The following is a 46,715-nucleotide window of genomic DNA, read 5'->3' on the forward strand; positions in this document are numbered from 1 at the left end:
GCGTTGTATCAGTCGATATTTATGTGACTGACACACCGCCTTCGCGAGCAAGCCCGCTCCCACATTGGTTTTGTGGAGGGTCATGACCATCCGGATTGGCGCACCAGTGGGTGGCAGCTGTGCAAGGACACGCACTGTTATCGGACTTGAAGGACCTGTTGCGAGCCTGCTCGCGATGGCATCACCGTGGATTCCAATTTTGTTGTCTTGTTGGTCAGCAACTTGCATTGCCCTGTGCAAGCCCGAGAGCCCAGCCAACCTCACAACAAAATGGAGTTTCAATTCATGCACAAACGTCCGTTGAAGAAGCTGCTTTGCGCCGTTGCGGCGGCCATCGGTTTGAGCGCCAGCCTGACCGCCGTAGCCGCCGATCCGCTGAAAGTCGGCTTCGTCTATATCGGTCCGATCGGTGACCACGGCTGGACGTATCAGCATGAACAGGGGCGCAAGGAACTCGCGGAAAAATTCGGCTCGCAGATCACCACCAACTACGTGGAAAACGTCGCCGAAGGCGCCGACGCCGAGCGGGTGATCCGCAACATGGCCAAGGACAACTACGACCTGATCTTCACCACCTCCTTCGGCTACATGAACCCGACGGTGAAAGTTGCCAAACAGTTTCCCAAGGTGACCTTCGAACACGCCACCGGCTACAAGCAGGACAAGAACCTCGGCACTTACCTGGCGCGCACTTACGAGGGCCGCTACGTCGGCGGCTTCCTCGCGGCGAAGATGACCAAGACCAAGAAGGTCGGCTACGTCGCCTCCTTCCCGATCCCGGAAGTGATCCGCGACATCAACGCCATCCAGTTGGCCCTGAACAAATACAATCCCGGCACCGAGATCAAGGTGGTGTGGGTCAACTCATGGTTCGATCCGGGCAAGGAAGCGGACGCCGCCAACGCGTTGATCGATCAGGGCGTGGACGTGGTGTTCCAGCACACCGACAGTCCCGCGCCGATCCAGGCCGCCGAACGTCGCGGCGTGTATGCCGTGGGCTACGCTTCGAACATGGCGCACTTCGGGCCGAAAGCGGTGCTGACCTCCATCGTCAATGACTGGGGGCCGCACTACGTTCAAGCAACCCAAAGCGTGCTCGACCATGACTGGAAATCCCGGGACTACTGGGGCGGTTTGAAGGAGGGCACCGTTGAGCTGCCGATCAGTGACCTGGTACCGGCGACGGTGAAGAGCGAAGCCGAGCAGCTCATCGCCGACATCAAGAGCGGTGCGCTGCAACTGTTCACCGGGCCGATCAAGGATCAGGCCGGGGTCGAGAAAATCCCAGCGGGCGAGAGTGCGACCACGGCGGAACTGGCGTCGATGAATTACTACGTGGAAGGCATGAAGGCCGAGATTCCGAAGTAATTCTCCAATGCTGAAACACCGTCCCTGTGGGAGCGAGCTTGCTCGCGATGGCGGACTTTCAGTCAGCAAAGATGTTTGTTGTGCTGGCCTCATCGCGAGCAAGCTCGCTCCCACAGGGTTCTTCAGTGTTTTCCAGTCTGCGTTTTTTCAGGACAATCCATGAACAGCCTCCCCATCATCGACATCACCCCGCTCTACAGCGACGATCCATCCGCCTGGCCAGCGGTGGCCGAACAAATCGACCTCGCCTGCCGCGAGTGGGGTTTCTTCTACATCAAGGGCCATCCGATCAGCACTGAGCGGATCGACGAACTACTCGACAGCGCCAAACGCTTCTTCGGCCAACCTACCGCCGAAAAGCTCAAGATCGACATCACCCAGACCCGTCACCATCGCGGTTACGGCGCCATTGCCACCGAGCAATTGGACCCGAGCAAACCCAGCGACCTCAAAGAAACCTTCGACATGGGCCTGCACCTACCGGCCGAGCACCCTGACGTACTGGCGGAAAAACCCCTGCGCGGCCCCAATCGCCATCCGTCCATACCCGGCTGGGAAGCGCTGATGGAGCAGCACTACGTCGACATGCAAGACCTCGCGCAAACGCTGTTGCGGGCAATGACCATCGTGCTGGGGATTGAGCGTGATTTCTTCGACGCGCGCTTCAATGAGCCGGTCAGCGTGCTGCGGATGATCCATTACCCGCCGCGCCACACCGCCAGTTCCGAAGAGCAACAAGGTGCCGGCGCGCACACCGACTACGGCTGCATCACCCTGCTCTATCAGGACGCCGCCGGTGGCTTGCAAGTACGCAACGTCAAAGGCGAATGGATCGACGCGCCGCCGATCGAAGGTACGTTCGTGGTCAACCTCGGCGACATGATGGCGCGCTGGAGCAACGACCGTTACCTGTCGACGCCGCACCGGGTGATCAGCCCCCTGGGCGTGGATCGTTATTCGATGCCGTTCTTCGCCGAGCCGCACCCGGATACCCGCATCGAATGCCTGCCCGGATGTCAGGACACATTGCACCCGGCGAAATACCCGGCCACCACCTGCGCCGAGCTCCTGCTCTCGCGCTTCGCCGATACCTACGCTTATCGACGGGAACCGGAAGCGGTGTGATCAACCGCCTGGTCAGGTTTTACCAATTGTTGCGGCAACCCTCTGTAGAATGGCGACCATTGCACCTGATGAGAAAAGAATTATGTACGACTGGCTGAACGCCCTGCCCAAGGCAGAATTGCACCTGCACCTGGAAGGCTCGCTGGAGCCGGAGCTGTTGTTCGCCCTGGCCGAGCGCAACAAGATTGCCTTGCCATGGAACGACGTCGAAACCTTGCGCAAGGCGTATGCCTTCAACAACCTGCAGGAGTTCCTCGATCTGTATTACCGGGGTGCCGATGTGCTGCGCACATCCCAGGACTTCTATGACCTGACCTGGGCGTACCTGCTGCGCTGCAAAGAGCAGAACGTGATTCACACCGAACCGTTCTTCGACCCGCAGACCCACACCGACCGTGGCATCCCGTTCGAAGTGGTGCTCAACGGCATCGCCGCCGCGCTCAAGGATGGTGAACAGCAACTGGGCATCACCAGTGGTTTGATCCTGAGCTTCCTGCGCCATCTGAGCGAAGACGAAGCCCAGAAAACCCTCGATCAGGCGCTGCCGTTCCGCGATGCGTTCGTCGCCGTGGGCCTGGACAGCTCCGAGATGGGCCACCCGCCGAGCAAGTTCCAGCGCGTGTTCGACCGTGCCCGCCACGAAGGCTTCCTGACCGTCGCCCACGCCGGTGAAGAAGGCCCGCCCGAGTACATCTGGGAAGCCATCGACCTGCTGAAAATTCAGCGCATCGACCATGGCGTGCGCGCCATCGAAGACGAGCGCCTGATGCAGCGAATCATCGACGAGCAGATCCCGCTGACCGTGTGCCCGTTGTCGAACACCAAGCTTTGCGTGTTCGATCACATGTCGCAGCACAACATTCTCGACATGCTCGAACGCGGCGTGAAAGTGACCGTGAACTCCGATGACCCGGCGTATTTCGGCGGTTATGTCACCGAGAACTTCCATGCGTTGCACACCCATCTGGGCATGACCCAGGATCAGGCCAAGCGCCTGGCGCAGAACAGTCTCGATGCGCGGTTGGTAAAACCCTAAAGGCAAACGCAAACCTTGCAGGAGCTGGCTTGCCAGCGATAAGGCCATCACCTCCAGTATTGATGCTGGATGAGAGGCCGCCATCGCCGGCAAGCCGGCTCCTACAACGCCATTTCCAGTTCGGACTCACTGGCAAAGCGATGAATTTCCCGTTGCCCGGAGGCCGTCACCTGCAAGGTTCGGGAATCGTTGGGCAGGCTCAACCACCCCGACTGCATGAACAGCTGCAACAATGCCGCGCCCAGCGAGCCGCCCATGTGCGGGCGCCTTTCGCTCCAGTCGGGGCAGGCGCAGGCAACCCTGCCGTTGTGATGGGCCAGCGCCTGGATGAACACTCACCGTGCCGCCAACTCTGTCGCGCCCTTGAGCGTGACCGTGACCCGCTGATCAAAGTGTTCGATCCAGCCCGCCTCCAGCAGCCGCTGATACAGATCGGCGGACAGGGTACCCCCCAAGTGATCGTCGCACAGTCGGGCACTCAACAATGGCGACCGCACCACCCGGGGTTTGACCAGAGGTGCATTGCGCTTGAATACGTCCGGAATATCCTGGGGTGCGCTGGCGAAGGTCGCGCTGGCCAGTGCTTCGATTGCCGCTCCGACCTCGGGAGCGGCCAGGCGGAAGAAGCGTTTGCGGCCGCGGCTCTCAACCTTCAGCAGACCTCCGGCGGACAAACGGCCCAAGTGTGCACTGGCCGACGACGATGACAGGCCGGCCAGCAATGCCAACTCTTCGGTTGCTCGCGCCGAACCATCCATCAAGGCCCACATCATTGCGCTGCGCTTTGGGTCAGCCAGCAACGTGGCGATCTGGCTGATGCAAGGTGCATGTTCCATGTACTGGCGCTTGATAAACGTTAGTAGTGAACTAGCTTTAGCAACAAAGAGTAAATCGCATCACAAATAAATGATTTGTAGCTTTCGGAATCTAGGGCATTGAGCTCCTTGACTTCGTGTCATGAGACAAGAATTTGTCGACTCGTCCTCGTGGAGGGGTAAGCTGATGGAGCTTGTTTGGGCCACTGAAAATTTGGTTATAGCTGGACGCTCGTATCAAGGCTTTCCCATCTTACTTTGGGACACAATGGAGAGTTGTGTTCCCGCCAACTACTTCGCTCGCCATTACTTGCTGCGTGGAGCCATCGGCTCTAAGAAATCCTGGCCGAGCGTCGGACGTGCGCTATACGATTTCTTTAGTTTCCTCCAGGCACATATGCTCGATTGGCGCGATGTTGATCGTGGCGAGGCTAAGAGCCTACTCGCTGCCTACCGAGACTATTCCAAAGAAGAATGTGGATTGGCAACATCTACAATCAGGCAAAGATTGCACTACGTTTGCAAGTTCTACGAATACGCGCTGGCAAATGAATGGGTTAGCAGACTGCCGTTCAGCTATGAAGAGCGAACGGTTAAGCGTGAGACTAGCTTTCTTGCCCACGTAGATGCCAGCGGTGGCAAAACCATGGCGAACGACATAATGCCTCGCAAGCATCGGACACTTCCGAAATTTCTATCCTTGGAGCAGGTGAAGGCGCTATTAGGAGCCGCGGAAAACCCACATCACCGACTGATGATCAAGCTTGGACTCCAAACTGGCCTACGCCGCGAAGAAATTGTTACCTTTCCTTATACGTATGTCTTCGACCCCGAGAAAAGCGGTAGACGCGAGCGAAATATTCGGATTTGCCTCGACCCAAACGATGGTCACGGCATGCGGACAAAGGGCAACAAGCCACGGGATATTTATATCAGTTCGCGCTTCTTGTCCAGCTTGTACCGCTACCTGATTCAGACTCGCGGTGAGCGGGCAACATTACATCCGACAGAACAGAAGCCGCTGTTCCTCAACCAATTCGGCGAGCGCTTTGCCGGCGAGGGAAAGGGGTTCGAGCGCATCGTTCGAAATATCGGAAAAAGTGTCGGCATCGAAGTCCATCCCCATATGTTGCGTCATACCTATGCTACTCACACCTTAGTTGCCCTACAACACAATGGCAGCAGGATTGATCCATTGGTGTTCTTACAACGACAACTGGGCCACAGTTCGATCCAAACAACAATGGTGTACTTGCATTTGATTAACGAGTTGGCCGATAGCGCGGTACTGGCCTACGACGATGAGCTGAATGAAATTTTTGAGGTGGTCTGATGGGTAAACGTAAGGTTTATATCATGACTGAGCTCAGCGCGCCTCAGGTTGAGCACAAGCCTTATCACGCCAGACGTGTCACTTTGATACCTGAAGCAGTCTCACCAGAAACTTCCAGGATTGAGTTTGGGAGAAATTGTACTAGTAGGAGATCGTTCGATTATGCACGCTGGTACGGGGTAGCCATCGATTCAATCACCTATGCATGCCAGAAGCAGATCGAGCGTTTTCAAGCGGGGCAGGACGCTGAGATCCAAGTAAGTACGCTGACCGCTTACTGCACGGGAATGAGTCAATTCCTCGACTACCTAGTGCTACGTGCAACCGCATTCGAACGCGAGTTAACCTTGGCTGACATCGATCGTGGACTAATCGACGATTATATAGGTTTCCTCGGAGAACGGAGGGTTAAATTTAGCAGTAACAAGGTCACTTACTCGCAGACGAAGTCGGTCCTTAAAGCTCTAGGTCGCCGAGGATTGATCAATGTAGTTGCCTCAGGTGATGCTGCCACTTTCCCAAACAACCCCTACCCAAATAGCAACAAACAAGCAAAGGGTGAGGTTCCACTGCCGAAAGACCAACGACAAGCGTTTTCTGCGGCCGTTAAAGAAGCCGTCATGCCAATCTGGCAGGATGATACTCCGATGACCGGCGTACTGTTGTCCTATGCTTTACTGATTGTGGCGTTGCACACAGGAAGAAATACCACCCCATTGTTAGAAATGAGCCGGGACTGCATGCGCGCCCATCCTAAAGACGGCAGTACCTTTCTGGTGTTATGGAAACGACGCGGGCACAACACCAGCAAAGTCATCCTGCGCGCTGACAGCACACATGAACGCCTGCTGGAGTCGACGCCGACCATCAAAACCAACGTTAAGCGTTTGATTGAACGCGTACTCGCCCGCACCGAGTTGCTACGAGCATCAGCGCCAGATGACCTGAAGAACCGCGCTTGGTTGTATCAGTCAGGAGATCAGTGCGGAAGAGTAAAAGCGCTGGACCCAAACCAATTGGACCGCGCCATTTGCAAACTTGTCGCCCACTATGGACTTACGGACAGTAATGGCCTGCCACTCCGTATAAATATCTCGCGTTTGCGAAAAACTTTCTCAAATCGCATCTTTGAACTGCTGAATCATGACTTGGCTACTACTGCAATAGTCCTTGGCAACTCGCCCCAAGTCGCCGCGCGTAACTACCTGGAGCCAAATGAGGACGCCAAGCGTAACTGGCGATTCATGGGGGAGGTTCTCGTTGAAGAGTTACTGAGCGGCACTATTGGCGCGACCTATCATGTTACCCCAATGGGACACTGTAGCGACCCAGAGAAAGGCCAGCACGCCCCCAAGAAAGAAGGCGCCACGTGCATCAACTTTCTCAATTGTATTCGGTGCCGGAATTACGCTGTGACAGGCGACGATCTGCATAAGCTGTTCAGTTTTTATTTTCGTGTTTTATCTGAGCGCACACGCGTTGACAAACGGCGCTGGGCGCGGGATTACGCACATATTCCTCGGTTAATTGATAACTACATCCTAGCGGAGGGCATTAGACGCGGGACCTTCAATCTCAAAGCTGTGGAGGCCGCACGCGAGCATGCTCGTGTCGAGCCCCACCCATTCTGGTCGTTCGATGAGATATCAAGTCTAGAGGATTTGATATGAACACAAACACGGAACTGTCACAATCGTGGATATGCGTCGAATCGCAACCAAATGATGTACGAGCACTGCGCAAGGATGAACGAAACGCCCTCATTGTGAGCTCTGTCCATTTAGAAGAACAGTGGGTCATTCTCAGTCGCTATGGCGATGATCGCTGGCAACTTAATGGACTACCGACTAACAGGTCTGAGTCCCACACATACCTAGATTTCCGCAAGGTGCCTGCTCCGTTTAGAGAGGCGACTAAGGCGGTGATGTATCGATTCCTACGGAAAGGACGATTAGGCCAACCGAGGCCGAAAGGATCGACGCTGATTAACGTTCTCGTCCAAGCGATATACTTTCTGCGGTACTTGCATTCACTCAAAATCAATCGGTTCGGTGCAGTAACGCCCATTATTTTTACGAATTACGTAACCCTATGTCGAGAGGCACGAAAAACCGATGGAAAACCGCTAAAACGAAACACCCTTTCAAACCGTTTTAGTGCTGTCGAAGCTTTCTATGAGTTGAGTCAATACACTAAAGATCCACTTCGGGAGCACCCTTGGCCCGACACCTCGTCTTCTGCATTGGCTGGGTTGAAGAGGAGAGGCCCCCGCAGCATACAAGGGTGCACGACGCCACTTATGCCGGATGAGGTGTTCTGCGCATTGTTCGAGCAGTCTTACGTACAGGTTGAGCGCGGTAAAGCTCTGCTGGATATACGTGATGCTGTTGCAGAGGCAAGTACAACGTGGAAAGTAGCTAATAGAAATTTTTGGAAGAAAAAAACCTTTCTTCTTGCATCTCTCGGCTGGGGTGGCGGATCTGCAGCGTTCAATAAAGCGCTCCATGATTTGCGCATCGCCTGCTACGTAGTACTAGCCTGTACCTCCGGTTGCCGCAATCACGAATTAGCCAACGTAACCTCAGGTTCGCACCACTGTACCCAAGACGAAGACGGTACGCTTTATCACTGGATGCGATCGAAGTCGGAAAAAACCGATGCTGGAATGCACGACTGGATGATTCCCGAGGCTGCCGTCCTGGCGCTGCGCGTAATGGAGCGTTGGGCCAGGCCTTATCAAGCCACTATTGCCGAAGAGATCGCTAAGCGCCGGAAGGACAATCCACTAGACCCTGAAATAGCTCGCGCACAACTGCATCGACATGCGCTATTTTTAGGCAGAAAAAATAGAAATTCGGTGCGTACGTTGTCATTAACAGCATCGAACTTCTCTCTTAAAGCGCTCGCTGTGGAAAAAGGACTGGATTGGCCCTTAGCCAGTCATCAGTTTCGCCGTAAGTTCGCCAACTACGTGGCCCACAGCCGGTTCGGAGATCTGCGGTATTTGCGGGTGCATTTTGCACATTGGTCGATGGACATGACTTTAGGCTACGCCATGGATGAGAGTTGGGGCAGTCATCTTGATTTGGACTTGTACAACGAGATCCAAGCTGAATTAGACGACATCAAACTAGGCACGGTCGATGGTTGGTTGAATGACGACTTGCTGGCTGGTGGCTACGGTCGCGCTCTGAAAAAATGGCAACGCGATCCTTCGAACCTTGCAATTTTTAAGGACCATCAGTCGATGATTGTTTCGATTGCCGAAAGCACTGCCATCCGTAGCAACGGTCACGCCTGGTGTACGGCTGACAATGATGCCTGCGTGGGTAACACCGTGGAGCGCACGCGCTGCGGCGATTGCAACAATGCAGTGATCGGCCGTGGCCATCTTGGTATTTACCGGCAACTCTATAACAACCTGAAGGATCTGCTGGACTGCCACAATATTGGTCATAGTGGGAAAGTACGTGTTTGGCGCGATATGGATCGCTGTCGTAGCGTGCTTATGCAGCTTGGATACGACCCGGAGAGCGAAGCAGTATGACCATCAAACGCAAGGCCGCCGACACCCGGGAAAAAGAGTTACGACTAGCGCTCTATCGAATCGAGCACGGCCGCGCTAAAAACGGAGAAAAAAAAATAACTATTGCCGCTGTAGCACGTGAAGCAGGCGTATCGGCTGCACTCATACACAACCACTACCCGAAGATAGCCGAGGCGATCCGTAATATACAAGGGCGCTCGAGTCGCGCTCAGCGCGATGTGAAACATAAGGATTTAAGCGTCGAACGAGAAAGGAACCGGGCGTTGCGCAAGGAGGTCGAGGAGCTCCGGACAAAGGTCGCCAGCCTCGCTTCTATTAACGAAGTACTGATAAACGAAAATCGATTTCTGAAGGCCAAAAATAACGATCCTAAAGTGATCGATTTGTACCCTAGCTCATAGCTAATTTCGTAGCCTATTCATATCGAGATACGAAGTAGGCCGGTGGTCAGTGCTGGGGCATTTTGGGGAATCGCCACGAGACGTGGCCGAGGCTAGGCGCGGTGCTCACGGAGAAATGAATACCGGTTGTCCGCCGTCTAGAAGATTGGATTGCAGCTTCCGCCCCCATATGCCACAGCCGTGTAATGATTCGCCGTCAGCCGCGTGTACCGTGTTCGGTTGCCTTGCGCCCTAGCTAACCATTGGTGATTCGGTACGCTCTAGGCGTAAGGGGCCGGCGAACACTGAATCGCCCCGGGTTTTATAGACAGATCCAAACGTCAGATTTTGTCTGGTATCGACTGGGACTGACCGGCAGCTTCTGGCCGTTTTCAGCAGGTTGCGACAGGCTGAAGTCGGCCGATTCTGTTGAAAAAGTCGACCATGGTTTCCGCAGCAGAAAAGTATGCGTCCGAGATTGAAATCTTTACTTTCGGCAGAGGCTTCCCGGACTCAGATTTCACGTAGCAGTGTGCAAAAAAGGCGTTTTAACCAGTCAATGACCAGGCTGTTTGGGCGAACCGACTTTTTCAACAGAATCGGCCACTAGCAGTCATTCGCCAAGACGACAAGTCCCTGTCTAAGCCTTACGAAGCGCGCTAGCCTTTATCTTTTTTACCGGTCCGATTGGCGTTTGGATGCTTATGGAGCTTAACCGAACAAAACAGCAGTTCCATGGGGTTCCTTGGGGGAGAGAGGCTTGTTCGAAGAGTCGCAGTCGATCCAACTGTTTTGGTTCTCACGTTGGTTGTAGGGTGCTCATTTCGCCAGCACTAAGTCTAGAGACTTAAAATCCACGCCGGAAAAGCATCAACACGCTTCCTTTTACCGGCGTCATAGTGCTGACAGAATTATGAATAAAAAGGTAAGTGCCTGCTGATTAATAGGCTGGCGAATTTTGATGGCTGCGAACTATTATGTGGACAGGTCGTGAATTAAATATAATGCTGAGCGGTTGCTGCAGAACTCATCGGTTGAGCCATGAGTTAGCATGAGATTAATATGCAGTCTTACCTATTCCCGGCGACTAGGAAATCGATTTTTAGTCGCAAGAAGTTTATATTTTTCTGATTGAAAAGGTACGAAGCCATCCGGCCAAGGAGTTACTGACTCACACAAAAGCCTATATTGTTCAGGTGCGCTTAAGTTGACTTTGAGGACGGGGATGCTAGTAATAAGTTGGTTACCTGTCACTCCAAGCTTGCGATTTACGTAGATTAAATCCTCATTTAGATAGTGAGGGTAGTATCCAAGGTGGTGTCCTGTGCAGGGATTAATGACTGAAATTGCATTCGAGTCGGCGCGATTCCCTTCCTCAATAATACAAGATAGTCGAGTTCGACTATCCAGAGTCAAAAGTTCTCTTTTGGCGTCGCCTGAAATATACGCAATGCCGCTCAAAAAGAATTTCAATCGATACTCTTTGTTTGCTGACATTTGCGGTACTTTAATAATCCTGAAATTATCTGTTTTTCTTGAGCCTCCTGACGCACTAAGGATTTCAAGAGGGTCGTTGGCGCCAGGCACCATATCTAACCATGACAGCATGGTAAAGTATTCTGGACGCCGTTCGGGGATTAATCTATTTTGAAAGAAAGGAAAAAGCTCGGTTGATTCATATACTTTATCCAAGATGTTCATGCGTGGAAACGGAACGAAATTCTTATTGAGCGCACCTTGGGTATAAGAGAAACTATAAATTCCATGAGCCTCGGCCAACTTGGCAACTGGTTCCCACATAGTTGTCTCAGGATCTTGCCAAATAACAAATGCACTACTCATATGTTTTAATCTGCCGCTTTCTAAATGATGGATCTAAGTTTTCCTTAAAGAAAGGTAAAAGATTCATCATATTCGACTTGTTACAACAAAGCATTTCAAGGGCAAATTTTTTAGATACATCGCTCATTATTTCCGCAGGCACTGGTTCAATAATAGCTTGCATTATGTCAGTAGTCAATGCGTTCAGCTGAGTTAGCCAGCTTATAGCTGCTCGCGGGTTCAATATTCCAAAATATTCAAATGCTTTTAAAGTTCGCAATCTTTTATCTTTTAAATAAAAAAAAGATTTTGCTCGCTGTACGTAGTTTGAAACATGCTGCCCCCTGTCTTGAGAGGTTAATCTGTTTTCCTTTGTTTCATCAGATTCATTCCTGCCTAACCCAGCCGCGTGGTCAAATGTTGGAGCTAGATGAAAACGTCCCTTGCCAGTAACAATCAATCCCCAGTTTTCACTGTGTCTGTCTTGGTTTGACAACAGGGCGTCGAGCATTAAGTAGCCAGTAAAAAAGTCAGCGGCGCTTTTAATGCTTGGTAAGCTGTTAAATCCGAGGGGTTTGTTTCTTATTATTCGTCGCAGAATAATATAGACATGCATGATGTTTTGTTTTTCAGATTTTTTCTGAACTTCGGTGTTGATAGGGGCGCTATAATTTTTTAGGATTTCATTTCCTGTTACAAGGTATGCATTGTCGCTAGAAATGAAATTCCTGGTAATTACGCCACGGACTGATTTGTCGCGTGCTAACTCGTAGTCTGCGCAAGGGATAAGCAGCTTTTTTGCAAGTTCGCATGATATTTTTTCTGACCAATCCTCCCCGTCTCTTAATATGATGCTGTTAGTTGAGTCATATGTTTCGATTGATTTGAATAGGTAATGATTTCCTAGCGGGTCAGAGCACCAATATTTTGCCTTTGTTCCAAGTGGCTCAAACTCCTCCTGCTTGAAATCTGAAATATCAAAAATTTCATAATTCATATTCGTACCAATTGAGCATCCATGTCTTGCATCTAGGTCTTCATCAAATGTGGTAACTAAAAGCAGATGATGTCGGTACGGATGATTAAATTAATAGCATTTTCCGTACCAATGGGTGTTTTGTAGAATAATGGGGTCAGGTTCATGATGAAAGCAACTTCTTTATTGCCACCGGCCACCATAAGAAAAACGGAAGCTCAGCTTCAATTCGATCTGGTTAGTAGCGACAGGCAGGGTGACCACTTTTTAGCCGTTTTCTGCCTTTCGTGACGGGCAGCAATCAATCCTTAGCTGACGGTGGCGAAAGTCAGAAGTCGGCCAAGCAGCCCTTTAGCACTAATAAGGATCGTAAATCGATCACAATACGCTACCAAGCCCGGCATTTTGTAGGCAAAGTGCTATCGTTGGGGGGCTTCGGAAGGACTTCAGTCCAGGGTAGGAATTGACTATGTCGAGTGTACGTGCGGAGTATCAACGATTCCTTCACTCATTGTCTGATCGAGCCGCTTCTGAAGACACGCGCCGGTTGGCGAATCTCGTGTTGGGTCACCTTGAGAACCTAGCGGAGGTAGGGGCTACTCGCCGCGCTCGCTCACTACGTCTTGCACCGCTTGCGGTGCGACACTTGAGCACGACATCGTCCCAGCTACCTACGGCTCAAATGCCAGCGGGTAATGCCGAGTTGTTTGGACGGCTACATGAGCTTCGCGTTGGTCCGTTCCGAGGCTTCATGCGTCCTGAGGTGTTCGACCTGAGTGAGAGCATTACGTTGGTGTACGGTGCAAACGGGACGGGCAAGAGCAGCTTCTGCGAAGCTTTGGAGATCGCGCTACTGGGCTCAATAAGCGAAGCGCAAGCCAAGCGAATTGATGCTAGGGATTATTGCAAAAACGCGCGCCTGAGACGTTACGATCTTCCTCAGCTCACCGCGCAGCGTGACGGCGGTGAGCCAACGCCTTTGCAGGCAAATGACGAGGCCTACCGGTTCTGTTTTATCGAGAAAAATCGACTAGACGACTTTGCGCGAATCGCTGCACGAACCCCTAGTGACCAGCGGCAGTTAATCGCTACCTTGTTCGGGGTAGATCAGTTCAGCGACTTCGTCAGAGGCTTCAATCCGTCGCTCGATGACAACTTGGACCTTGAGGGCCCGCAAGCCACGCGGCTTGCCCTTCTTAAACTCGGGCTGGCCGCCGCAGAGCAAACGATTCAGGAGAACGAGGCACGAGTCGCCCAATTGACATTGCAGGAATCGGCAATCGCCGAGCGTGTTTTGCAAGGCTCGACCTACCAGTTGGCCTGCGATTGGCTTATTGGAAGTCCTGAACGACTAGGCCGCCTGCCTACCTTGCAGACCGCTCTAGAAGCCCCTCAGCCTTTGGTATATGGAGTGAATTCTGCTTTGCTGGCGGGGCGACTGGATGAGGTTACGCAGGCTGATGCTACCTGGCGTCATTCCGTTGCGGTATTGGCGGAACGCTCAGGTGAAGTCTCCTACAAGCAACTGTATGAGGCAGTTATTCAGCTATCCACTTCGGTGCCAGATGCTTGTCCGGCCTGCGGGACAAATCTCACGAAAGTGGAAAACGATCCTTACACCCGCGCTAAGGCAGGTTTGCAGGAGCTTGCTGAATTAGCAGTGTTGCAGGCGAATTCGAATAGTCAAAAAGAAGGGCTGGATGAGGCAATTCGTGCCTTGCTTGCTGCCATGAGGGATACCGTCGCGGCTTTACGAGTAGTGGCTCCCGAAATGCTTCAGCAAAATATGCTGCCTGAACTTCCCATGACAAGCCTAGATAATTGGCTCCCTAATTGGATGGACCATGACAAGGCCGCTTGGCAGTTGCTCCTGGGCATGTGCGCTGAGCTTGAGCGGTCGGACGCAGAGGCGCTTGCTCACCAGGCACAACGCGAGGCGATGGTTGAGGAGCGTCAGCAACTTGATCTTTTCAGAGCGGAAGTAGAGCGCGCAAATGCCTTCCGGTCAGCTAACGATTTGCAGCTCAGTGAAGCGACAGAAACAGTTGCCCGGTTTGAAGAAAACAACCGCGACTTGATTGCGGCAGCGGAAGCAGAGGTGCCGGTCGTTGAGTTACATAGGCGGGTCAAGCAAGCCTATGACGAGTTCTTTGCAGAGTTAAGAGCCTACCTTGCGGGACTTCCTGCACAGCTCCTCCAGGGGCTTGGACAGAGCGCAACGGAGCTCTACAACATGTTCAATCGCGATGACGCCCCAGGAGATCTTCTGCAAGCGTTATGGCTCCCATTGGCTGAAAATGGAAAAATCGAGCTGGAGTTCATGGGTGAGCCGGGCATTCGCTATGACGCGCTCTTAATCTTAAGTGAAGGTCATATCAAATGCTTGGGGCTGGCGATTCTACTTGCCAAAAACCTCTCTCAGAATTGTCCGGTGGTGATCTGCGATGATGTTGTTAACGCAATCGACGACGACCATCGGAACGGCATCTGGCGCACCTTATTTGATGCTGGGTTGCTCGACGATAAACAGGTGATTCTCACGTCTCATGCTGAGGAATTTCTGCTTCGGATTCAGCAGGAGCTGGGAGCAGCGCGGGCTCAAATGATTCGAAGGTATAAGTTCCTGCCCCACGAAGGCGAGCACGAGCTACGGGTCGATGGGGAGCCTTCCACTAAGAATTACGTACTTCTTGCCCAACACGCTTTGGCACAGGACGAAAAACGAGACGCTCTGCGCCATGCACGCCCGGCGCTCGAAAGCGTAACTGACAGGCTATGGACTTGGATGGGGCGACAAGGAGATGGACGTCTTGAATTAAGGCTGAGTGGTCCGCGATCACCTTGGGAGCTCAACAACAAGTGCCAAAAACTGAAGCAGGCGTTACGACGCCTTCCGATTCAATCGGAAGCCTTGCATATGATAGTGAGCGCTTTGGATGCGCTATTAGGTCGCGATGGCTCGATTGAGTGGAGTTACTTGAACAGTGGCACGCATGACTCGCAGCGCGATGGTGAATTTGATCGCTCAACAGTGCGGACTATTGTCGAGTCTATTGTTGGGCTTGATCAAGGACTTGCTGTACTGTTCCGGCGATAGAACTCTAATTTTACTAAACTTTGACGCTTATAAGATAGTTGAAAACGATGACTAAAGCAGTTCATGTTAATACTGATGGCGCTGCGGCAGCACGGTACGCCGCAGGCATTCTGGGGGTGGCTACCTGTGCGGAAACCACAGCAACCACCATGTACGAAGATGCAGCGAAAGTAGATATTAAATTATCATTTCGACATATTGCGCAGCCGGAAAAGCTAATTACGGCACATGCACAAGTTAAAGCGGGGCCGTCGTATCGCCGGTCCTCCGATTCAGGAGACATCACTCTATCAATTGATGGGAAAACACTTCATGCGCTATCTGGCACAGGCATGCCGGGCATTGTGGTCTGGGTTCCGCCTCCCCCAATGAATCGCCTTTATTGGTACGTCACTGACCCTCGAAGGCCTCTCGCAACACCGACAAAAGTTCCCAAGACGCAGTATATAAGACCTTCACTTAGGTACGACCTAACGAGGTTGTACGACTACGCTTCCTGGATGCGGCGTCATACCAAACAGACCATTGCGCCACTAGGTTCGAGAGTGGTGCTCAAGGCTAAAGAGGCATACAAGAAACTAAAAGAGCAGGAGTGGAGCAATCCGCTGGTTGGGAATCTTCAAGTAACACGGCTAGCGTGGCGGCATATTACTAGACGATCGAAGTCTGAGGCGAGACGAACGCTTTCGCTAAGGGCTGTTCCATATTTAAAATCTTTCCTAGGCACTCCACCTGATCGATACACCTGTAACTTTGTTGGGCTGGAAGTGCATGGAAAAGTAACTAAAGAGACACGGCATCTAATGTGTTGGTATCGAGAGGCTCTCGTTATCGATGGCGCAAACCATTCACTTTTAGTTCGTATTAGAGAGGAAATCACTTATCCAACTGATTGGGCAAGTAAGCCTCTTAGTGCGAGAGATATTAAGCAGGAAGCACGACTTGCGTCGTGGTGGTGCAAGAAAGATAGATGACGTACCCGCCTCGGGGTTCCGTACCGACGCATTATCAAAACAACGAATCGTTTTGATTTCGCGTCATCTTACCGGGCTTGTTGAGACGAGTACGTCGGGCCGAATCATAAAGGAATTTTGGTATAAATAACAAGGATACAAAGCACCTTGCCGGTGTTGCATCGACCGGTTGAATCCACAGCCGATTTCTGACTGTCGTTAAGGGCTGCAATCCACAACCCAAGCGGACGTTCACCAAGGTCTGTTCTCGGCCAGAAGCTGACGTTCGATTTTTTTGGGAACCTCAAAGTCCTTTGATGAAAACACCAGATGTCGCAGTGGTTCCGAGGCTAGTTTGACCAATCACTTTCGGATTGAGCCTTTTACAACAGGAGAACAAGGCAGCCCCCAAGGCCTCTCGCATAAAAGCGAGGCCCGGCGACCGCTCACGTGCTTTTTAGTGCTCCTGATCAGCCATATTGCGTGGATTATCGACGCCCTCGATGCTCCTCACGATATGCACTCCTCCGTCCATCTCTAGAAATTCCGTCCCAGCAGGCAAAACTGCGCCGGAGCGTGGACATTAATCAGCTTAGTCCGTGGTCCCGACGCGCCGTCCCAATATGCTAAAAAACTGTCCCGCCGCGCCCATAGTCTCGTGCCCAAGATATCTACTATAGGACCAGTACCTCTGCCCAACAAGTGGGGCCAGTTACCTATAACGGGTGCATATCTTGCGCACCGCCGTACAAGCACGGAGTGGAGACAACAATGACAAAAATCGCCGACATCCAAAACACCCCTTCACCAGCATCGCCCTCGGCACCGGCCATCATCCGGTCGTCGGTGCGACAGCATTCGATCAAGGTAGAGCTTTGCACACCCGCCATCGGCGCCGAGCTCAGCAACGTCAGCCTTGTCGACGCTGCCCAAGATCCAGAACTGATCGCGCAAATCCGGGAGCTGTGGCTCAAGCACAAAGTGTTGTTCTTTCGCGACCAGAACATCACCCCAATGGAGCAACAGCACTTCGCCGCGCAATTCAGCGAACTGGAAGCCCATCCCTTGGCGCCGAGCCATCCGGAGGCGGACAAGCTGCTGATGCTGTACCGCAATCTCGATCCGAGCAAGCCCAAGAGCTATGTGGAAAAGGCTAGTCGCGAAAACCTCTGGCATGCCGATGTCACCTACAAGCAGGCGCCGCCCCGCGGTGCGGTATTGCGCTGCGAACTGGGTCCGGAGACCGGCGGCGATACGCTGTTTTCCAACATGGTGATGGCCTACGAAAAGCTGCCCGAAAGCATCAAGCAACGGATCGATGGCTTGTATGCCAAGCACGGTGCCGAGCAGACCTTTGGCGCCCAGTTGCCACGCGAAGAACGTCACGCGATGGCCCTGAAGACCCCCGGCGCCGAGCATCCGGTAGTGCTTGTGCATCCCGAGACCGGCGAGAAGGTGCTGTTCGTCAATTCCGCATTCACCACCCATTTCTCGAACTTCTTCAACTTCGAGGACATCCGCTACGGCCAGGACTTCATGCCCGAGGCTCATCACCTGATGAACTACCTGATCTCCCAGGCCGCCATTCCGGAATACCAAGTTCGCGTGAAGTGGCGCACCAACACGGTTGCCATGTGGGACAACCTGCAAGTCCAGCACTACGCGGTGGCTGACTACGGCAATGCGCCGCGGAAGATGCTGCGCGCGACCCTGGCGGGAACCCCGCTGACCTGACCCTGACAGACTGCCTGACAGACAGCCCGGGCACCCGACCATCCGTGATGGTCGGACGATCCCGGCCGCCGAAAAATTCCCGATCAAAACAACAATCAACGGAGATACCTATGCTCTACGAACACGTCGACACCGCAGTCATCGATGGCGAATCCCTGCCCTGGATTCCGTTTACCCCTTATGCCGATAACGTCCTGCTCAAGTACTTCAAGCTCGACCCGATCCGTGGCGAATGGATCGTCATGATGAAGGCGCCGATCGACATGCAACTGCCCAAGCACCACCACACGGGTACGGTGATGGTCTACACCTTCGAAGGCCAGTGGAAATACAAGGAGCATGACTGGGTCGCCGGCCCGGGCAGCATCGTGTACGAGACCGCCGGATCGACTCACACCCCAGAAGTCGTCAGCACCGGAAATGGCGACGGCTATGTGCTCACGCTGGTTCAGGTCAATGGCGATCTTGCGTTTCTGGATGAGAACGACAACATCGTCGCGCTCGAAAACTGGAAGTCCGGGCTCAAGCGTTATCTTGACTATTGCGAACAGCATGACATCGCGCCGAAAGACCTCACGGCATTCAACTGATCCGGTTCCAGGAGAACTCCCGGTATCCCTCGATTCAAGGGGGGCCGGGAAAGTAGCCTGATCGCAAAAATCCAGGGGAGGAAAACAGGCTGTCCCGGTTCGCGGTCTTGACGTGGAATCTGACAGAAGGCCCTGCCCGCTCCCCGATCACAGACTTTCGAACGGAGCGATGCCATGCATGGCTTGATGATGCACAAGCAGCTGTTGATTTCCTCGCTCATAGAGCACGCCGACCGCCATCACGGCGATACGCAGATCGTGTCCCGCAGGGTGGAGGGCGATATCCATCGCTACACCTTCCGTGACTGCCACCGTCGCGCGCGCCAGATAGCCAGCGCCCTGACCGGCCTTGGCGTGCAGCCGGCCGACCGCATCGGTACGCTGGCCTGGAACGGCTATCGTCACCTGGAGTTGTACTACGGCATTGGCGGCATGGGTGCCATTGTGCACACCATCAACCCGCGCCTGCATGAAGACCAGGTGGCCTACATCGCTAATCATGCCGAAGACCAGTACATCTTCTTCGACATGACCTTCCTGCCGCTGATCAAGCTCATCGCTGGCCGCTGCCCAACGGTCAAGGCGTTCATCGCCATGACCGATCACCTGCCGACAGACACCGGCATCGACAACCTGCTGTGCTATGAAGATCTGCTGCAACAGGGCGCCTGCGATTACGCCTGGCCGGATCTCGACGAGGATGCCGCCTGCACGCTCTGCTACACCTCCGGCACCACGGGCAACCCGAAAGGCGTGCTGTACAGTCATCGCTCTTCGCTGCTGCACACCTATGCCGCCGCGCTGCCGGATGCCCTGAACTGTTCGGCGCGCGACGTCATCCTGCCGGTTGTGCCCATGTTCCATGTCAACGCCTGGGGGCTCCCGTACATCGCGTGCATGGTCGGGGCCAAGCTGGTATTTCCTGGCCCTGCGCTGGACGGCAAATCGCTGTTCGAACTGCTCGAAGCGGAGCAGGTGACGCTCTCTGCTGGCGTACCCACGGTCTGGCAAGGGCTGCTGGGGTATCTGGAGCAAACCGGCGAGCCTTTCTCCAGCATGAAACGCACCATCATTGGCGGTGCAGCCTGTCCCACGGCAATGCTGCACAAGTTTCAGGAGACCTACGACGTGGCGGTGCTGCACGTCTGGGGGATGACGGAATTGAGCCCGATCGGCACCATTGGCACCCTCAAGGCCAGGCACCTTGGCATGCCCTCGGAAGAGCGTAATGCCGTGCAGTCCAAACAAGGCCGCGCAGTGTTTGGCGTCGACATGAAGATCGTCGGCGCGGACGGCCTGGAGCTGCCTTGGGACGGCGCGACCTCGGGTGACCTGATGGTGCGTGGCCCCTGGGTGGTACGCGACTATTTCAGAAATGAAAGCGACTGTTTGCCACTGCTCGAACACGCCGGCCAGACCTGGTTCCCCACCGGCGATGTGGCGACCATCGATGGCGATGGCTTTATGCAGATCACCGATCGCAGCAAGGATGTGATCAAGTCGGGTGGCGAGTGGATCGGCTCGATCGATCTGGAGAACATTGCCCTGAGCCATCCCTCAGTCGCCCAGGCGGCCTGCATCGCCGTGAAACACGCGAAGTGGGATGAACGGCCCTTGCTGATCATCGTCAGGAAAGCGCAGGCAGCCCTGACCCGGGAAGATCTGCTGGCCTTTTATGACGGCAAGATTGCCAAGTGGTGGACGCCGGATGATGTGGTCTTCGTCGACACGATTCCACTGGGTGCTACGGGCAAGGTGTTGAAGAACCGCCTGCGCGAGCAGTTCGGCGATCATCTGCTGGTCAAGGCTGCCAGCTGAGTAACAAGGAAAAAATCCAGCCCTGTCCATGTGCAAAGGCAGGGCGGGCGTTACGGCAGATGCCGGTAGCGTTCGCCCTGCCTTTGCATTACCGCTATCAAGGGGTTTACCCAGCCGCTGGCTCAGAGGTCGGGTCGCCGGACATCAACTGCTCGAGAAACTCCAGCAGCAATTCGTTGACCTGAGCCGGGCTTTCCTCTGCGGCGCTATGGCCTACACCGGGTAGCAGCACCTTTTTGCGCAGAGCGGGCAGGTAGGCGTCCATCTGGTCGTAGAGGCTGCGGATTTCCACCGGCTCCAGGGAAGGGTCGGCAGCACCACCGATGAACAGGCTTGGCTGGCTGACCTTCGCGCCGTCGAGAAACGCGGTGATTTCCCAGTTGCGGTCGCGACAGCGGTAGTAGTTCAGGGCACCGGTAAACCCCGTGCGCGTGTACTCGGCGACGTAGTAGTCGAGCGACCGCGGGCTCAGCCATGACGGGAACGCTCCCTTCGGCTCGGTAAAGGCGTTGAGAATCGGCTCACCGGCCTCGACAAACAGACGCCAGCGTTCGGCTCCCACGGCGCTGCCGGAGATAGAGTAGAAGACGCTGCTCAAGGTCCTGCGCGGATCAGCGGCCAGCTCGCGATCTGGCTTGGTGAGCTGCTGGAAATACAGGTGGTGGTAGACCCGGCCTTTCGCCATGGCCTGCAAGCCCACGGTTGGCTTGACCTTGCCCCGCGGCGGTACCGGGGTATTGAGCATCACCAGGCCACTGAACAGATCCGGGCGCAACATGGCAGCCGCCTGGGCCACCCAGGCGCCCAGGTCGTGGCCGATGATCACCGCAGAGGTTTCGCCCAGGGCCGCCATCAAACCCACCATGTCGCCGACGGACTGGCTCATGTCATAGGCTTCGATGGCGTCGGGGTGGTCCGATTGCCCGAACCCGCGTTGATCGGGCACCACAACCCGATAGCCGGCCTCGGCCAATGCCACGATCTGGCGCCGCCACATGTACCAGAGGTAGGGGAAGCCGTGCAGCAGGATGACGAGCGGGCCCTGGCCCTCGTCGATGTAGTGCATGCGGATGCCGTTGACGTCGGCAAAGCAGTGGTTGAATGCATCAGGATCGTCGGCATCCACCTGCGCCATTGCAGCGAGCGGCTGACCGATACGCATTGAAGTGCGCGTATCCATTATCTACCTCCATCTTATTAGTTGTGGGCTTGAAGGTAGCTCTGAGAGGGTGCCCTGCACTGAGCTTAGCAGGACACAATCTTGTGAAATTGGGACGGCGCGAAAGACTATAGAGCTGCTTCTGCCGCCGCCATTCTTGGCTCGCCGGTAGTGTCCCAATATGCAAAGAAATTATCCCGCCATGCCCATAACGCCGCGCTCGTGTTCCCTACAATGGGACCGCGCTTCCTGCTCTGCACTACGCCAGACCAAGGTTGAAGATCGCTAGCGCTATCAGTACTTCCACAAGCGCCTTCTTCTCGCTCAATACATCTTCGATGAAAAAAGAAACGCCGCCATCGGCCGAGGGAGATCCTATACATGCCCAAGCTTGTTCGCGCCGCCGTCTTGACCAAATACCTGGAAGTCACCCAGGACCTGGGATTCAACCCGCGTGACGTGCTGGCAGTTGCCGGCCTGAACAAGGCTCAGCTGCAAGCCCCTGAATACCGCATTCCCATCGATGCCGCCGTACGTCTGCTGGAAGATTCGGCCGCCGCCAGCGATTGCCAGACCTTCGGCCTGCGCATGGCCGAGTCACGCCAGCTTTCGGACCTCGGTGTAGTCAGCCTGCTGCTCAGCCAACAGCGCACCCTGCGCGACGCCTTGCAGGTGATGGAGCGCTACCGTCATCTGATGAACGATTCCCTGGGAATCTTCGTTGAAGAGGCCGGCAGGATGGTGATCATTCGTGCAGTGATGGTCACCGAGACACTGCTGCCCAATCGCCAAGCCACGGAGCTGGTCATTGGCGTGCTGTTCCGCTTGTGCTCGACACTGCTCGGCTCGAAGTGGCGCCCCTACAGCGTCAACTTCATGCACCAGCCGCCAGACAGCCTGCACCTGCATCAGCGCCTGTTCGGCTGCAATCTGGAATTCGGCAGCGAGTTCAACGGCATCGTTTGCTCCGAAGCCAGTCTCGATATGATCAATCCCAATGCCGACCCGTCCATGGCCCGTTATGCCCAAGACTACATCGATTCGTTGCAGGGCGATGAAAGCACCTCGATGCTGTTCGAGGTGCGCAAGGCCATCTACCTGTTGTTGCCCATGGGGCGCGCCACCCTAGAGCAGATCGCCCTGTCACAGGGCATGAACGTGCGTACCTTTCAACGCCGTCTGCAGGACGACGGCTGTGCCTTCAACGACCTGATCAATGACGTGCGCCGCGACCTGGCTCTGCGTTATCTGGAGAACCCGAACAACTCGATGAGCCGCATCGCCGACATGTTCGGCTTCTCCATGGCCAGCTCCTTTACCCGCTGGTTCATCAACCAGTTCGGCATGCCACCGGCGGCGTGGCGCAGCGCGCAGAAACAGTCCGGTCTCTGCGCAGAGAGTGCCGCAGTCCCTAAATCCTTCTGAGTACAAGGCAAAAAAGGTTTTTCACGCAATTGCGGGAAACTCAGAAACAACAGCGCCGATTTGACTGATGATGTTCGTGCGAGCAAACACATCTGACAAATCGGCGTTCTTGTGCGTGATATGAGTATTGCGAATTCTTTTTCAAGTAGATCGCGTCTTTCCCGACCATTCGTGATGAACCAAAAAAAAACGGCGACTGCTGGTACAGTCGCCGCAAAAAACCGATGTTTGCGGCACCGGTGGTGAGCTTCACTGTAACGAGGAGCCAGCCCAGTGAGGCCCTGCCATAAACCTGAGTGAAGCCTGTTTTCAGAGGCCCCAGTGCAGCAACAGCAGTACCAGCACGACCAAGAACACCGTCTCACCGACCATCAGCAGGATCGGTTTGATGCCGACCGCCGCCAGCTCCTTGAGCCGAGTCTTCATGCCCAGGGCACTGATGGAAATCACCAGGCACCAGCGCGACAACTCATTGACCCCGCCTTGCACCGCCGGAGCGATCCAGCCGGTGCTGTTGATGCAGGCCAGAATCAGAAAGCCCACGGCGAACCATGGCAGCAGCGGTGGGCGCTTGCCGGTCGGGTCAGCGCCTTGCATGCGGGTGATCATGGCCGCGGTGACGATCACCGGCAGGAGCATGGCAACGCGCATCAGCTTGACCACCGTGGCCGTATCACCGGTCTCGGTTGACATGCCGTACCCAGCACCGACCACTTGGGCGACGTCGTGGATGGTGGCGCCGAGGAACACCCCGGCGATCTGTGGCGACAACGAGAACCAGTTGGCAATCATTGGATAGACGATCATCGCCAGGGTGGACAACGCCGACACGCCGATCACCGTGAACAGGGTCGCGCGCTCTTTCTGCGGATGGTTCGGCAACGCCGCCGCCAGTGCCAAGGCTGCCGATGCGCCGCAGATGGCCGTGGCGCCACCGGTGAGCATGCCAAACAGCCGCGAGAAACCCAGAAACTTCGCGGCGATCACCGAGGCAGCGATGGTCAACACCACCAGGATCACCACCAGTACCATCGGCTTCCAGCCCAGTGCCGCCATTTGTTCCAGGGTGATGCGCATGCCCAGCAGAGCGACGCCGATGCGCAGTACCGTGCGGGCGGTGAACTCGACGCCGACTTTGCAGGGACCGTCGTCGGCAAGAAAATTCAAGGCCATGCCCAGCAACAAGGCGAACAACATGACCGGCGCGCCGTAGTGCTCGGACAAAAACGAGGCGGCGGCGGCCACGATCAGGCTGACTATAAAGCCCGGTACCAATTCGCGTGTGCGGGTTTGGATGCGGGTTAGAGCAATAGCGCTCATGGCGCGGACTCCTCGAAAAAGGTAGCAATGAATGCCTGGCCGTCGATGATCGTGGCCGGGTGGTTATTGACTTTGAGTTGGGTGGAAATGAACAGATAGCCGCTCTTTGTATGGCCCCCGGCCGGCGGGCCTTTGTCAGCAGGTACAGGAATGAGCCGGGCATGCCAGTTACCGCTCGCGATCACTTTCGCGCAGCGCTTCGCTCATGGAGGCCAGCAGCGCATCGGGGGGTCGTGAACCCACCACCGTCCTCTGCCGGCCGAACTGCACACTAGGCACGTCGAAACTGTACCTGCGAGTGTTCCAGTTGGCGCTCGCCGATCAGGCACCAGGGGCAAAAGAAATCGAAAAACACATCAATACGTAAACGACGACTCACAACCTCACCTCTAACCCGGCTTCACTGACAGGGTCAGGCACGCTCTGCCCCTGAAGCCGGGCGATATCTCTGTGGTAATGACACTTGGCATAAAAGAACACCGCCGCTGCCGCGAGGCTGACCAGCGGTACCAGTTGAAACGCGGCATGCAAACCGATGAGGTCGGACACCCGACCGGTGATGAACGGCCCCGGTGCCAACCCCAGCAGGTTGTTGGCCAGGGTCAGCGTGGCGAAGGCCGTGCCGTGCACCGAGTAATGGGTCAGGTTGGCAACCATCGCGCCGCTAGGGCCGGTGGTACCGGTGGCAATCAGCATGCCCAGGCAGATCAGCAGCAGTTGCACCGGCCCCGCCTGCAAGGCAAAGGCTGCCGACAGCAACAGACAACTGCCCAGACAAAAGGCGATGGCCAGGCTGACCTTGCGCTCCGGTGAGTGGCGACACAGGCGATCGCTGAGCATGCCGCACAGAATCATCCCCACACCGCTGCACAACACGATGAGCGCCGCCATGCCGCCGGCCTTGTCGGTGGGCATGTCGTAGTAGCGGTTGAGGTAGCTGGGAATCCACACCATCACCGTACCGCCGACGAATAGCTGCAAACCGCTACCCACGTACGTGGCGATCACCGAATGGCTGGACCACAAAGTGCGCAGCGGACGCTTGACCGCGGCAGCCGTCTTGTTCGCAATCTGCGCGGCACGTTGTGGCGCAATGCGTGCTTCCTTGACGATCAGCGGATAGAGCACCGCCAGCACCAGGCCAAACAGAGCCATGCCGGCGAACGACCAGCGCCAGCCCAGCTTGGCCGCGATAGCACCGCCCAACGCCATGCCCAGCACGGCACCAAACAAGCCACCGGCCATGAAAGCACTGGCCAGGGTGGCGCGCATATGTTTGGGGAACACCGAGATCACCACGGCGATGCCGACGCTGCCGTAAGCCGCCTCACCGACACCGACCATAAATCGCGCGATGAACATCTGCTGGTAGTCCTGCGCCACCGCGCAGCCCAGGGTCGCCAGGCTCCAGAGCAGCGCCATCAACGCCAGGCTCTTGACCCGGCCGAAGCGGTCGGCCATCAACGACAGAGGGAACGTCAGCAGGCCAACCATCAGGGCAACGACGCCGCTGAGCAGACCGAGCTGGCCGTCGCTCAACGCCCACTCGCTCTTGAGCAGCGGGAACACCGCGTTGAGCACTTGGCGTGACATGTAATCGGAAATCAACAGGCCGAACGTCAGCGCGAAGACAATCCAGGCATATTTACGCGCAACGCCGACTCCACCGGAGTCGTCATCGTCGGCGGCGATTGGGTGAAAGGCCATGCAGCCTCCTCAATGTGGTTGTTTTATTGTTGTTATCAAGCGTGTAGCCGCTACGGCTTACGAAAGTGACTTCAATGCCCACACGCGTGAGCATCCCCATGACCAAGGGCCGTGCTGTTGAACCGCAGTAGGTTCTAGCGCGTATCCATTACCTTCCGCTCTCTATTTTCGGAAGCCTGAAGGTAGCTTTGACGGGGCATCCTGCACTAAGCTTCGCAGGACTCAATCTTGCGAAATTGGGACACGAGGGAAATCATGTATACCCTGACGCGGAGTGCCAGCCTTACCAACTATGAACAGGTTGCCCGTTCAGAGGGGCTCGATCCTTTTCGTATGCTGCGGATGGCCAAGCTGCCGGCCAGTGCCCTCGACGATCCGAATATCATGATCAGTAGCGATTCGGTCGGGTGGCTGCTGGAGGAGTCAGCCCGATTGTCCGGTCAGGAGGCTTTCGGTCTGCTGCTCGCCGAAAAGAGACACCTTTCCAACTTTGGCATGCTGGCGCTGCTTATCCGCGAAGAGCCAACACTGCGCGCCGCCTTGCAATCTTGCTTTCGCTATACGCGACTGCATAACGCCGGTGTGCAATTGTGGCTTGAGGATGTGGGCGATCTGACCCTGCTGCATGTGGGGGTGAACATGCAGGGCCATCATGGCGTCTGGCTCCAAGCGATTGAACAGGCAACCGGAATTATCCTGCGCACGTTGTGCATTCTGAGCGGCTATACCTTCCGGCCGGTAAGGGTCAGTTTTACTCACGCCCCCCCCTCCAGCCTTGAAGTACACCACCGTGTGTTGGGAACCGCGATCGAGTTCTCTCAGGAATTCAACGCCATCGTTTGCCGCGGGGGCGATTTGGATATGGCCATACCTGAGGCGGACCCCGCGCTGCATCGCGAAGTGAAGCGATCGCTGGACATGCAGTTGGCTAACCTGCGCGACGAGCCGACGCAGCGGGTACGTCAGATCGTCAAGATGCTGCTGCCAAGCGGACTGTGTTCTGTCGATGCGGTTGCCCAGCATCTTGGCATGCATCGACGCACCCTTAACCGCCACCTGGCAACTGAGGGTGAGAGTGTCACAACGATTATCAACGCTGTACGGGCTGAACTCGCCGAAGAGTATTTGGCCAACAGCAGACGCCGATTTTATGAGGTAGCCGAACTGCTCGGCTTTTCCACGGCCGGTGATTTTTCACGCTGGTTCCGCAGCCAGTTTGGCAAGACACCTTCGAATTGGGTTGCTTCCTATCGAGAGAGCAAGGCGCCCCCCGAGCCCCGCCGCCTGAAAAAATAGAAGGAGAGATTCAAGGGCGACTGACAAGCCTGTTGGCCGACCAACCTGCCTGAAACTGTCATTTTTTCGAAGCGGCCATTATCGGCGACAAGTCCTACATAAGTGAAACGCCCCAGAACCCAGAGACGCTTCTGAGCGTCTCCTTTGGGTCGTTTTCAGCCCTTCGCGACGCGCAGCAACCGGCCAGAAGCGGTCACTCGAAGTTGTCTGTGAACCTAAGGGCGATTCAGAGTGCGAGGGCCTGTTGATCACGGTAAAGCGATATTCATTAGCGAGCGACATGTGCGGTTGATACCGCGCCCACGGCTGCCTCAGAGTTCACGGCGTGCTCGCCGTAAAGGGTCTGAATGAGGCGGCGGAAATTCTCTTGCGCGATCATCCAAGCGAGAATCGCTCATACTGCCTCGAAGACTGCTCCAGTGTGGATCGCTTCATCTTCAAAAAGATCAAGCTGACGTATGTGAGCCTCTGCCCGCTCAGGATCGACCGTGAAAAGCACTACAGCCAAGTCTTTTAGCGCCCTTGTGCAGCTCACATAAAAAAGACGGCGCGTTCGATCCACTGTTGTTTCTTCATCCGCATCTATATGTTTTCTGTCGTTATCTGAGAGCTCTTTAAGGCCTAAGTATTTTTCGTAGGAGAATTGGAAGTGGCTACTTTCAGCGTCATCTAAGACGACAAGTACCCTGTCGAACTCAGCACCTTTTATGCCTTGCTGAGTCCAAAAAGGTGAGCGTTCCGAGATGTAGGTATGGTATGGCAAAAGCTGGCTTGCGGGACACGCTAGAAAAGCATCCATGGAGGCCATTTCCTTTTCGGACTCATCGTCTTCTAGAATGTCTTCGTCATTGTCCGCGCCTACTTCGGTCTCGGGCTGAACAGGCGCTGCTGCATTTGGGTCCAAATACGATACCAACCTAGGGTCGAGGATCAGTAACTCAGAGGCATGTACTTGTTTCAGAAGGTCGCCGATCGTTGCACCGGAATTCCCCGCTATGCCTGCTGTGATCGAGGCAACAAGTTCGCCGAGTACTTTAAGGCGCTCCGCCACGCTCGCTTCGACAAGAGACTCTTTATCAAGAAGAAGTGAATACTCTCGGATCAATCGCATCACTTCAACCTGTCGGCCATTGGTATGAGCGATAGCGATCGGGATCAAAAACCTTACACACGGCGAAATAGGCCATGCAGATCCGTCTAAAAAACCATCTTTGAACGCTGAGGGAGCTTTGGAGTTGAGCGCAGCGTAGAGGGTTCCAAATCCTAAGCGCCTTGCGGCCATCTGATGAACAATGACAAGAAGCTTTACCCACGCGTGGTCATCATCACCTAGTTGCCAATGATCATCACCGGTTTGTGCCGCCATCCATTCGCGTACTCGAATCAAATTCGCGTCGCGTGTATCGTCTGCAGGCAAAATGAAAAGGTGCGCCGAACCTTCAGGGGTTTGAACGATGCCATCAGGACCTAGCCGTTTGCCAGGGATTTGAACGAGGTCATCACCGTCACGACGAATGGCATTCGCGAGATTCAGAACCTTAGTTGAGCACCGGAAATTTTCAGGTTTCGGAATGTCAGCCCAAGTAGGTTGTGCTTCAACCTGTCCAGTCCCCGTAGCGTAGATTCTTTGCATCGGATCGCCAAAGAAGCCAAGACAAAATGTGACTCCGGGTTCGCGCTCGACGGTCTTCAAAGCTTCCACGACGTCGGTGGTCGTGTCTTGGCTCTCGTCCACAAATACGAACGGGAACTGGCGCGCGAGAAGGGTTCGGAAGAGAGGGCGTTCGGCAATGAGACAGGGGACGAGTTTCAGAATGTCGTCATGGCCCAGAATACCCTTTGCGTAATTGCTACCTGTACCGTATCGGAATCCTTTGACTGCAGCGATCCGCCCCGACTGCCGATGGAGGCGTTCCAAGTCTCGGGTGTCCTTATCCTTCGTGCGCTGTTGAACCCTAGGGCCATAGGTTGCCCGCTTTTCTTCAAGGGCCTCTATTTTTTCCACTATGCGCCCCGACACCCAGACGCGAATGTCGTTCTGAAAAGGCTTAGCCAACAGCCACATGAAGCTGTGGATCGTCGAGACGTGAACCAGGGGGTCACTGCCGACGTCCCTCCAAATCTCTCCGGCCGCAATCTCGGTGTAGGTAATGCAGGCAACGCGCTGACGAGTCTTCTTCAGCTTATCGCCGTGCATTTGGATGACCGATGACAGGCCCTTAATTAGCGACGTGGTTTTTCCGGAACCAGCACCGGCCTTCATGATGAAGCTACGCGGTGGAACATTTCCAAGGCAGTTTCGCAGGTCGATGTCGGCCTGGGTGTCCGGCTTGTTCGCCCGGCTACTCATGCTCGTCTCCTATCGCAGCATCTTCTTCGGCGATGAGAATGGCGTCGGGCAGCACGGTCTCGAGTTCGATCCGTATTTCGTCTTTCAGCCAGACAAGCCCATCACGGATGTAAGTCGGCACATGCCACGCTTTCTCGTCTTCAGTGAGAACGGCGAGCGCGAACTTCGTTTTATCGAAACTCTTCCGCGAAACCTTCTGATGGAGGCCTTTGGCAAGAGCAGCAGGACCAGCGGCTTCGCCCTTCACAATCAGGCCTAAAGGCTTCCTCGCTATGGCCTGGGACCAGTCCGGGTTTTCGAGGCCGAAGTCTTCTTCTAGCGTACGCCCGCAGAGGGTTTCAGTGGCCCCGTTCCAAGTGATAGCCCGTTCAGTCTGATAGGCTACGCGAACCTTCGCATCGTCTTCGAGCACGTGAGTTTTGTCCGCTTCCGATGCGTTACGCAAGTCTTCGATTGTGAGCTTCCCCGGAAGCCATTTAATGAGGGTTTGATTCGAAGTTGCAGCGTCCGGTTCACTGGGCAAACAAGCCTTCCCATATTTCTTCTTAGGCGCTGGGACCATAGGCTCTCGGACTGGATCTTGCACATTGTCCCGAACCTGCCCTGCAGCATCGTCTTCCGCGTCGGCTGGAACCTCAAACTCTTCGACTTCCTCGTCATCCACGGCATCGTCAGCCGCCTGAGCCACGAGGGCAACACTATCAATATCGGTGATGATCAGGGTTGTCAGACCGAGAAACTCGATGAGCGACTGGAAGCGGTGCCCAAAGGCACCGCCCACCTCCAAGATGCATAGACAAGCTGAGCGGAGAGTCTTCGCGCTCTTCCGAATCATGACAGGGAGGAGCAATCTCTCAACGTTGCCTTCAACTAGAATTGCGGCATCTGAGAAAAATAGATCACAGTGTGTCAGCTTAAGATATCGTTCTAGAAAATCACGATCATCTGGCTGGGATTGGTAGAACGCCGATAGATTAAGTACTTCCGTCAACTGTTCCTTGCCAACTTTCTTGCGTCGGAAGTAGCGGATCGGCTTGAAGCCTCGCTCGTAAAGGATGTGCGGGGAGTGGGTCGTGATGACCATCTGACTGCCAAAAATGCTTCCGTCATCGCCCTCTATATTCAGAAGCTCAAGAATATTGCGGATGAAGACCTGTTGGAGTTGGGCGTGTAGATGGGCCTCTGGCTCCTCCACAAAAAGCAGGTGCAATGGAGGGCGACTGTCCATCGTCGCCCACTTGGCTTGGGAATCGAGAATCTCCACAACCATGTAGATCAAATTCTTGAATCCAAGCCCGTTATAACTATCAGGAAGGGTGGCCGTGTCTTCGCCATCTCCGATCTGGTAGTGAACCCGCGCGTCCTGGCTCATGACGTGCGCGGGGTCTAGCGCTGACATTATCTTCAGTCGCGGGTTATTGACGCCCGGATAGCCAAGCTTGGCGAGACGATCAAGCGTCGGCTTGAATACGCCATCCAAGTGAATGTTGAGCGCTTGCTCAGAGTCGAACAGCGCCTTTAGGGCTATGTGATCGTCCTGCCGCTGATTAAGGTTGCGCTTGTAGAAGCGGCTCAGACGCTTTGACAGGTCTTCTGATCTTCCGCCAGCTTCCGGATTAGGATCAGCAAGGTGTCGTTGAGCACCCAGATTGTCGATATGAATAAGAGACTTTAGAATCGTTCCGCCGCCTGGCTCTCCACCTAGTTCATCTGGAACATAATCGCCGACCTCGCGGAAGTTCTCATCAAATTGCGAGCGATCCAAGATGAAGTAGCGCAGCTCGTACTCGCTCTTGAGCTCGCGCTGGAGATAATCCGTCATAGAACGCGGCCAAGGAATATATTGCGACTCGGGCGGCAGTTCCGCTGTCTGCACAGCACCTTTGGCCTTAGCTTCTTGGAAGTTTTGAATGAGGTTGATGGGGCTTCTAGCAGTCAGGGAAACTCGTATACCAACCTTGGTTCCTTCCCACGCTGTACTAGGGAGCAAGGGAATCACTAGATAGAGGTCTGGCGCTGCAACCTCGAACCAAAGATCAAGATCTATACTTGGAAGCGAGAACCCCCCAGGTAGCGGGCCGGCTAAGTCGATATTTGCAGCTTCATCGAAATTCTTCCAGCATGAGGAGCTGAAATCATAGAGGCTGAAACGATCCCTTCCACCCGTCACGAATGCATGGATGGCCTGAGTTGCCGATGTTTTGCCGCTGTTATTCGATCCTACGAATATTGAGATATCGTCAGCCAGCTCAATATGAGCATCCTTTAGACGTCGAAAATTTCTGAGACGATACGAGTGAAGATGCACGAAAATCCTCCGCTGATTTTTGAAATCTATAGCAAGCTGTATCGCCGAAATACATCAGTGCGCCTTGGCTTCGCGTACCCGACTACTCTAAGTTCGCTTTTTGATCATCCCCGATGGGAGTGACTACCTCCGGCATGTGTCCACATGTCCAATGCCTGCGGCTCAGCACCCTGAGCTTAGCCTGTGCACTTCCCTTGCGTGCGTAGCACGAAGGGATAGCCGTAACCTGTCCAGTTCTTTCCTCACGTCATAATTTTAATCTGCGAGCGGAGCCAGTGGCCGTTTTTCCATTAGGGCGTGCAGTTTTTGAATCGCCCCAGTTTAGTAGACGATTTGAGTGTCTGCTTTTGGCCGTTCTCTGCCGGTCATGGTTACTAGGCCTGCTGGTCGAATCCGATGCAATTTGTGGTCAGAACGAATGCAAATGACTGGTCAGGTCGAATGCAAACGGGTGGTCAAGTGGAGTGCAATTTCGCATCTCAGACGCATGCTTTTCTGCAGTGGAAATTGAATCCGACTTTTCAACAAATTTGGCCGACTTCAGCACTATCACGAAATGGCAGTTTTGAGCAGTATAGGGACTGTTCATTTGAGTGCATTCCTATGGCCGTAATAGGTAATCCTTACCCCGCCAGTGGTGGTACACGACCTCCTGAGCTGGTTAGACGTGACGATCTGCGTGAGCGGTTACGAGTGTCGATTGAGCGCGTTCGCATTGGGCGACCAGCAAAAAACCTCATAATTGTTGGGTTGCGAGGTGTCGGAAAGACGGTTCTACTGAATCAGATGTTGACGGACGCAGAGTCGATCGGTACTCACGCAGTCTATGCGGAAGCATCGGAAAAGCGGTCGTTGTCTTCCCTGGTGATCCCACAATTAAGGACTACATTGCTTTGCCTGAGCACGATGCAAGCTTCCAAAGACGCTGCTATTAGAGCGCTCCGAGCGCTCTCAGGCTTCGTAAAAACACTCAAAAGACGTTACCAAGATATTGAGGTAGATTTCGATTACGAACCCGAGCCGGGATTGGCCGACAACGGCGATCTCGAAGGGGATTTTGCCACCTTGTTGACTCATGTTGGTGAAGCGGCGCGGGATGCGCGGACGGCCGTAGTGATCTTTATCGACGACCTTCAGTACGTCGCCGAACCAGAGTTAGCCGCCCTCATTACGGCCCTGCATCGGGTTTCGCAATTGAGTCTTCCGATCACAGTTGTTGGAACTGGCCTGCCCCAAATGCTCGACCGAGTTGGAAGTGCGAAGTCCTATGCTGAGCGTCTGTTCGATTATCCCGAAATAGGCGCTATAGGGATGCATAGCTAATTGTCCTACGCACATGGCTGCCGCTTTACCGGGATGAGTCAGCAGCTGCGCTGCAGGCGGACGCCTACAATGAAGACTCCAGGGTGGTGGAAATACCAAGCAACGGGTGGCTGCGGCTTAATTTCACGATCCGGTATATCTGGCTACGTAGAGTACACCTGACCAATCGTTGGAGGGCTGCGTATTCCATTTTTCCATTTTTTGGGTTGGCGATTTTTATCGACCGACTTTCATGCTCAATCCGATAGTCCTGAGTTCCTCCTGCACACGAGCCAGAATCTCCTCGGTTGGTTCTTTTGTTTCCTCGGCTTTGATACAGCAATAAACAAATAATGTTGAGGGATGAATCCCCAGCGCAAACGCTAACTCATGGATTTTTTCGAGGCTTGGCGATTTCATGCCGCGCTCTAGATCGCTGACGAAGGGTTGGCTCGGTCCAATGGCCTCTTGAGGTAGGCCTTTGCTAAGTCGGATGTCGCGAACGGCTAATCCGAAAGCCTTCTTCAGTTCCATTTTCCGTGCTCGCAAAAAGGAACGATGAAGCCTTCGCAAAGAAGAAATCGCTATACTCTACTGAGTATACAAAGGAAATGCTTTGATGTTCAGAACACCTATTGCTGCAGAAGAGCCATTATTTGGACAGTTTTTCGGTGAAGATTACCGAGTTTGGAAGTACGTGGAGCTGACGCTTCCCCACATTTGGTTCTATGTGACCATTGTCGAGAAAGTCCAAAACATCGCGGTAAAAAGCATTTTGATGATCGACAGCGTCGCGCTTTTAGACGATCTGCTGTCAGCTTCGCCCTCTGAACGATACGTGGAGAACATCCACCTAGTCACACCCGGCCGATTAAATGAGAGTGGCGATTGGCGTATGGAGCGTTTATTTCGGATAGAGCACCTGAGCGATGAGGACTCAGTCGCCCATCTCTATAGAGTGAAAAATAATACTACCTACGTAGATGGCGATCGCGGCTTGTCGATAAGAGTTACTACCCAACGAAGGGTAATTTTTAACGACTGCCAAGAGCAGACAGCTGGGAGCAGTGTAGAGTGAGCCCTTACGTTAAGGAGTGGCGCCAAATGCCGGAAGTGCCAGCAACGCAGCGCGGCCTGTCAATTGCCCAACAGCAGTCGTTTCACTCGCAATAGTTCCTACGACCTACCAGCCCGATTGCAAACGACCTAACTGCAACAATGGCCGGTGACGTAATTCCTGCTGACCGTCCTCCTGCAATCCGTGGCTTGTGGAACTCAAGTCCAGAGTGTCCATAGCCCTGGCTAGGTGAAGAGCCTCTCCTGGTCTTCAGAAGTGGTGCTGCTAGCTGCTCCTGCAGTCAAGGTTTGACGCTTTGTGCGTTGCCAATCAGCGATAGCAATGCGTCAAACAACGCTTTCCCACATTTGCCGCCTTGCCCAGCCACTCAGTGTGCTACTTCATATCTTGATTGGCTGCGTTCCTCGGGTCAGAACGAGAGACCAATTTATGCCAGCGCCTCTTGGCCAACCTCGTCATCACACCTTGATGCCCCCGCTGGCACAAGGAAACCGAACGCTCCACCCAACGACCTTGGTAAGGCAGTCGTCATACCCGAATGGCTTAAGATGCTGGAACTAACGCTGGAATAGCAAAAAAAAGTTAATAGCTGTAATAGCCTGAACTTAAAAGAAAATTCCTTTAGTAACAGTTAGTAAGGCTCCAGAAGACGTGTATTCACTCCCTGTTGAATCGTTTCGTCTACTGCCCAGAGAAATCTTGACCAGTAATGTGTCGTCGGCCAATCCGTGGAAACTGCCATAAGCCCGGCAACGCCTTGCTCAACCATTTGCGCTGCCCGGCCGATGCTGCGAAGGTCAGAAGGATGACCGTGCAGCCGGGCCGACTCGAACGTGGACCCACCATTGGGGATCGACGCTACTTACATGATGAGGGCGCTAGTATATGCGGGTTGGTCGACGGATCCTTTCCTCCACCCGGCGTAGGTGGTGATCGTTCCTGAGGGAAATTTCTCTTTTTTCGTGCGACTAATGATCGATTTCCGAAAAGCCTGGAAATTGACTGCTCAAAAGGGCGCATCGTCTGGCAAGCATTTCACGCAACAGGTTCACCGGCTTACTCAATTGTGCGCGATGGGCGCACAACAGATTCAACGGTGCGCGCTCACACAGCAGCTCCGGCATCAGCACCTTCAAGCGGCCGGCCAGTACATCGGCGGCCACATCGAGCCAGGATTTGTAAGCGATCCCGGCACCTGCCACGGCCCATAGGCGCACGACATCGGCATCGTCGCTGAAACGATCGCCGCTGACGGTCAGGCTGACTTCGCGTTTGCCGTCGTGAAAACTCCAGTGATCGTGGACCCGGCTGCCGAGCATGTACAACAGGCAATTGTGCTGTGCCAGTTGCTCCAGCTGCCGCGGCTCGCCATGCCGGGCCAGATAGCCGGGAGCGGCGCACAACACCCGTCGGTTCTGCGGGGCGATGGGCAGCGCCACCAGGCTGGAGTCCTCCGGTTCACCGTAGCGCAGGGCAATGTCTACCGGTTGGCGAAACAGGTCGGCAATGCGGTCCCCCAGCAGCAGGCGCACGGTGAGTTTCGGATGCTCGCGTTGAAACTCGTCGAGCCAGGGCAGCAGCAGGTTGCGGCCAAAGTCCGATGGCGCCGACAGTTGCAGCACCCCGCTGACCTGGTCCTGACCACTGGCCAGCAATCGCCGGCCCTCGTCGAGATTGCTCAGGGCCGCGCGGGCATATTCAAGAAAGCCCTCGCCTTCGGCGGTCAGGCGCAAGCTGCGGGTAGAACGGGCCAGTAAACGGGCGCCGAGTTGCTGTTCGATGCGCTTGAGCGCCGCACTGGCCACCGCCGCCGACATGTCCATGCCCCGCGCGGCGGCGGACAGGCTGCCCAGGTCCGCCGCCCGGACAAACAACTGCAAGTCATCGAAACGCAGCATCAAGAACACCGATTATCAAAAAAAAATTGAAAGAGACTGCTCTTTTAGCCGGTTTTATCTTCAGGAGAAATAGCCAATCATCTGCCCCATCGAATCCCCTCTTTATTAGTGTTCAGGAGCCGCCCATGAAAGCCATTGCCTACTACGCCTCGTTGCCGATCAGCGACAACAAGGCTCTGCAAGACATAGAGCTGCCAGAGCCGGTTGCCGGCCCCCGCGACTTGCTCGTGGAAGTCAAAGCCATCTCGGTCAACCCGGTGGACACCAAGGTGCGCCAGAACGTCCAGCCCGAAGGCGGCGCGGCCAAAGTGCTGGGTTGGGACGTGGCCGGTGTGGTCAAGGCCGTGGGCAGTGAGGTGACGCTGTTCTCGGTCGGCGACCAGGTGTTTTACGCCGGCTCCATCGCGCGGGCGGGCGGCAACAGCGAGTTGCATGTGGTGGACGAGCGCATCGTCGGCCACATGCCCAAGACCCTCGGATTCGCCGAAGCCGCTGCCCTGCCCCTCACCGCGATCACGGCATGGGAACTGTTGTTCGAGCGCCTGCAAGTGCGCGAAGGCAAAACCGATGAAGGCCAGAGCCTGTTGATCGTCGGCGCGGCAGGTGGCGTGGGCTCGATTCTTACGCAGCTCGCTCATCAACTGACGGCCCTGAAAGTCATCGGCACCGCTTCGCGTGCGCAGACCCAAAGCTGGGTGAAGGAGCTGGGCGCTGACCTGGTGATCGACCATGGCCAGCCACTGAGCGAAGCACTCAAGCGTGCCGGAGTGGATCAGGTTACCCACGTCGCCAGCCTGACCCAGACCGACCAGCATCTGGACCAATTGGTGGAGGCATTGGCGCCCCAAGGCAAACTGGCGCTGATCGATGACCCCAAGTCGCTGGACGTGACCAAGCTCAAGCGCAAGAGCCTGTCACTGCACTGGGAGTTCATGTACACCCGTTCACTGTTTGAAACCGCGGACATGATCGAACAGCACAACCTGCTCAATCGCGTCGCCTGGCTGATCGATGCCGGGACACTGAAAACCACGATGGGCGAACACTTCGGCACGATCAACGCGGCCAATCTGCGCCGTGCCCATGCCCTACTGGAAAGCGGCAAAGCCAAGGGCAAGATTGTATTGGAAGGGTTCTGAAGCGCTGAAAAAACCGCCACTGATTTCATCGCTTTCTGCTGTTTTCCGTCTGCGACCGGGACGCTCCGGTCGCGGACAACCTCTGTGGGCGCCCTCGAAAAGCCGTGTTTTTTTTAGTTACAAACCGTCAGTCAGACAGTTGATCCTTGTCACAATGGTGACCGTGTACGGGACTACAATCGAATCTCCTGCGAGGCATTCTTTTGCGTAACGTCTTTTACGAGAGGTGATCAGCTGTGAAGATCCTGATAAAAGAACTGGCAAAATCCCAGTGGCAAGTCCGTCTTGACCAACATGCTGTGACGTTCCGCAGCGAAGCAGAAGCTCGCGCTTTCACGCGTACCCTTGAAGCCCGCATCCAGGCCCCTCACCCGATTCCCGTCCTCCTCACGCAGCGCGCAGCCGGCTGACTCCGGCCTCAAACCCGGGCTTGCGCCAGCGCCCGGGCATTTTGCAAACGCCGGGTGAGCACCGCCGCGCTCACCACCAGAATTCCACACATGCTGATGACCATGGCCATCGGCACGGCGCTGCCGTCGTGCAACACGCCCACCAGCGCAGAGGCGCCGGCAGCCACGCTGAATTGCAGGCAACCGAGCAGCGCCGACGCGCTGCCGGCCCGTGCGCCCTGCCCGCTCATCGCACAAGCCGCCGCGTTGGGGCTGATGCAACCGAGGCTGGCGATACAGATGAACAATGGAATCAGCAGCGGCCACAATTGTGCCGTGTGCAGAGAGCTGACAGCGAGCAGGGTCAAACCTGCCGCCAGATAAACCCACACCGCGCGCGCCAGCAAAAACATCGGGCCACGTTTGGCCAGTAACCGCGCGTTGACCTGCGCCACCAGAATGAAGCCCGCCGCATTGATGCCGAACAGCCAGCCGAAATGCTCGGCCGCAACGCCGTAGAGCTTGATGAAGATGAAGGGCGAACCGGCGATGTAGGCAAACATCCCGGCGATGGCGATGCCCCCGGTCAAGGCATGGCCAAGAAATATGGGATCGGCCAGCAACCGACCGTACTGACGCAGCGCACCGGACAGCGGTTGACGCGGTATGTGAGCCGGCAAGCTTTCCGGCAAGCCCGTCGCAACCGCCAGCCCCGCCAGAGCACTGAAACCGGTCAAGGCCAGGAAAATCGACTGCCAGCCTGTCGTGTTGACCAACAACCCACCCAGCAATGGCGCAAGGATGGGAGCAAGTCCCATCACCAGCATCAGCTGCGAAAAGACTTTCGCCGACCCCACCGCATCACACTTGTCGCTGACCACCGCCCGGGAAATCACCATCCCCGCGCAACCGCCCAACGCCTGGATGAAACGCGCGCCGATCAGCCATTCCAGGTTCGGCGCATAGGCGCACGCCACGGAAGCCGCGGTGAACAAACCGACACCGATGAGCAACGGAATGCGTCGCCCGAAACGATCCGCCACTGGACCATAGGCCAACTGACCGATGGACAAGCCGAGGAAGTAGGCCGCCAACGTCATCTGGACGTGATTTTCGTCCGTGCCGAAAGCCAGGGCCATGGCCGGGAAGGCCGGCAGGTAGAAATCGATCGCCAGCGGACCGAAAGCGCTCAAGGCGCCGAGAATCAGAATGGTACGGAAGTTCATCAGGCATCCAGTGGGGCAGAAGTCGGCAGCCCGACAGTCTAGCCGCGCACGGACGCCTTGAACATTCCGGTAGCTCGCTAACTATCAAATTCAGGCCAGTTTGACGCCGTAACCCTCTTCGCTGATCGCCTCGATCACCTGCTCGGCGGTCAGCGCACTTTCGACACCGACCTCCCTGGCAGCCAGATCGACCCGCACACTGGCTGCCGGGTCTTTGGCCTGGAGCGCCTGGGTGATGGCCTTGACACAGTGACCACAAGACATGCCTTCGACGTTGAACACTTGCATGGGATGACTCCTTTTTCCGAGGGTTGAACCCAGTTTCGAGCTTGCCACCATGGCAAGGTCAAGTTCTGAAGTGAGCTGCCGGGCTGGCAATCGGCGCGACGCTCGGCCAAGCTGCGTCCATCAATGACTCGAACTCAGGAGATTCAGCCATGCGCTGGTCAGTTTTCAGCCTGTTTGGCTTTCTCAGCCTTTTCGCCGCCGTGCCTTCGGCCAATGCTGCCAGTCAGGATTATGGCGTGCTGATCATTTCCCGCGAGCGCCTGGAAGTCGCGACCAGTTGCGAAATCGGCGTGTACATCCAGGATCAACTGGCGGCGCGGCTGTTTCAGGAACAGAGCACCTCGTTCAACCTGCCGCCGGGCATCGTCTCGCTACGCCTGAAACTGCTGCCGGGCCAGATGCCGGGTTGCAATCCGGGCATGCTCGCGCCGGGTTCGCAGGATATCCAGCTCAAGGCTGGCGATGTGCTCAAGTACCGGATCGCGATGACGCAGGAAGGGATGTACCTCAAGCGCGCCGGTCTCGGCTACTGACATCTATACCCCCTGTGGGAGCGAGCTTGCTCGCGATTAGGCCGTTACATTCAACAATTCTGTTGACCGGTACTCCGCCATCGCGAGCAAGCTCGCTCCCACAGGGGATCAGCGGCACGTTTAAGATTGGCGCTTGACCTTGCCAGCATGGCAAGGTTGATCCTGTGGTCATCTACTACAGGGAGTGCGACCGATGTCCGAATCCACCACGTTCGACCTGCCGATTGCCGGCATGACCTGCGCCAGTTGCGCCGGGCGGGTCGAGCGCGCCTTGAGCAAAGTCATTGGCGCCAGTGCCGTCAGCGTCAACCTCGCCACTGAACAGGCGCGGGTCCAGGCACCCGGCGACAGCTTGCCGGCCTTGATAGATGCCGTGGCCAAGGCCGGCTACAGCGTGCCGCAACAGAGCCTGGAATTGAGCATCGACGGCATGACCTGCGCGTCCTGCATCGGTCGCGTCGAGCGTGCGCTGGGCAAGGTGGCCGGAGTGAAAAGCGTCAGCGTCAACCTGGCCAACGAACGCGCCCACCTTGAACTGCTTGGCCAGATCGATCCGCAGACCTTGATCGCCGCTGTGACAAAGGCTGGCTACAGCGCCAGCGTCTGGGAAGCCGAACACCCGCCAACCGACAATCAGCAACAGCGCCTGCACCGCGAACGCTTGGCCTTGATCATCGCCATTGCCCTCGCCTTGCCGCTGGTATTGCCGATGCTGCTACAGCCATTCGGCGTGCACTGGATGCTCCCGGCCTGGACGCAATTCGCCTTGGCCACGCCGGTGCAATTCATCTTCGGCGCACGGTTTTACGTCGCCGCCTGGAAAGCCGTGCGCGCCGGGGCCGGCAACATGGATTTGCTGGTCGCCCTGGGCACCAGCGCCGGGTATGGCTTGAGCCTGTACGAATGGGCCACCGCCGCCGGGCGCATGCCACATCTGTATTTCGAAGCCTCGGCGGTGGTGATCGCCCTGGTGCTGCTGGGCAAGTACCTGGAAAGCCGCGCCAAGCGCCAGACTGCCAGCGCCATTCGAGCCCTCGAAGCCTTGCGTCCGGAACGGGCGATTCGGGTGACCGATGGTCACGAGCAAGACGTCGCCATCAGCGCCCTGCGCCTCAATGACCTGGTGATGGTCAAACCCGGCGAACGCTTCCCGGTGGATGGCGAAGTGATTGAAGGCCAGAGCCACGCCGACGAAGCCCTGATCAGCGGCGAGAGCCTGCCGGTGCCCAAGCAGCCCGGCGACAAAGTTACCGGCGGCGCGATCAACGGTGAAGGCCGGTTGCTGGTGCGTACCCAGGCCCTCGGTGCGGAAACCGTGCTGGCGCGGATCATCCGCCTGGTGGAAGACGCCCAGGCCGCAAAAGCGCCGATCCAGAAACTGGTGGATAAAGTCAGCCAGGTGTTCGTGCCCACCGTTCTGCTGATTGCCCTGGCTACCCTGATCGGCTGGTGGCTGTATGGCGCGCCGATGGAAACCGCGCTGATCAACGCCGTGGCGGTGCTGGTGATCGCCTGCCCGTGCGCCCTGGGCCTGGCCACGCCGACGGCGATCATGGCCGGCACCGGCGTGGCGGCACGCTATGGGATTCTGATCAAGGACGCCGAAGCACTGGAGCGTGCCCATGAAGTCAGCGCGGTGGTGTTCGACAAAACCGGCACCCTGACCTCCGGCGCCCCGCGCATTGCTCATCTGAGTGCCATCGACGGTAATGAGGCGAGCCTGCTGCAATTGGCCGGAGCCCTGCAACGCGGCAGTGAGCATCCGTTGGCCAAGGCTGTTCTGGATGCCTGCGCCGAGCGTGGACTGAAGGTGGCCGATGTCAGCGACAGCCAGTCCCTGACTGGTCGCGGCATCGCCGGCAGCCTCGAAGGGCGTCGCCTGGCGCTGGGCAATCGGCGTCTGCTGGAAGACAGCGGCTTGAGTGCCGGGCCGTTGGCCGACTCGGCGATCGCGTGGGAAAAAGAAGGCCGGACCTTGTCCTGGCTGATCGAACAATCCCCCGAACCCCACGTGCTGGGCCTGTTCGCCTTTGGTGACACCCTCAAGCCCGGCGCGCTGCAAGCGGTGCAACAACTGAGCGCACGAAACATCAGCAGCCATCTGCTGACCGGCGACAATCGTGGCAGCGCCAACGTGGTGGCCCAGGCCTTGGGCATCCACGATGTGCATGCCGAAGTGCTGCCGGCGGACAAAGCCGCCACGGTCGCCGCACTGAAACAGACCGGGGTGGTGGCGATGGTCGGTGACGGCATCAACGACGCCCCGGCACTGGCCGCCGCCGACATCGGCATCGCCATGGGTGGCGGCACCGACGTCGCCATGCACGCGGCCGGCATCACCCTGATGCGCGGCGATCCACGACTGGTGCCGGCCGCATTGGAGATCAGCCGCAAGACCTACGCCAAGATTCGGCAGAACCTGTTCTGGGCCTTCGTCTATAACCTGATCGGCATTCCGCTGGCCGTGTTTGGCGTGCTCAACCCGGTGTTGGCCGGTGCGGCCATGGCGTTGTCGAGCGTCAGCGTGGTGAGCAATGCGCTACTGTTGAAAACCTGGAAACCCAAGGACCTGGAGGACAACCGATGAACATCGGCCAAGCGGCCCGCCACAGCGGCCTGAGCGCAAAGATGATCCGTTATTACGAATCCATCGGCCTGCTCAAGGCAGCCCATCGCACCGACAGCGGCTACCGGGTATACGGCGAAGACGACCTGCACACGCTGGCGTTCATCAAGCGCTCGCGGGACCTGGGGTTTTCCCTGGAAGAAGTCGGCAAGTTGCTGACCCTCTGGCAAGACCGCCAGCGCGCCAGCGCCGATGTGAAAGCGTTGGCCCGCCAGCACATCGATGAGTTGAACCAGAAGATCCGTGAACTCGGCCAGTTGCGCGACACCTTGCAGGACCTGGTTGAGCACTGTCAGGGCGATCATCGGCCGGATTGCCCGATTCTCAAGAGTCTGGAGTCGGGGTGTTGTGTCACCCCGGCCCCATCGTGATTGCAGGTCACCGCAAAAACCTGTGGGAGCGAGCTTGCTCGCGATAGCGGTGTATCTGACACATCAATGTTGGATGTGCCGACGTCATCGCGAGCAGGCTCGCTCCTACAAGGGATTTGGATGGCACACAAAAAACCCGGCCGAAGCCGGGTTTTTCTTTAACCGATCACTGCATCCACGGTGGAGGCGGTTCTTCGGTCTTGCCCGGCGGCGCATCGTCCGCCGCGCGTACGGCTTGCTTGCGCTCTTCATCCAGGCGCGCAGCCTCGATCTCGCGCATGATTCCACCCACGTCGGCCAGCTCTTCCGTGTCGGCGAACTCGCCGGTCAGGACACTGGCCGGGTGCAAGGTGCCAGCCTCGTACAAGGCCCACATTTCCTTGGCGTATTTGGTCTTCTTCAACTCCGGCGCAAATCGCCCGAAATAGGACGCCATGTTGCCCACGTCCCGCTCCAGCATGCTGAACGCGTGGTTGTTGCCAGCCGCATCCACCGCTTGCGGCAGGTCGATAATCACCGGGCCGGTCGGCGTCAGCAGCACGTTGAACTCCGACAGGTCGCCGTGCACCAGACCGGTACACAACATCAGCACGATCTGCGAAATCAGGAACGCGTGATACTCGCGCGCCTGGTCCGGTTCCAGCACCACATCGTTCAGGCGCGGCGCGGCATCGCCGTATTCGTCGGCCACCAGCTCCATGAGCAGCACGCCTTCGAGGAAGTCGAACGGCTTTGGCACCCGCACTCCGGCACTGGCCAGACGGAACAGCGCCGCCACTTCAGCGTTCTGCCAGGCGTCCTCGGTTTCCTTGCGGCCAAACTTGGAGCCCTTGGCCATCGCACGGGCCTGACGGCTGTTGCGCACCTTGCGGCCTTCCTGGTACTCGGCCGCCTGACGGAAACTGCGTTTATTCGCCTCCTTGTAAACCTTCGCGCAACGCAACTCGTTGCCGCAGCGCACCACATAAACAGCTGCTTCTTTACCACTCATGAGTGGGCGCAGCACCTCGTCGACCAGACCGTCCTCGATCAGGGGTTCAATGCGTTTTGGAGTCTTCATCAGCTTTTATTGTGGGTCCTTTATTACCAAACACGCGAAAGTCATTCGTTATACGGCAATCCACTCACGGGGGGGAGGGGTTGCCGACTTATGAACATTGCAGATGCACACAATGTACCGTTCTCATCAGGTAAAACCGACGACCGCCATGGTCGTTCCAGATCATAGCCGAGCCTGCCTCACTTGTTGTGCAGGGGCATTGAGGGCAATTGCGACAGAAGCTGACACCACAGTTCATACCTTCCGTAGGATTTTTCCCAACAGACCTCAATTTCCTCCGATAACAGCCGAAGTCCTAAGTGACAAAGTGATTTGTCCGACAATCGCTCCCCCAATAATAGCGATGCCGCACTCAAGGACCCGGGTTGACCAAGAACGTTTACGGCTGCCAATAAACCGCGAGTCATCTGCACTGCGTGGGCCTACAAGAAAATCTGGAGCGCGGATGAACATCAAACAGAAGTTGACCTGGGCGTTTGCAATCATCGCCTGCCTGCCCGTGGTGCTGGTCGCCACCCTCGTTGTGCTGAACCTGCGCAGTGATGCCAGGGACGAATTCGTCGACGGCAGTGCCCGCGAGATTCGTCAGGTCAGCAATGCCATGCAATTGTTCTTTGACGGCATCAGCCAGAACGTCGATTACCTGGCCAAGCAGCCGCTGATCCGAAACTCCGACGACAGCCTCAAGACTTACATGGCCGCCAACGCCGAAAGCGTCCCTCAGGGGGAGGCTGACAAAAAAGTCTTCGCCCTGCTCCAGGATCTGGGCAACAGCCACCCGGCCTACGCCTATGCCATCCTCGGCACGGCGGCGGGCGGCTATGTGTCGTGGCCGGATGATCCTAAGCTGAATAACTACGACCCGCGTCAGCGCCCCTGGTACAAGGCCGCCCAGGCCAAACCGGGCAAGCCGTTTCGCACCGAGGCCTACTACTGGGCCCAGGATGACGCGACCTATGTCAGCACCGTGCGCACCATCGACAACAAGCTGGGCACCAACGGTGGCGTGGTCAGCATCGACGTGACGCTCAAGCAGCTCACCGAAATCGTCAAACAGATCAAGCTTGGTGAAACCGGCTACCTGATGCTGCTGGAAAACACCGGCATGGTCCTGGTAGACCCGAAACAACCGGAACACAACTTCAAACCGCTGAGCACCCTTGGCGACGGCTACGCGCAATTGGCCAAGGCCGGCAAGGGCCTGGTGGAAGTGGAGCTGAACGGCGAGCACTACATGGCCAACATCTGGCCGTCCGAGCAACTGGGCTGGACCTTCATCGGCCTGATCAAACAGGACGACGTGATGAGCTCCGCGACCCAGTTGACCTGGTTGATCGCCATCATCGCCGCCGCCCTGGCCGTCATCTTCGCCATCGTCGGCGCCAGTTTTGCCAGCCTCATCGTGCGCCCGATCCGCAGCGTGGCCAGCGGCCTGGAAGGCATCGCCCAGGGCGAAGGCGACCTGACCCAGAACCTGCAAATCCGTGGCAACGATGAAACCGCGCAACTGGCCAACTGGTTCAACCAGTTCCTGACGGCGATTCGCAACCTGATCCAGAACATCGGCGGCGCGGCGGGCAAAATCCTCGCCACGTCCAAGAGTTCGACTCAGGTCTCCAGCGACATGGCCGAAGCCGCCGGACGCCAGCGTGAAGCGGTGGACATGGTCTCCACGGCGTTCCACGAAATGGTCGCCACCGCCAACGAAGTCGCGCGCTCTTGCAGCCAGGCGGCGGAGTCTGCCGACAGTGGCCAGCGCCAGGCGCGCGAAGGTCAGCAACAGATCGATGCGGCGGTGAACAGCGTGGATCGCCTGAGCCAGGAAATCGAACAGTCGGCCCAGTCGATGCAACAGCTCGAACGCGACAGCAACGACATCCAGTCGATCCTGGGGACCATCCGCTCGATCGCTGAACAGACCAACCTGCTGGCGCTGAACGCCGCGATCGAAGCGGCCCGGGCCGGTGAACAGGGACGCGGCTTTGCCGTGGTGGCTGACGAAGTGCGGGCCCTGGCCAAGCGCACGGCCGACTCCACGGCGGAAATCGACGGACTGCTGGGTAACCTGGCCAAACGCACCAGCCAGGTGACCCAACAGATGCACGCCAGCCTGGAAGTGTCCCAGCAATCGGTGACGCGCATCGGCGAGGCACGCAACAGCTTCGGGCAGATCCGCGAATCGGTGGACGTGATCCGCGACATGAACACCCAGATCGCCACGGCGGCGGAACAACAGCATCAGGTGGCTGAAGACATCAACCGGCACATCAGCCAGATCCATGGCGACGCGCAGTTGGTGGCGGAACTGGCCAACTCGGCCCGCCTGGACTCCCAGAGCCTGGCCGGGTTGTCCAATGAACTGGACGGGTTGGTGCGCAGGTTCCGTACCTGATCAACCGGCACACCCCATAACCCTGTGGGAGCGAGCTTGCTCGCGAAAGCGGTATGGCAGTCAACATGGATGTTGAAGCTGATGGCCCCATCGCGAGCAAGCTCGCTCCCACAAGGTTTCAGTGTCGCTCACATAATCTGAGCCAGGCACAAAACCTGTGGGAGCGGGCTTGCTCGCGAAAGCGGTATGGCAGTCAACATTGATGTTGAAGCTGATGGCCCCATCGCGAGCAAGCTCGCTCCCACAAGGTTTCAG

At 56.2% G+C, this 46,715-nt stretch carries 32 protein-coding genes and 3 pseudogenes; 21 read left to right on the top strand and 14 right to left on the bottom strand.

What is annotated here, in order from left to right; all coding sequences use genetic code 11:
* The first annotated feature begins 285 nt into the window (after window positions 1-285).
* The 3 genes from AC1RS8_RS00005 (at window position 286) to AC1RS8_RS00015 (ending at window position 3,529) form a co-directional block, all read left to right on the top strand.
* Complete coding sequence (locus AC1RS8_RS00005) at window positions 286-1,368, top strand: BMP family ABC transporter substrate-binding protein (RefSeq protein WP_489339693.1); 1,083 nt, start codon at window positions 286-288, stop codon at window positions 1,366-1,368.
* Between the two features lie 159 nt (window positions 1,369-1,527).
* Window positions 1,528-2,493 carry a 2-oxoglutarate and iron-dependent oxygenase domain-containing protein gene (locus tag AC1RS8_RS00010; RefSeq protein WP_489339692.1) on the top strand — a complete coding sequence of 322 codons (966 nt, stop codon included), beginning with the start codon at window positions 1,528-1,530 and terminating at the stop codon, window positions 2,491-2,493.
* Window positions 2,494-2,575: 82 nt separating this feature from the next.
* Entirely contained in the window at window positions 2,576-3,529 is a 954-nt protein-coding gene (locus AC1RS8_RS00015) for an adenosine deaminase (protein WP_007996475.1), read from the top strand.
* Window positions 3,530-3,630: 101 nt separating this feature from the next.
* Here the strand turns inward: AC1RS8_RS00015 and AC1RS8_RS00020 are convergent.
* Window positions 3,631-4,365 (bottom strand): annotated as a pseudogene (locus AC1RS8_RS00020) (helix-turn-helix domain-containing protein).
* A 166-nt stretch (window positions 4,366-4,531) separates the two neighbouring features.
* Between AC1RS8_RS00020 and AC1RS8_RS00025 the strand changes: the two are divergent.
* The 4 genes from AC1RS8_RS00025 (at window position 4,532) to AC1RS8_RS00040 (ending at window position 9,625) form a co-directional block, all read left to right on the top strand.
* Window positions 4,532-5,677 (top strand): tyrosine-type recombinase/integrase, encoded by a 1,146-nt coding sequence (locus AC1RS8_RS00025; RefSeq protein WP_493162017.1) that lies wholly within the window; start codon window positions 4,532-4,534, stop codon window positions 5,675-5,677.
* Window positions 5,677-7,347 carry a site-specific integrase gene (locus AC1RS8_RS00030; protein WP_493162019.1) on the top strand — a complete coding sequence of 557 codons (1,671 nt, stop codon included), beginning with the start codon at window positions 5,677-5,679 and terminating at the stop codon, window positions 7,345-7,347. The genes AC1RS8_RS00025 and AC1RS8_RS00030 overlap by 1 nt, the downstream gene beginning before the upstream one ends.
* A 629-nt stretch (window positions 7,348-7,976) precedes the next feature.
* Window positions 7,977-9,224 (top strand): site-specific integrase, encoded by a 1,248-nt coding sequence (locus AC1RS8_RS00035; protein ID WP_493162021.1) that lies wholly within the window; start codon window positions 7,977-7,979, stop codon window positions 9,222-9,224.
* Complete coding sequence (locus AC1RS8_RS00040; protein ID WP_493162023.1) at window positions 9,221-9,625, top strand: coiled-coil domain-containing protein; 405 nt, start codon at window positions 9,221-9,223, stop codon at window positions 9,623-9,625. Before AC1RS8_RS00035 ends, AC1RS8_RS00040 begins: the two co-directional genes overlap by 4 nt.
* Window positions 9,626-10,678: 1,053 nt before the next feature.
* On the opposite strand, the gene AC1RS8_RS00045 is transcribed toward AC1RS8_RS00040, so the two are convergent.
* Complete coding sequence (locus AC1RS8_RS00045) at window positions 10,679-11,446, bottom strand: hypothetical protein (RefSeq protein WP_493162025.1); 768 nt, start codon at window positions 11,444-11,446, stop codon at window positions 10,679-10,681.
* Complete coding sequence (locus tag AC1RS8_RS00050; protein WP_493162027.1) at window positions 11,439-12,422, bottom strand: HipA domain-containing protein; 984 nt, start codon at window positions 12,420-12,422, stop codon at window positions 11,439-11,441. The genes AC1RS8_RS00045 and AC1RS8_RS00050 overlap by 8 nt, the downstream gene beginning before the upstream one ends.
* A 448-nt stretch (window positions 12,423-12,870) precedes the next feature.
* On the opposite strand from AC1RS8_RS00050, the gene AC1RS8_RS00055 reads away from it, so the two are divergent.
* The 4 genes from AC1RS8_RS00055 (at window position 12,871) to AC1RS8_RS00070 (ending at window position 20,593) form a co-directional block, all read left to right on the top strand.
* Window positions 12,871-15,498 carry an AAA family ATPase gene (locus AC1RS8_RS00055; RefSeq protein ID WP_493162029.1) on the top strand — a complete coding sequence of 876 codons (2,628 nt, stop codon included), beginning with the start codon at window positions 12,871-12,873 and terminating at the stop codon, window positions 15,496-15,498.
* Window positions 15,499-17,312: 1,814 nt separating this feature from the next.
* Complete coding sequence (locus AC1RS8_RS00060) at window positions 17,313-18,185, top strand: TauD/TfdA dioxygenase family protein (RefSeq protein WP_458371267.1); 873 nt, start codon at window positions 17,313-17,315, stop codon at window positions 18,183-18,185.
* 110 nt (window positions 18,186-18,295) lie between these two features.
* Window positions 18,296-18,775 (top strand): 2,4'-dihydroxyacetophenone dioxygenase family protein, encoded by a 480-nt coding sequence (locus tag AC1RS8_RS00065; RefSeq protein WP_064678531.1) that lies wholly within the window; start codon window positions 18,296-18,298, stop codon window positions 18,773-18,775.
* Between the two features lie 174 nt (window positions 18,776-18,949).
* Window positions 18,950-20,593: a 3-(methylthio)propionyl-CoA ligase gene (locus AC1RS8_RS00070; RefSeq protein ID WP_493162031.1), complete on the top strand. Its 1,644-nt coding sequence runs from the start codon at window positions 18,950-18,952 to the stop codon at window positions 20,591-20,593.
* A 106-nt stretch (window positions 20,594-20,699) separates the two neighbouring features.
* Here the strand turns inward: AC1RS8_RS00070 and AC1RS8_RS00075 are convergent, their stop codons facing one another.
* On the bottom strand, window positions 20,700-21,773 hold the full coding sequence (locus AC1RS8_RS00075; RefSeq protein ID WP_154863185.1) for an alpha/beta hydrolase: 1,074 nt from the start codon (window positions 21,771-21,773) through the stop codon (window positions 20,700-20,702).
* A 360-nt stretch (window positions 21,774-22,133) separates the two neighbouring features.
* Between AC1RS8_RS00075 and AC1RS8_RS00080 the strand changes: the two genes are divergently transcribed.
* Window positions 22,134-23,177, top strand: a complete 1,044-nt coding sequence (locus tag AC1RS8_RS00080; protein WP_060539964.1) for an AraC family transcriptional regulator — start codon at window positions 22,134-22,136, stop codon at window positions 23,175-23,177.
* Window positions 23,178-23,486: 309 nt separating this feature from the next.
* Here AC1RS8_RS00080 and AC1RS8_RS00085 read toward each other — a convergent pair whose 3' ends face one another.
* From AC1RS8_RS00085 to AC1RS8_RS00095, 3 genes and pseudogenes are all read right to left on the bottom strand, one after another.
* Complete coding sequence (locus AC1RS8_RS00085) at window positions 23,487-24,497, bottom strand: YeiH family protein (RefSeq protein WP_150756534.1); 1,011 nt, start codon at window positions 24,495-24,497, stop codon at window positions 23,487-23,489.
* A 280-nt stretch (window positions 24,498-24,777) separates the two neighbouring features.
* Window positions 24,778-24,876: pseudogene (locus AC1RS8_RS00090) on the bottom strand (DsbA family protein); the annotation flags it as partial.
* Entirely contained in the window at window positions 24,873-26,204 is a 1,332-nt protein-coding gene (locus AC1RS8_RS00095; protein WP_150756533.1) for an MFS transporter, read from the bottom strand. The pseudogene AC1RS8_RS00090 and the gene AC1RS8_RS00095, both read right to left, overlap by 4 nt.
* Before the next feature lie 255 nt (window positions 26,205-26,459).
* Here AC1RS8_RS00095 and AC1RS8_RS00100 point away from each other — a divergent pair, with 255 nt between their 5' ends.
* On the top strand, window positions 26,460-27,500 hold the full coding sequence (locus tag AC1RS8_RS00100; RefSeq protein WP_150756532.1) for an AraC family transcriptional regulator: 1,041 nt from the start codon (window positions 26,460-26,462) through the stop codon (window positions 27,498-27,500).
* A gap of 394 nt (window positions 27,501-27,894) precedes the next feature.
* On the opposite strand, the gene AC1RS8_RS00105 is transcribed toward AC1RS8_RS00100, so the two are convergent.
* Both AC1RS8_RS00105 and AC1RS8_RS00110 read right to left on the bottom strand, forming a co-directional pair.
* Window positions 27,895-29,850, bottom strand: coding sequence for a UvrD-helicase domain-containing protein (locus tag AC1RS8_RS00105; RefSeq protein WP_493162035.1), 1,956 nt, complete (start codon window positions 29,848-29,850; stop codon window positions 27,895-27,897).
* A complete protein-coding gene (locus AC1RS8_RS00110) occupies window positions 29,843-32,158 on the bottom strand; it encodes an ATP-dependent nuclease (protein WP_493162037.1) in 2,316 nt (771 codons plus the stop codon). Before AC1RS8_RS00110 ends, AC1RS8_RS00105 begins: the two co-directional genes overlap by 8 nt.
* Window positions 32,159-32,554: 396 nt before the next feature.
* Here AC1RS8_RS00110 and AC1RS8_RS00115 point away from each other — a divergent pair, with 396 nt between their 5' ends.
* A complete protein-coding gene (locus tag AC1RS8_RS00115) occupies window positions 32,555-33,481 on the top strand; it encodes an ATP-binding protein (protein ID WP_493162039.1) in 927 nt (308 codons plus the stop codon).
* Between the two features lie 216 nt (window positions 33,482-33,697).
* Here AC1RS8_RS00115 and AC1RS8_RS00120 read toward each other — a convergent pair whose 3' ends face one another.
* On the bottom strand, window positions 33,698-33,994 hold the full coding sequence (locus AC1RS8_RS00120; RefSeq protein ID WP_458370598.1) for a helix-turn-helix domain-containing protein: 297 nt from the start codon (window positions 33,992-33,994) through the stop codon (window positions 33,698-33,700).
* An 85-nt stretch (window positions 33,995-34,079) separates the two neighbouring features.
* On the opposite strand from AC1RS8_RS00120, the gene AC1RS8_RS00125 reads away from it, so the two are divergent.
* Window positions 34,080-34,538, top strand: a complete 459-nt coding sequence (locus AC1RS8_RS00125) for a hypothetical protein (RefSeq protein WP_493162041.1) — start codon at window positions 34,080-34,082, stop codon at window positions 34,536-34,538.
* A 968-nt stretch (window positions 34,539-35,506) separates the two neighbouring features.
* Here the strand turns inward: AC1RS8_RS00125 and vimR are convergent.
* Window positions 35,507-36,436, bottom strand: a complete 930-nt coding sequence (gene vimR, locus AC1RS8_RS00130) for a transcription regulator VimR (RefSeq protein ID WP_057716524.1) — start codon at window positions 36,434-36,436, stop codon at window positions 35,507-35,509.
* A gap of 125 nt (window positions 36,437-36,561) precedes the next feature.
* Here vimR and AC1RS8_RS00135 point away from each other — a divergent pair, with 125 nt between their 5' ends.
* Window positions 36,562-37,575, top strand: a complete 1,014-nt coding sequence (locus AC1RS8_RS00135; protein WP_057712133.1) for a zinc-binding alcohol dehydrogenase family protein — start codon at window positions 36,562-36,564, stop codon at window positions 37,573-37,575.
* 418 nt (window positions 37,576-37,993) lie between these two features.
* On the opposite strand, the gene AC1RS8_RS00140 is transcribed toward AC1RS8_RS00135, so the two are convergent.
* Together AC1RS8_RS00140 and AC1RS8_RS00145 are read right to left on the bottom strand one after the other, a co-directional pair.
* Window positions 37,994-39,190: a multidrug effflux MFS transporter gene (locus AC1RS8_RS00140; RefSeq protein WP_489339690.1), complete on the bottom strand. Its 1,197-nt coding sequence runs from the start codon at window positions 39,188-39,190 to the stop codon at window positions 37,994-37,996.
* 90 nt (window positions 39,191-39,280) lie between these two features.
* Entirely contained in the window at window positions 39,281-39,478 is a 198-nt protein-coding gene (locus AC1RS8_RS00145) for a heavy-metal-associated domain-containing protein (protein ID WP_057712135.1), read from the bottom strand.
* A 149-nt stretch (window positions 39,479-39,627) separates the two neighbouring features.
* Here AC1RS8_RS00145 and AC1RS8_RS00150 point away from each other — a divergent pair, with 149 nt between their 5' ends.
* The 3 genes from AC1RS8_RS00150 (at window position 39,628) to cueR (ending at window position 43,008) form a co-directional block, all read left to right on the top strand.
* On the top strand, window positions 39,628-40,011 hold the full coding sequence (locus AC1RS8_RS00150) for a hypothetical protein (protein ID WP_057712136.1): 384 nt from the start codon (window positions 39,628-39,630) through the stop codon (window positions 40,009-40,011).
* A gap of 193 nt (window positions 40,012-40,204) precedes the next feature.
* Window positions 40,205-42,598 carry a heavy metal translocating P-type ATPase gene (locus tag AC1RS8_RS00155; RefSeq protein WP_489339689.1) on the top strand — a complete coding sequence of 798 codons (2,394 nt, stop codon included), beginning with the start codon at window positions 40,205-40,207 and terminating at the stop codon, window positions 42,596-42,598.
* Window positions 42,595-43,008: a Cu(I)-responsive transcriptional regulator gene (gene cueR, locus AC1RS8_RS00160; protein WP_057712138.1), complete on the top strand. Its 414-nt coding sequence runs from the start codon at window positions 42,595-42,597 to the stop codon at window positions 43,006-43,008. Before AC1RS8_RS00155 ends, cueR begins: the two co-directional genes overlap by 4 nt.
* 166 nt (window positions 43,009-43,174) lie before the next feature.
* Here cueR and AC1RS8_RS00165 read toward each other — a convergent pair whose 3' ends face one another.
* Window positions 43,175-44,068, bottom strand: a complete 894-nt coding sequence (locus AC1RS8_RS00165) for a PA4780 family RIO1-like protein kinase (protein WP_046043760.1) — start codon at window positions 44,066-44,068, stop codon at window positions 43,175-43,177.
* Between the two features lie 445 nt (window positions 44,069-44,513).
* Here AC1RS8_RS00165 and AC1RS8_RS00170 point away from each other — a divergent pair.
* Window positions 44,514-45,602: pseudogene (locus AC1RS8_RS00170) on the top strand (HAMP domain-containing protein); the annotation flags it as partial.
* 129 nt (window positions 45,603-45,731) lie between these two features.
* The gene (locus AC1RS8_RS00175) at window positions 45,732-46,460 is read left to right on the top strand and encodes a methyl-accepting chemotaxis protein (protein ID WP_371317838.1); all 729 of its coding nucleotides are present in this window, start codon (window positions 45,732-45,734) and stop codon (window positions 46,458-46,460) included.
* The last annotated feature ends 255 nt before the right edge of the window (window positions 46,461-46,715 follow it).

This window comes from Pseudomonas sp. GW821-FHT12A04 (assembly GCF_058807755.1).

Bases quoted from the DNA above. Each gene is read 5' to 3' on its own strand.
- AC1RS8_RS00005 (WP_489339693.1), top strand. From the start codon at position 286: ATGCACAAACGTCCGTTGAAGAAGCTGCTTTGCGCCGTTGCGGCGGCC.
- AC1RS8_RS00010 (WP_489339692.1), top strand. From the start codon at position 1,528: ATGAACAGCCTCCCCATCATCGACATCACCCCGCTCTACAGCGACGAT.
- AC1RS8_RS00015 (WP_007996475.1), top strand. From the start codon at position 2,576: ATGTACGACTGGCTGAACGCCCTGCCCAAGGCAGAATTGCACCTGCAC.
- AC1RS8_RS00025 (WP_493162017.1), top strand. From the start codon at position 4,532: ATGGAGCTTGTTTGGGCCACTGAAAATTTGGTTATAGCTGGACGCTCG.
- AC1RS8_RS00030 (WP_493162019.1), top strand. From the start codon at position 5,677: ATGGGTAAACGTAAGGTTTATATCATGACTGAGCTCAGCGCGCCTCAG.
- AC1RS8_RS00035 (WP_493162021.1), top strand. From the start codon at position 7,977: ATGCCGGATGAGGTGTTCTGCGCATTGTTCGAGCAGTCTTACGTACAG.
- AC1RS8_RS00040 (WP_493162023.1), top strand. From the start codon at position 9,221: ATGACCATCAAACGCAAGGCCGCCGACACCCGGGAAAAAGAGTTACGA.
- AC1RS8_RS00045 (WP_493162025.1), bottom strand. From the start codon at position 11,446: ATGAGTAGTGCATTTGTTATTTGGCAAGATCCTGAGACAACTATGTGG.
- AC1RS8_RS00050 (WP_493162027.1), bottom strand. From the start codon at position 12,422: ATGAATTATGAAATTTTTGATATTTCAGATTTCAAGCAGGAGGAGTTT.
- AC1RS8_RS00055 (WP_493162029.1), top strand. From the start codon at position 12,871: ATGTCGAGTGTACGTGCGGAGTATCAACGATTCCTTCACTCATTGTCT.
- AC1RS8_RS00065 (WP_064678531.1), top strand. From the start codon at position 18,296: ATGCTCTACGAACACGTCGACACCGCAGTCATCGATGGCGAATCCCTG.
- AC1RS8_RS00070 (WP_493162031.1), top strand. From the start codon at position 18,950: ATGCATGGCTTGATGATGCACAAGCAGCTGTTGATTTCCTCGCTCATA.
- AC1RS8_RS00075 (WP_154863185.1), bottom strand. From the start codon at position 21,773: ATGGATACGCGCACTTCAATGCGTATCGGTCAGCCGCTCGCTGCAATG.
- AC1RS8_RS00080 (WP_060539964.1), top strand. From the start codon at position 22,134: ATGCCCAAGCTTGTTCGCGCCGCCGTCTTGACCAAATACCTGGAAGTC.
- AC1RS8_RS00085 (WP_150756534.1), bottom strand. From the start codon at position 24,497: ATGAGCGCTATTGCTCTAACCCGCATCCAAACCCGCACACGCGAATTG.
- AC1RS8_RS00095 (WP_150756533.1), bottom strand. From the start codon at position 26,204: ATGGCCTTTCACCCAATCGCCGCCGACGATGACGACTCCGGTGGAGTC.
- AC1RS8_RS00100 (WP_150756532.1), top strand. From the start codon at position 26,460: ATGTATACCCTGACGCGGAGTGCCAGCCTTACCAACTATGAACAGGTT.
- AC1RS8_RS00105 (WP_493162035.1), bottom strand. From the start codon at position 29,850: ATGAGTAGCCGGGCGAACAAGCCGGACACCCAGGCCGACATCGACCTG.
- AC1RS8_RS00115 (WP_493162039.1), top strand. From the start codon at position 32,555: ATGCAATTTGTGGTCAGAACGAATGCAAATGACTGGTCAGGTCGAATG.
- AC1RS8_RS00120 (WP_458370598.1), bottom strand. From the start codon at position 33,994: ATGGAACTGAAGAAGGCTTTCGGATTAGCCGTTCGCGACATCCGACTT.
- AC1RS8_RS00125 (WP_493162041.1), top strand. From the start codon at position 34,080: ATGTTCAGAACACCTATTGCTGCAGAAGAGCCATTATTTGGACAGTTT.
- vimR (WP_057716524.1), bottom strand. From the start codon at position 36,436: ATGCTGCGTTTCGATGACTTGCAGTTGTTTGTCCGGGCGGCGGACCTG.
- AC1RS8_RS00135 (WP_057712133.1), top strand. From the start codon at position 36,562: ATGAAAGCCATTGCCTACTACGCCTCGTTGCCGATCAGCGACAACAAG.
- AC1RS8_RS00140 (WP_489339690.1), bottom strand. From the start codon at position 39,190: ATGAACTTCCGTACCATTCTGATTCTCGGCGCCTTGAGCGCTTTCGGT.
- AC1RS8_RS00145 (WP_057712135.1), bottom strand. From the start codon at position 39,478: ATGCAAGTGTTCAACGTCGAAGGCATGTCTTGTGGTCACTGTGTCAAG.
- AC1RS8_RS00150 (WP_057712136.1), top strand. From the start codon at position 39,628: ATGCGCTGGTCAGTTTTCAGCCTGTTTGGCTTTCTCAGCCTTTTCGCC.
- AC1RS8_RS00155 (WP_489339689.1), top strand. From the start codon at position 40,205: ATGTCCGAATCCACCACGTTCGACCTGCCGATTGCCGGCATGACCTGC.
- cueR (WP_057712138.1), top strand. From the start codon at position 42,595: ATGAACATCGGCCAAGCGGCCCGCCACAGCGGCCTGAGCGCAAAGATG.
- AC1RS8_RS00165 (WP_046043760.1), bottom strand. From the start codon at position 44,068: ATGAAGACTCCAAAACGCATTGAACCCCTGATCGAGGACGGTCTGGTC.
- AC1RS8_RS00175 (WP_371317838.1), top strand. From the start codon at position 45,732: ATGGTCTCCACGGCGTTCCACGAAATGGTCGCCACCGCCAACGAAGTC.